At 51.0% G+C, this 57,671-nt stretch carries 50 protein-coding genes (1 of these 50 running past the window's edge); 36 read left to right on the forward strand and 14 right to left on the reverse strand.

The window, feature by feature from the left end; translation table 11 throughout:
• The first annotated feature begins 138 nt into the window (after nucleotides 1–138).
• Nucleotides 139–546, forward strand: coding sequence for a ferric iron uptake transcriptional regulator (fur, locus tag B4E62_RS10530; protein ID WP_310074599.1), 408 nt, complete (start codon nucleotides 139–141; stop codon nucleotides 544–546).
• A gap of 199 nt (nucleotides 547–745) precedes the next feature.
• On the opposite strand, the gene recN is transcribed toward fur, so the two are convergent.
• Entirely contained in the window at nucleotides 746–2,413 is a 1,668-nt protein-coding gene (gene recN, locus B4E62_RS10535; protein WP_310074598.1) for a DNA repair protein RecN, read from the reverse strand.
• Between the two features lie 111 nt (nucleotides 2,414–2,524).
• The gene (locus tag B4E62_RS10540) at nucleotides 2,525–4,144 is read right to left on the reverse strand and encodes a methyl-accepting chemotaxis protein (protein WP_310074597.1); all 1,620 of its coding nucleotides are present in this window, start codon (nucleotides 4,142–4,144) and stop codon (nucleotides 2,525–2,527) included.
• Nucleotides 4,145–4,569: 425 nt separating this feature from the next.
• Here B4E62_RS10540 and grpE point away from each other — a divergent pair, with 425 nt between their 5' ends.
• The 7 genes from grpE (at nucleotide 4,570) to B4E62_RS10575 (ending at nucleotide 11,024) form a co-directional block, all read left to right on the forward strand.
• Nucleotides 4,570–5,139, forward strand: a complete 570-nt coding sequence (gene grpE / locus B4E62_RS10545) for a nucleotide exchange factor GrpE (RefSeq protein ID WP_331352044.1) — start codon at nucleotides 4,570–4,572, stop codon at nucleotides 5,137–5,139.
• 187 nt (nucleotides 5,140–5,326) lie between these two features.
• Entirely contained in the window at nucleotides 5,327–7,258 is a 1,932-nt protein-coding gene (dnaK, locus tag B4E62_RS10550) for a molecular chaperone DnaK (RefSeq protein WP_331352045.1), read from the forward strand.
• A gap of 144 nt (nucleotides 7,259–7,402) precedes the next feature.
• Nucleotides 7,403–8,521 (forward strand): molecular chaperone DnaJ, encoded by a 1,119-nt coding sequence (gene dnaJ / locus B4E62_RS10555; RefSeq protein ID WP_310074593.1) that lies wholly within the window; start codon nucleotides 7,403–7,405, stop codon nucleotides 8,519–8,521.
• A 138-nt stretch (nucleotides 8,522–8,659) separates the two neighbouring features.
• Nucleotides 8,660–8,992: a multidrug efflux SMR transporter gene (locus B4E62_RS10560; protein WP_331352046.1), complete on the forward strand. Its 333-nt coding sequence runs from the start codon at nucleotides 8,660–8,662 to the stop codon at nucleotides 8,990–8,992.
• A gap of 5 nt (nucleotides 8,993–8,997) precedes the next feature.
• Nucleotides 8,998–9,510 (forward strand): M23 family metallopeptidase, encoded by a 513-nt coding sequence (locus tag B4E62_RS10565; RefSeq protein ID WP_331352047.1) that lies wholly within the window; start codon nucleotides 8,998–9,000, stop codon nucleotides 9,508–9,510.
• 84 nt (nucleotides 9,511–9,594) lie between these two features.
• The gene (locus B4E62_RS10570; protein WP_331352048.1) at nucleotides 9,595–10,395 is read left to right on the forward strand and encodes a CPBP family intramembrane glutamic endopeptidase; all 801 of its coding nucleotides are present in this window, start codon (nucleotides 9,595–9,597) and stop codon (nucleotides 10,393–10,395) included.
• Nucleotides 10,396–10,520: 125 nt separating this feature from the next.
• Complete coding sequence (locus tag B4E62_RS10575; protein ID WP_310074585.1) at nucleotides 10,521–11,024, forward strand: RDD family protein; 504 nt, start codon at nucleotides 10,521–10,523, stop codon at nucleotides 11,022–11,024.
• A gap of 97 nt (nucleotides 11,025–11,121) precedes the next feature.
• Here B4E62_RS10575 and B4E62_RS10580 read toward each other — a convergent pair whose 3' ends face one another.
• The 3 genes from B4E62_RS10580 to B4E62_RS10590 are packed head-to-tail and all read right to left on the reverse strand — an operon-like array spanning nucleotide 11,122 to nucleotide 13,388.
• A complete protein-coding gene (locus B4E62_RS10580) occupies nucleotides 11,122–12,033 on the reverse strand; it encodes a TlpA family protein disulfide reductase (protein WP_331352049.1) in 912 nt (303 codons plus the stop codon).
• A 33-nt stretch (nucleotides 12,034–12,066) separates the two neighbouring features.
• The gene (locus tag B4E62_RS10585; RefSeq protein ID WP_310074581.1) at nucleotides 12,067–12,513 is read right to left on the reverse strand and encodes a carboxymuconolactone decarboxylase family protein; all 447 of its coding nucleotides are present in this window, start codon (nucleotides 12,511–12,513) and stop codon (nucleotides 12,067–12,069) included.
• A 47-nt stretch (nucleotides 12,514–12,560) separates the two neighbouring features.
• A complete protein-coding gene (locus tag B4E62_RS10590; RefSeq protein ID WP_331352050.1) occupies nucleotides 12,561–13,388 on the reverse strand; it encodes a helix-turn-helix domain-containing protein in 828 nt (275 codons plus the stop codon).
• 162 nt (nucleotides 13,389–13,550) lie between these two features.
• Here B4E62_RS10590 and B4E62_RS10595 point away from each other — a divergent pair, with 162 nt between their 5' ends.
• Both B4E62_RS10595 and B4E62_RS10600 read left to right on the forward strand, forming a co-directional pair.
• Nucleotides 13,551–15,020, forward strand: coding sequence for an OmpA family protein (locus tag B4E62_RS10595; RefSeq protein WP_331352051.1), 1,470 nt, complete (start codon nucleotides 13,551–13,553; stop codon nucleotides 15,018–15,020).
• Nucleotides 15,021–15,265: 245 nt separating this feature from the next.
• A complete protein-coding gene (locus tag B4E62_RS10600; RefSeq protein WP_331352052.1) occupies nucleotides 15,266–16,123 on the forward strand; it encodes an AraC family transcriptional regulator in 858 nt (285 codons plus the stop codon).
• Between the two features lie 104 nt (nucleotides 16,124–16,227).
• Here the strand turns inward: B4E62_RS10600 and B4E62_RS10605 are convergent, their stop codons facing one another.
• Both B4E62_RS10605 and B4E62_RS10610 read right to left on the reverse strand, forming a co-directional pair.
• A complete protein-coding gene (locus B4E62_RS10605) occupies nucleotides 16,228–17,019 on the reverse strand; it encodes a hypothetical protein (RefSeq protein WP_310074572.1) in 792 nt (263 codons plus the stop codon).
• Nucleotides 17,020–17,263: 244 nt separating this feature from the next.
• Nucleotides 17,264–20,269 (reverse strand): discoidin domain-containing protein, encoded by a 3,006-nt coding sequence (locus B4E62_RS10610; RefSeq protein ID WP_331352053.1) that lies wholly within the window; start codon nucleotides 20,267–20,269, stop codon nucleotides 17,264–17,266.
• 529 nt (nucleotides 20,270–20,798) lie between these two features.
• Between B4E62_RS10610 and B4E62_RS10615 the strand changes: the two genes are divergently transcribed.
• The 5 genes from B4E62_RS10615 to B4E62_RS10635 all read left to right on the forward strand — a co-directional run bounded on the left by B4E62_RS10615 (nucleotide 20,799) and on the right by B4E62_RS10635 (nucleotide 27,593).
• A complete protein-coding gene (locus tag B4E62_RS10615; RefSeq protein WP_331352054.1) occupies nucleotides 20,799–22,724 on the forward strand; it encodes an ATP-dependent DNA helicase RecQ in 1,926 nt (641 codons plus the stop codon).
• 48 nt (nucleotides 22,725–22,772) lie between these two features.
• Nucleotides 22,773–23,849 carry an App1 family protein gene (locus B4E62_RS10620; protein WP_331352055.1) on the forward strand — a complete coding sequence of 359 codons (1,077 nt, stop codon included), beginning with the start codon at nucleotides 22,773–22,775 and terminating at the stop codon, nucleotides 23,847–23,849.
• 249 nt (nucleotides 23,850–24,098) lie between these two features.
• The gene (locus B4E62_RS10625) at nucleotides 24,099–25,151 is read left to right on the forward strand and encodes a sugar phosphate isomerase/epimerase (RefSeq protein WP_310074565.1); all 1,053 of its coding nucleotides are present in this window, start codon (nucleotides 24,099–24,101) and stop codon (nucleotides 25,149–25,151) included.
• Nucleotides 25,152–25,168: 17 nt separating this feature from the next.
• A complete protein-coding gene (locus B4E62_RS10630) occupies nucleotides 25,169–26,314 on the forward strand; it encodes a Gfo/Idh/MocA family oxidoreductase (RefSeq protein ID WP_331352056.1) in 1,146 nt (381 codons plus the stop codon).
• A gap of 61 nt (nucleotides 26,315–26,375) precedes the next feature.
• The gene (locus tag B4E62_RS10635; protein WP_310074560.1) at nucleotides 26,376–27,593 is read left to right on the forward strand and encodes an MFS transporter; all 1,218 of its coding nucleotides are present in this window, start codon (nucleotides 26,376–26,378) and stop codon (nucleotides 27,591–27,593) included.
• A gap of 448 nt (nucleotides 27,594–28,041) precedes the next feature.
• On the opposite strand, the gene B4E62_RS10640 is transcribed toward B4E62_RS10635, so the two are convergent.
• Nucleotides 28,042–29,151 (reverse strand): cellulase family glycosylhydrolase, encoded by a 1,110-nt coding sequence (locus B4E62_RS10640; protein WP_310074559.1) that lies wholly within the window; start codon nucleotides 29,149–29,151, stop codon nucleotides 28,042–28,044.
• A 15-nt stretch (nucleotides 29,152–29,166) separates the two neighbouring features.
• Here B4E62_RS10640 and B4E62_RS10645 point away from each other — a divergent pair, with 15 nt between their 5' ends.
• Complete coding sequence (locus tag B4E62_RS10645) at nucleotides 29,167–29,382, forward strand: hypothetical protein (protein ID WP_310074555.1); 216 nt, start codon at nucleotides 29,167–29,169, stop codon at nucleotides 29,380–29,382.
• Between the two features lie 186 nt (nucleotides 29,383–29,568).
• Here B4E62_RS10645 and fghA read toward each other — a convergent pair whose 3' ends face one another.
• Entirely contained in the window at nucleotides 29,569–30,423 is an 855-nt protein-coding gene (gene fghA, locus B4E62_RS10650) for an S-formylglutathione hydrolase (RefSeq protein ID WP_331352057.1), read from the reverse strand.
• 38 nt (nucleotides 30,424–30,461) lie between these two features.
• Nucleotides 30,462–31,571 carry an S-(hydroxymethyl)glutathione dehydrogenase/class III alcohol dehydrogenase gene (locus B4E62_RS10655; protein WP_331352058.1) on the reverse strand — a complete coding sequence of 370 codons (1,110 nt, stop codon included), beginning with the start codon at nucleotides 31,569–31,571 and terminating at the stop codon, nucleotides 30,462–30,464.
• Nucleotides 31,572–31,725: 154 nt separating this feature from the next.
• Between B4E62_RS10655 and B4E62_RS10660 the strand changes: the two genes are divergently transcribed.
• Entirely contained in the window at nucleotides 31,726–32,616 is an 891-nt protein-coding gene (locus B4E62_RS10660; protein ID WP_331352059.1) for a LysR family transcriptional regulator, read from the forward strand.
• 16 nt (nucleotides 32,617–32,632) lie between these two features.
• Here B4E62_RS10660 and B4E62_RS10665 read toward each other — a convergent pair whose 3' ends face one another.
• The 4 genes from B4E62_RS10665 to B4E62_RS10680 form a co-directional block, all read right to left on the reverse strand.
• Nucleotides 32,633–33,526, reverse strand: a complete 894-nt coding sequence (locus B4E62_RS10665; protein WP_331352060.1) for a chemotaxis protein — start codon at nucleotides 33,524–33,526, stop codon at nucleotides 32,633–32,635.
• Nucleotides 33,527–33,583: 57 nt separating this feature from the next.
• Nucleotides 33,584–35,494, reverse strand: a complete 1,911-nt coding sequence (gene dxs / locus B4E62_RS10670) for a 1-deoxy-D-xylulose-5-phosphate synthase (RefSeq protein WP_331352061.1) — start codon at nucleotides 35,492–35,494, stop codon at nucleotides 33,584–33,586.
• A 73-nt stretch (nucleotides 35,495–35,567) separates the two neighbouring features.
• Complete coding sequence (gene ispA, locus B4E62_RS10675; protein WP_331352062.1) at nucleotides 35,568–36,455, reverse strand: (2E,6E)-farnesyl diphosphate synthase; 888 nt, start codon at nucleotides 36,453–36,455, stop codon at nucleotides 35,568–35,570.
• Nucleotides 36,455–36,715, reverse strand: a complete 261-nt coding sequence (locus tag B4E62_RS10680) for an exodeoxyribonuclease VII small subunit (protein ID WP_331352063.1) — start codon at nucleotides 36,713–36,715, stop codon at nucleotides 36,455–36,457. The genes ispA and B4E62_RS10680 overlap by 1 nt, the downstream gene beginning before the upstream one ends.
• A 547-nt stretch (nucleotides 36,716–37,262) precedes the next feature.
• On the opposite strand from B4E62_RS10680, the gene gspC reads away from it, so the two are divergent.
• The 19 genes from gspC to B4E62_RS10775 all read left to right on the forward strand — a co-directional run.
• The gene (gene gspC, locus B4E62_RS10685; RefSeq protein ID WP_331352064.1) at nucleotides 37,263–38,297 is read left to right on the forward strand and encodes a type II secretion system protein GspC; all 1,035 of its coding nucleotides are present in this window, start codon (nucleotides 37,263–37,265) and stop codon (nucleotides 38,295–38,297) included.
• A gap of 7 nt (nucleotides 38,298–38,304) precedes the next feature.
• Nucleotides 38,305–40,371 carry a type II secretion system secretin GspD gene (gene gspD / locus B4E62_RS10690; RefSeq protein ID WP_331352065.1) on the forward strand — a complete coding sequence of 689 codons (2,067 nt, stop codon included), beginning with the start codon at nucleotides 38,305–38,307 and terminating at the stop codon, nucleotides 40,369–40,371.
• 26 nt (nucleotides 40,372–40,397) lie between these two features.
• Complete coding sequence (gspE, locus tag B4E62_RS10695) at nucleotides 40,398–41,918, forward strand: type II secretion system ATPase GspE (protein WP_331352199.1); 1,521 nt, start codon at nucleotides 40,398–40,400, stop codon at nucleotides 41,916–41,918.
• Between the two features lie 12 nt (nucleotides 41,919–41,930).
• Nucleotides 41,931–43,178: a type II secretion system inner membrane protein GspF gene (gene gspF / locus B4E62_RS10700; protein WP_331352066.1), complete on the forward strand. Its 1,248-nt coding sequence runs from the start codon at nucleotides 41,931–41,933 to the stop codon at nucleotides 43,176–43,178.
• 55 nt (nucleotides 43,179–43,233) lie between these two features.
• Nucleotides 43,234–43,698, forward strand: a complete 465-nt coding sequence (gene gspG / locus B4E62_RS10705; protein WP_310074533.1) for a type II secretion system major pseudopilin GspG — start codon at nucleotides 43,234–43,236, stop codon at nucleotides 43,696–43,698.
• Between the two features lie 25 nt (nucleotides 43,699–43,723).
• Complete coding sequence (locus B4E62_RS10710; protein WP_310074531.1) at nucleotides 43,724–44,296, forward strand: prepilin-type N-terminal cleavage/methylation domain-containing protein; 573 nt, start codon at nucleotides 43,724–43,726, stop codon at nucleotides 44,294–44,296.
• Nucleotides 44,293–44,781: a type II secretion system minor pseudopilin GspI gene (gene gspI, locus B4E62_RS10715; RefSeq protein WP_310074528.1), complete on the forward strand. Its 489-nt coding sequence runs from the start codon at nucleotides 44,293–44,295 to the stop codon at nucleotides 44,779–44,781. Before B4E62_RS10710 ends, gspI begins: the two co-directional genes overlap by 4 nt.
• On the forward strand, nucleotides 44,778–45,464 hold the full coding sequence (gene gspJ / locus B4E62_RS10720) for a type II secretion system minor pseudopilin GspJ (protein WP_310074526.1): 687 nt from the start codon (nucleotides 44,778–44,780) through the stop codon (nucleotides 45,462–45,464). Before gspI ends, gspJ begins: the two co-directional genes overlap by 4 nt.
• Nucleotides 45,427–46,557, forward strand: coding sequence for a type II secretion system minor pseudopilin GspK (gene gspK / locus B4E62_RS10725; protein WP_331352067.1), 1,131 nt, complete (start codon nucleotides 45,427–45,429; stop codon nucleotides 46,555–46,557). The genes gspJ and gspK overlap by 38 nt, the downstream gene beginning before the upstream one ends.
• 52 nt (nucleotides 46,558–46,609) lie before the next feature.
• On the forward strand, nucleotides 46,610–47,878 hold the full coding sequence (gene gspL / locus B4E62_RS10730) for a type II secretion system protein GspL (protein WP_310074523.1): 1,269 nt from the start codon (nucleotides 46,610–46,612) through the stop codon (nucleotides 47,876–47,878).
• A gap of 13 nt (nucleotides 47,879–47,891) precedes the next feature.
• Complete coding sequence (locus B4E62_RS10735; RefSeq protein WP_331352068.1) at nucleotides 47,892–48,377, forward strand: type II secretion system protein M; 486 nt, start codon at nucleotides 47,892–47,894, stop codon at nucleotides 48,375–48,377.
• A 77-nt stretch (nucleotides 48,378–48,454) separates the two neighbouring features.
• Nucleotides 48,455–49,249 carry a type II secretion system protein N gene (locus B4E62_RS10740; protein WP_331352069.1) on the forward strand — a complete coding sequence of 265 codons (795 nt, stop codon included), beginning with the start codon at nucleotides 48,455–48,457 and terminating at the stop codon, nucleotides 49,247–49,249.
• A 5-nt stretch (nucleotides 49,250–49,254) separates the two neighbouring features.
• On the forward strand, nucleotides 49,255–50,232 hold the full coding sequence (locus tag B4E62_RS10745; protein WP_310074517.1) for an FAD:protein FMN transferase: 978 nt from the start codon (nucleotides 49,255–49,257) through the stop codon (nucleotides 50,230–50,232).
• A 299-nt stretch (nucleotides 50,233–50,531) separates the two neighbouring features.
• Nucleotides 50,532–51,059, forward strand: a complete 528-nt coding sequence (locus tag B4E62_RS10750) for an AraC family transcriptional regulator (RefSeq protein ID WP_331352071.1) — start codon at nucleotides 50,532–50,534, stop codon at nucleotides 51,057–51,059.
• Nucleotides 51,059–53,005: a hypothetical protein gene (locus B4E62_RS10755; protein WP_331352072.1), complete on the forward strand. Its 1,947-nt coding sequence runs from the start codon at nucleotides 51,059–51,061 to the stop codon at nucleotides 53,003–53,005. Before B4E62_RS10750 ends, B4E62_RS10755 begins: the two co-directional genes overlap by 1 nt.
• Nucleotides 53,002–55,893 carry a tetratricopeptide repeat protein gene (locus B4E62_RS10760; RefSeq protein ID WP_310074510.1) on the forward strand — a complete coding sequence of 964 codons (2,892 nt, stop codon included), beginning with the start codon at nucleotides 53,002–53,004 and terminating at the stop codon, nucleotides 55,891–55,893. Before B4E62_RS10755 ends, B4E62_RS10760 begins: the two co-directional genes overlap by 4 nt.
• Nucleotides 55,880–56,626, forward strand: a complete 747-nt coding sequence (locus tag B4E62_RS10765) for a tetratricopeptide repeat protein (RefSeq protein WP_310074508.1) — start codon at nucleotides 55,880–55,882, stop codon at nucleotides 56,624–56,626. The genes B4E62_RS10760 and B4E62_RS10765 overlap by 14 nt, the downstream gene beginning before the upstream one ends.
• Complete coding sequence (locus tag B4E62_RS10770; RefSeq protein ID WP_331352073.1) at nucleotides 56,619–56,975, forward strand: hypothetical protein; 357 nt, start codon at nucleotides 56,619–56,621, stop codon at nucleotides 56,973–56,975. Before B4E62_RS10765 ends, B4E62_RS10770 begins: the two co-directional genes overlap by 8 nt.
• Nucleotides 56,976–57,036: 61 nt before the next feature.
• A protein-coding gene (locus B4E62_RS10775) for a MotA/TolQ/ExbB proton channel family protein (RefSeq protein ID WP_331352074.1) crosses the window boundary here: on the forward strand, nucleotides 57,037–57,671 show its 5' portion. The gene runs 46 nt beyond the window's last position; only the first 635 of its 681 coding nucleotides appear in the window; its start codon is at nucleotides 57,037–57,039; its stop codon lies beyond the right edge, outside the window.

Raw genomic sequence — 57,671 nt, forward strand, 5'->3', positions numbered from 1 at the left:
GCAAGCGGTGAGACTGAATGCTAAGACAAGGGCCAGAAAAACACGGCTGGCTAATTTCATCCTAGGGCTTCCACTAACGAAAATGAACGCGGATAATACCCGAACCACAGGAACACTGAGAAGGGTTTGGGGGAAATAATGGCAGACGGTAACCACGAACTGCGCAAAGCGGGTCTTAAAGTGACCTTGCCACGTGTGAAAATTTTGCAAATGCTCGAATCCTCTGAAAAGCATCACATGAGCGCGGAAGATGTGTACAAAGCGCTGATGGAACAAGGTGATGATGTAGGCTTGGCGACTGTCTATCGGGTGTTGACCCAATTTGAGACCGCCGGTTTGGTAGTGAGACACAATTTTGATGGCGGCCATTCAGTGTTTGAAGTAGCGCGCGGCGAACATCATGATCACATGGTCGATATAGATTCCGGCACCATCATTGAGTTCCATAATGATGAAATTGAAGCCTTGCAAAAACGTATCGTAGCGGAGTATGGTTTCGAACTGACCGATCACAGTTTAGTGTTGTATGTGAGAAAGAAACGTTAGTGCGAGAAAGGCAAGTGTTTAGGTAGCGATGTTTTTGGTGAGTTGTTTCCAAGTAACCCTGTTCCATGTAACAAAGTTAGTGCTAGATGCGGTAAACGTTAGTGCTTTATGAAAGAAAACGTTGATTTGTTTTACCCGCTTGAGGGCGCGATTTATCGCGCCCTTTTTATTTTCAACGGTTGCTCGCCCGGCATTTTTGCTACAGCGCCAGCATTTCACGTGCGTGCGCCAGGGATTGATCGGTAATTTTCAAACCTCCCAACATGCGCGCAATCTCTTCTACTTTGCTTTCCCCTGCCAGTTCCACCAGAGTAGATTCCGCACTCTTTTTGCTGGATGTCTTCACTACCTTCAGATGCTGATGGCCTTTGCTCGCTACCTGCGCTAAATGCGTTACGCAGATAACTTGCCCGCGCGCTCCCAATTGCCGCAATAGCTGACCAACCACATCACCCGTAGCGCCGCCAATACCGACATCTACCTCATCAAACACCAGCGTCGGGGTGGCCGAAGTTTTGGCGGTAATCACCTGAATGGCCAAGCTAATTCGCGATAATTCGCCACCCGAGGCGATTTTAGCCAGTGGTCGCGGCGCTTGGCCGGGGTTGGTGCTGATTAAAAACTCCACGTCTTCCAAACCATTGGGGCCGGGTTTATCGGTAAGCGGGAGCAGGCTGACACTAAGGTTGGCATTGGTCATCGCCAATAATTTGAGTTGTTCATTGACTTGCTTGGCGAGGCTGGTGCCCGCTTTACTGCGTTTGGCTGATAGTTGTTCAGCCAATTGACGATAGGCTTTTTCAGCCTGCGCAACCTGCTGCGCGAGTTGGTCGAGTTTGCCATCTCCACCCTGCAACTGCTCCAGCTCTGCACTGAGTTTCTCAATAAACGCTGGCAGCTCTTCCGGCTGGATACGGTGTTTGCGCGCCAGGTCATAAATCGCTGACAGGCGATCCTCAACCACAGCGAGGCGCGCCGGGTCGAGGTTAAAACTATCTATATGGCGATCAATTTCATGCTGCGCTTCTTCGACCTGGATCTGTGCACTGGTCAGCAGCTCCTCCGCCGTTTGCAATGCCGCCGATTTCTCAGGCAGGTTGCGCAAAATATGCAGCGCGCGATGCAGGTTTACACTCAAACCCTGCTCGTCATCGCCGCAAAACGCCGCCAACTGCTGGCTGCCGTGCAGTATCTCTTCAGCGTTGGCGAGGCTGCGCTGCTCGGCCTCCAATTTGGCCTGCTCACCCGGTTGCAAGCCCAACTGTTCCAGTTCGTTAAATTGATAGCTGAGCAGTTGGAAGCGCGCACTCACATCGGCAGCGTTATCGCGCAGGTGGATAAAGTGTTCGAGCCGGCTCTGCCATTCGCGGAAGGCGAGGCGGACTTGTTTGGCGAGGTCGGTCTGACCGGCAAATTCGTCGATCAGGCGGCGATGGGTATCTTTGATCAGCAGTGATTGGTGCTCGTGCTGGCTGTGGATATCAATCAGCATCTCGCCCAGAATTCGCAATTGCTGCAAGGTGACCGGTTGGCCATTGATATAAGATTTGGATTTGCCCTCGTTGTTGATCAGGCGGCGCAGCAGGCATTCCTGCGGGTTATCGGGCTGTTGCAAATCCATATTGAGTAGCCATTCCTGGGCGCTGGGAATGGCACTGGTATCGAAGGTCGCGGTGATGTCGGCGCGGCTGGCGCCAGTGCGCACCCGGTCTGCTTCGGCGCGGTCGCCCAGCGTGAGTGCCAAGGCATCTAGCACAATCGATTTACCCGCCCCCGTCTCACCCGTAATCACCGTCATACCGGGTTTGATATCCAGATCGAGCTGGTCAACCAGAGTGAAATTTTGGATGTTCAGATGAGTAAGCATGGGCGCCTCGCAGGTGTTGCCGCAATAAAATAGCCAGACACTTAATAAGAATAAATGTCTGGCTATTTATACAGTATCTGCGGTCTGGGTGGCAAGTCGAAGCTGGTTCAATTACAGGCGGAAACCTTCCAGTTGGCGGCTGAGTTCATCGGAGGCATCACGAATTTGTTGTGATGCCATCAGTGTGCCGCGCGCTGCATCTTTAGTGCCCAGCGACGATTGCTCGACCTGGCTGACATACTCCAAAATCAAACTGCTCGCCTGTACATGTTCGATCAGCGAACTGCCGATATGCGCCACCATCTTGGCGACTTCATCCGTCTCGTGGCGCACGCTCTCCACAATTTCACCGCCTTGGCGGGTTTGGCCAATACCTTCTTTCAGTTGTACCACCATGTCATCCATATTTTGTTTGGCGACGCGGCTGGAGTTCTGCACGGCGGTAATAGTTTCGCTGATTTCACTGGTCGCTTGCGTTGTACGCTGGGCGAGTTGGCGCACCTCGTCGGCTACTACCGCAAATCCGCGCCCCTGTTCACCTGCGCGCGCTGCTTCAATCGCGGCATTGAGTGCGAGCAGGTTGGTTTGGTTGGCGACTTCGCTGATCACTGAAATCACCGCCGAGATACTGTTAATCCGGTTGGCCAGATCATCAATGCTGCCCTGGGTCTGGATCACGCTATTATCGATTTCCACAAAACTTTTCACCGCACTGGAGATCAATTTTTGCCCCTGGGTGGCCGTTTTGGAGGCGTGGTCAGTCTGGTTGGTGGCGACTTTGGCCTGCTGCATTGCATCCTTGGTCTGCATATTAAATTCTTCGGCCGAGGAGGCAATCTTGATGGTATTGATGCTCTGGTCTTCTGCCATGGCAGTACTGGTTTCGGCCTTGTGGACTATGTCATCGCTGATCGAGTGCAGGCGCGCCACCATTTGCGATATGCCGCCGATCACCTCACGCAGCGCATGGCGCATACGCACCACCGACCCGTAAATACTGTCTTCCGGCGCCTGGCGTACATCGCGCTCGGTCAGATCGCCGCCCGCTACTGCGCGCACCAGCGTCAGCACCTCTTTCAATTCAGCGCCCAGGCCTCGATCCAGTTTGCGCGCAAACAATACCACCGGCACCACTATAAATAGCATCACCAGCAAACAGACCGTTAGTTGCCATTTGGCGGTTTCCCAAAAACGGGCATTTACCTCGTTAAAGCCTATTCCTGTGCCTACTACCCAGTTCCAGCGTGGTGAAAGTTTGGCGATAGAGAGTTTGTCTTCAATGGTTCCGTCATCCAGTTTTTTGGTCCACTTGTAGCGCGCGAGTTGGCCATTGGCCTTATCAACTGCCTTTTGCAGAATCTCGCCCACACTGTTGCCCTTGCCATCTTTAAATTCGTGGAAGCTGGTCCCGTGGATTTGTGGATCGAGCGGTGCTGCAACAAAGTTCAGCTTCTCATCGGCGACGTAAACGTATTCCGACTTGTGATAGATGTTGTTGCGCAACAGCGTGGTGGCGATTTTTTTGGCGGTCTCATCATCCAGCTCGCCGCGTGCGGCCATCTGCTCCATCTGAATGACTGTGGCGTAAGTGCTATTGAGCAACTGCTCTACCCGCGCAGCATTGTCCTGGTTGCTCGTGTAGCGCACGGTGTACAGGCCGATCAGCATAATTCCCAGTAGGCCGATTAGAATTTGAGCAGAGACGATCCAGATTTTGACGCGCAGTGACATTGTGCCCCCTGGGAGTGGCTAAGTTATAAACAGGTGTTGTTTGACCTTAGGCGCAAGGGACAACGTTGTCAAATAGTATTTAAACGTATAAGTTCGACTTTCCGGCCCAAATGGTTATTAAGGTTCGGATTCACTCTTTTGACGCATTAATCAACGGTTGCGCACCTGAGTTGTGCGCCTTTTTAAGATGGTTTTCGGTGGGTTGTGACCGCCGGGGTCGGTATAAAAAATCCTGTTTTGAGTATAGGTAGTAATCTATCGCTGCCAGCAAATTGGTCGCGCTTATTTAGTGTTACGGCCAGGCCGGGAAAAACTTTGGCGACAAAAACTTGAATCCCCCCGCGCCAGCCCCATATAGCGTCCACAGTAATTCAAGCGGATCAGTGTTTTACCTGCATCCGCCCAACCTGCGATGGAGTACCCAAGTGTCAACCCAAGACTATAGCGATATCCAAAACACCGCCGAGCCGCTCAATCCGGCTGAAGATGCTGCCGAGCAGGCACAAGCTGCCAACGAGCCCAGCCTGGAAACCCTGCAGGCGCAACTTGCAACCTTGGCAACAGCCTACGAGTCTGCCAAAGAGCAATCCCTGCGCTCGCAAGCCGAGGCGCAAAACGCCCGCCGCCGCGCTGAGCAAGATGTTGAGAAGGCACACAAGTTTGGCTTGGAAAAAATGGTCAACGACTTGTTGCCAGTTGTCGATAACCTGGAGCGCTCGCTCGCCGCTATCGATGGTGGTAATGAAGCTTTTGCCGCAGTGATTGAAGGTATTCAGCTTACCCACAAATCGTTTGTCGATGCCCTTGCTCGCCATCAAGTCATTGCAGTCAGTCCGGAAGGTGAGCCGTTTGACCCGAATTTGCACCAAGCGGTTTCTGCTGTCCCCAATCCGGATGTAGAACCCAACACCGTACTTACCTGCTTCCAAAAGGGTTACACCTTGCACGGTCGCCTGATTCGCCCGGCGATGGTAGTGGTGTCCAAAGCACCCTGATTGGCAACAAAAGGGCGCACAGGAAACCACAAACAATATGAGGATTTTTGGTGCGCTGGACTTGAATTAATTTCACTCGCGCCAATATAGAAAATAACTGCCGATAGCGGCAAGAAACCAACAATTCAGTGCACTTTATTTGTGTAATTGCACTTAGCACCACATAGCAATTTTTAGGAGCAACACCATGGGCAAAATTATCGGCATCGACTTGGGTACCACCAACTCTTGTGTATCTGTACTTGAAGGCGGCAAACCAAAAGTGATTGAAAACGCCGAAGGCGATCGCACTACGCCGTCAATTATTGCATTCACCAACGACGATGAAATTCTGGTGGGACAATCTGCCAAGCGTCAATCAGTCACAAACCCGCACAATACCTTGTACGCGGTTAAGCGTTTGATCGGCCGTAAATTCAAAGACGATGTTGTGCAAAAAGACATCTCCATGGTGCCTTACAAAATTGTTGCAGCCGACAACGGCGATGCATGGGTAGAGGTAAAGGGCGATAAAAAAGCACCGCCGCAAATTTCTGCTGAAGTATTGAAGAAAATGAAAAAAACCGCTGAAGATTATCTCGGCGAGACTGTAACCGAAGCAGTAATTACCGTTCCGGCTTATTTCAACGATTCACAACGTCAAGCAACCAAAGATGCCGGCCGCATCGCAGGTTTGGATGTAAAGCGTATCATCAACGAACCCACCGCTGCAGCACTCGCATACGGTTTGGATAAAGGCGTGGGCGACCGCACTATCGCGGTATACGACCTGGGTGGTGGTACTTTTGATATTTCGATTATCGAAATTGCAGATGTAGATGGCGAGCATCAATTCGAAGTGCTTTCAACCAACGGTGATACATTCCTTGGTGGTGAAGACTTCGATATGCGTTTGATTGAATTCCTTGCGGAAACTTTCAAGAAAGATACCGGTATCGATTTGCACAACGATCCACTGGCGCTGCAACGCTTAAAAGAAGCGGCAGAAAAAGCCAAGATCGAATTGTCATCCAGCCAGCAAACCGAAGTGAATCTGCCCTACATCACTGCTGATGCATCAGGTCCGAAACACTTGGTAGTAAAACTGACTCGCGCAAAATTAGAGTCGCTGGTAGAAGATTTGGTTACTCGCTCTATGGAGCCAGTAAAAACCGCGATCAAAGATTCCGGTAAATCCTTGAGCGAAATCGACGATGTAATTTTGGTCGGTGGCCAAACCCGTATGCCACTGGTGCAAAAAGCCGTTGCAGATTTTTTCGGTAAAGAAGCGCGTAAAGATGTAAACCCGGATGAAGCAGTAGCAATCGGCGCTGCAATCCAAGGTTCAGTATTGTCAGGTGATACTACCAACGTATTGTTGTTGGACGTTACTCCGCTGACTCTCGGTATTGAAACCATGGGCGGTGTTGCGACTCCGTTGATCGATAAAAACACCACGATTCCTACCAAGAAATCGCAAATTTTCTCGACCGCGGATGACAACCAAACTGCTGTGACTATTCACGTAGTGCAAGGTGAGCGTAAGCAAGCGTCGCAAAATAAATCACTCGGTCGTTTTGACCTGAGCGATATTCCACCGGCGCAACGCGGCATGCCACAAATTGAAGTGACTTTTGATATCGATGCCAACGGTATTTTGAACGTAAGCGCGAAAGACAAAGCCACTGGTAAAGAGCAATCCATCGTGATCAAAGCTTCTTCCGGTTTGAGTGACGATGAAATCCAGAAAATGATCAAAGACGCAGAAGCCAACGCTGATGCTGACCGTAAATTTGCTGAAGTCGTTACCGCGCGCAACACTCTCGAAGGTTTGATCCATGCAACGGAAAAAACCCTGAAAGAAGCGGGCGATAAAGCGACTGCAGATGAAAAATCGGCGATTGAAGCGGCGTTGACTGAAGGTCGCGATGCAGCCAAGTCAGAAGATCTTGCTAAGATCGAAGCAGCAACAACCAAGCTGACTGAAGCTTCAGGCTCACTTGCGCAAAAACTTTATGCTGAGCAACAAGCGGCAGGTGCAAATGCTGGCGCTGGTGCACAGCAAGCCGGTGGCAACAGCAAAGCAGCAGATGACGGCGTAGTGGATGCTGAATTTGAAGAAGTGAAAGAAGATAAATAATTCAAGTATGGGTATAGCGTAAGCGATACCCATCAATGAATTAACGGGATAAAAAACAAATGCGGGCTTGCCCGCATTTGTCATGTAAGAAGCAAATGAATTATTAACTGAAATGCAAAATACATTTCTACTACCGGTGTAACCATGGCAAAACGCGATTACTACGAAGTCCTCGGCGTCAAAAAAGATGTAGACGCAGCAGAATTGAAAAAAGCTTACCGCCGCGTGGCGATGAAATTCCATCCGGATAGAAACCCGGACGATCCCTCTGCGGAAGAAAAATTCAAAGAAGCAAACGAAGCCTACGAAGTACTTTCCGATGACAACAAACGCGCTGCTTATGACCGTCATGGTCACGCGGGCGTTGATGGTCAGGCGGGCATGGGTGGCGGTGCTGGCTTTAATAATTTCAGCGATATTTTTGGCGATGTGTTCGGCGATATTTTTGGTGGTGGCGGCGGACGCGGTGGTCGCGGTGGCCCTGCGCGCGGTTCCGATCTGCGCTACAACCTTGAACTGAGTTTGGAAGAAGCCGTTAAAGGCACCAGCGTCCAAATAAAAGTGCCTACACTCGTCAGCTGTAAAACCTGCGACGGCTCAGGTGCAAAACCCGGTAGCAAACCCGTTACCTGTACAACCTGTGGCGGGCACGGTCAAGTGCGTATGCAACAGGGCTTTTTCTCGGTGCAACAAACCTGCCCTACCTGTCGCGGGCGCGGCACTATTATTTCTGATCCATGCAAATCCTGTCACGGTCAGGGCCGCACTGAAGAAACCAAAACCCTTTCCGTTAAAGTGCCAGCAGGTGTGGACACTGGTGACCGCATTCGCTTATCCGGCGAAGGTGAGGCGGGCGCAGACGGTGGGCCAAGCGGCGATTTGTACGTGCAGGTGCACGTGCGCGAACACAATATTTTCAAACGCGACGGCGCCGATTTATATTGCGAAGTTCCCATCGATTTTGTCGATGCTGCGCTCGGCGGTGAGTTGGAAGTCCCCACACTTGATGGCCGCGTAAAATTAAAAGTTCCGGCCGAAACCCAAACCGGCAAACTCTTTAAATTGCGCGGCAAAGGTGTAACGCCGGTACGCGGCGGCGGAGTGGGCGATTTGCTTTGCCGCGTTGTAGTCGAAACACCGGTCAACCTCACCAGCAAACAAAAAGACTTGCTCAAGGAATTTCAAACGACCATGAAAGGCGGGAAATACTCGCCGAAACAGTCGAGTTGGTTTGATGGGGTTAAGAAGTTTTTTGGTGAGTAAGTAGATTTTTAAAAATAAAGGCCGATTCGAGAGAGTCGGCTTTTTTATTGCGCAGGCTTTTATAAATATCACAAGACTGTTTCTTCTCTGTTTCAGGTGCGACAATCTTTTAAGATTAATAAACGCGAGGTGATAACGATGAAGAGTTGGCTGTTTTTAGGTGTAGCAATTTTATCTGAGGTGATTGCAACTTCGGCCTTGAAAGCGAGTGAAGGGTTCTCCAAAACTACACCTTCAATGATCGTGCTAATTGGTTATGGTTTGGCATTTTATTTTTTGTCGCTTACCTTAAAAACTATTCCTGTTGGTGTTGCTTATGCCGTATGGTCGGGAGTTGGTATTGTTGGTGTCAGCATTATTGGGTTATTGGTGTTCAAGCAAAAGCTTGATTTTCCTGCGTTGCTAGGAATCGCATTTATCTTGATCGGCGTATTAATTATGAATGTGTTTTCCAAATCGGTTGCGCATTAGTCACCATGACCAAAAAACACAAGGCCTTAAAAATATTCCTCGTTATTTTTGTAATCATTTTATTCCTGCCTGAATTCCCCAAAGTCCCCGTACAAAATGCCACTGCAAAAGATTGGAATGCAAAATCCTTTTGGTTTGAGCCTTGGGGGAAATCCGGTGTGCATAAGGGAATTGATATTTTTGGCAAGATGAATACACCGATTCTATCGACTACTTATGGGCTGGTGATTTTTGCGGGCGAGTTGCCGCGCGGTGGCAAAGTGGTTGCAGTCTTGGGGCCTAAATGGCGAGTGCATTATTACGCGCATTTAAATGTAGATTCAGTGTTTATCGGTGAGCCTGTATGGAGCGGTAAAACGATTGCGAGCTTGGGCGATACCGGTAATGCCAAAGGAAAGCCGCCGCATTTGCATTATTCTGTTGTGACGCTGGTGCCTTACCTCTGGAAAATTGATGGTACATTGCAGGGGTGGAAGAAGGCGTTCTATCTTGATCCAGCGGCGATACTTTTACCTTAATGCGTTGGGCATCGCTGCGCTCAGCCTACGCGGCCCGACCTGCGCGGCCCGACCCAATCTACAGAACTTTGAAGAAAAATTATCGTGAATAAAAAAGAATTGATATGGGGTTTGGTGCTGACAGCTTTGGTTGCTGTGTTGGTCATTGTGGGTTGGTTGCCTTTGGCTAATGCGATTGGTCTCTTGGGGGTTGCCTGCCTTGCGTGGTTTTTCCGCAAAGAAGAATTAAATCGCTGGATTAAAGTCGGTTTGTTTTTATTACTGGTGCCTTTGGCATTTTGGGTGGCGAGTTATGAGCCGGAGGGATTTGCTTATCCGCTGTTGTTTAGTTTGGCGGACGATGCTGGAGAAGCTGCGCGCTATCAATTGTCAGTTGATTTTGCTAAAGGTATTGCCGGTTTTCTGTTGTTATATTTACTGTGGCCAAGGTTGCGCGCGAATGAATTTGTTGTGAGCGCAAGACTGTCACTTGTATTTATGCTTCTTGCGCCGCTATTTATAATCGGTGTGGCGATTTCGGTGTTGGGCTTGCAGTGGCAACCTAAACCGGTCGAACAAATCCTGCAGTTTGCGGTGGTGAGTTTGTTAATAACCTGCATAGCTGAAGAAGTGTTTATGCGGTTTTTATTTCAGCAGAATCTGCGCAATGCCATCGCAAGTTTTACAGCCAATCGCGCGCTGCAAGACATTATTCCGCTCCTGCTGGTGACAGGGGTTTTTGTGGCGATTCATGCAGGCATTAGTGGTGCGGCTATTTGGGTGTATGCGCTAGTGGGATTTTTATACGGATTGAGTTACACACTGAGCAAAAACATCCTCTACCCGATTGCGATTCACTTTCTGGTCAACCAAATACACTTCTCGTTTTTGACCTATCCGCTTTAGTCTATGGTGGCGGTTATGATGGTTTATATGCCTTCTCATATTCCCAATTTCTAGCTATAGTTCCCAAGCGTTACAAAAAACATGCAGGTTGATCCCTCCGAATAAAACAGAAGCAGGAGCTTTTTATGAGTGACAATAACGTTTACAGCACCCCGCAATCCCAGCTTGTCAATCAAGTCGATGACAGTGAAAAACCACTGGCATCCCGTTGGGCGCGCTTGGGCGCTTCGATTATCGATTCCATCATCATGATGTTTGTCGTTATCCCGGCGATGTATTTTACCGGTGGTTTTGACGGCATTATGGAAGGGCGCGAACCTGGTTTTGTGTATATGTTTAGTATGGGGATCGTCAGTTTTATTGTTTTCTTTGCGATCAATTATCGATTCCTGGTGAGCAATGGCCAAACCATTGGAAAGAAAGTATTGGAAATAAAAATCGTTGACCTCAATGGCAATGTGCCGCAATTCCAACCTCAATTGTTGATTCGCTATGCCGTCTATTTGTTGCCAGGCCAAATTCCGATGGTTGGTCAGCTCTTTAGTTTGATCAACGTGCTGTTTATATTCAGCGCCGAAAAACGCTGTATCCATGATCTGGTTGCAAAAACCAAAGTGGTGCAATGCTAATTTTTTGATTTATTGTGATGTAAAAAGGGCGCAACATCAGAGGTTGTTTTTCTGATTGTTGCGTCCTTTGTATTTCTGCAATAAATGGTGCGATTAACTATTTTCCTTTCAATAATACTTCCACTCCTTTTTGTACCTTTCCTGCATTATCAAATTGCGTAAATCGCCCAATTTCTTTGCCGTTGTTAAATACAATAAGCGTTGGATATTCATTGGCTTTCAAGTGGCGAAATTGCTGGTTGTTATCGTCCATAGTAACGGCATAGGGAATATTGAATTTCTTAATGTAGTCGGCCAGATCGGTTTGCTCCGTCCACAGGTGGGTGACATAAGCCGTTAATGGCAACTTGGGATTACTGCGGTAGAGTTTATCTACCAGTTGCAATGAGTTGGCGCAGTTGCTGGACATCTCCGGGTGAATATCTTTCATATACCAATCGCACCAGGTTGCAGTGAAGTACACCACTGCGATGCCTTTGGGTAAGGCAGTGATGGGCGCTGTGTTAGTGGGTGTGAATGCAGTTGCTACGGTTGATGCATTGCTGGCGAGTTGTACTAATTTTTCCGCGAGTTGTGCATCGTCTTTATAAGTGGTGTAAATCACATCACCCTGCGCATTGATCAGTACATGAAAGGGCGTGCCTTTAAACTCAAAGTTGCCGGCGATGGTGCCATTGTTATCCATTAATATCGGGATAGTCAGTTTGTGTTTTTGTTGCAGCGAACGAATCGCTTCATCGGTTTCATTGATATTTAAATTCACCGCAAAGATGGCAATTTTATCACTGTATTTCTGATAAGTTTGTTCAAGGCTCGGTAGCTCGCGGCGGCAATCCAAACACCATGTTGCCCAGAATTTCAGGTAGATCGGCTTTTTGCCAATCAAGGCTTGCAGTGACACTGGCTGCTTTTCAAGGGTTTGATATTCTGCCTCAAATTGCAATGGCTTGGCGCTCAGCCAAGGTGACAATAACAATAATAAAACCAATAAAAAATTGGGTGCTTGCATTATCTCTCTCCTGTGATTGTAGAGTGTGGCCATTTAAAAATGGGGAGCAAAATTAAAACCAACCGCGATGCGGTTCCATGCATTAATAGTCGCTATAGCTGCACTCAAGTTGACGATTTCTTTTTCGCTAAAGTGTGCTGCCACTTCAGTAAAGCAGGCATCGCTTACAGGTTGGCCGGCAAGGTGGGTTAAGGCTTCTGTCCACGCTAATGCAGCTCGTTCACGCGCAGAAAAAATAGTCACTTCACGCCAGGCGGGCAGCACATCCAAACGGTGTTGCTGTTCGCCATCTTTACGCGCTTCGTTCGCGTGCATATGTTGACAAAATGCGCAGCCGTTAATTTGCGATGCGCGTAATTTCACTAAATGAATTAATGAGTGTTCCAATTCGCTGGCAGCGGCATCCCCTAAACCGATTAACGATTTGAGCAGTGCGGGTTGGAGTTTGTAAACGTCTGGTTGGTTAATACGTTGTTGCATGATGCGCTCCTGATGGGACTGTTTTTTGGAGGCTTCATGGTGACAAATCAGGGTTTGCCTGAATTGTATGTTTGCGACAGCTTGCGCTGGCGATACTCACCCGGCGTTTGTCTGGTGACCTTGTGGAAGTGGCGGATAAAGTGCGCCTGATCGTAAAACCCCGCGTCTTGCCCTATATCGGTAAGCGATTGCTCCGGCCGCTGGCTAATCAACGTGCGCGCGATTTTAACGCGGTGTAGTTGTTTGAGCTGGTTGGGGCTGAAGCCGACTTCCAGTTGAAATTTGCGCTCCAATTGCCGACGGCTGATCGGCAAGTGTTCGCTCAATTGTTCCAGCGGTTGTGGTGTAAGAATCAATTGCGGCAATAGCTGCTGAATGAATCCGATATTGGCGTTATTTTTTTTAACGCGATCAAGTAGCCACTGATCAATCAATGTTAAACGCTGGCTGACATGGGACAATTCAGCGAGTTGATCGCGCAATTGCAAGAGCGAGTGCATGGATAAATCATCTGCAGAAAGCTCACTCCCGATTACATCAGGCATGCCCAACCCGAGTAATTGGAATGCCCCACCGGGATGAAAGCGTATGCCCATTCGATTTGCCGATCCCTGAAAAATTATTTTGCCAACGGTTTGGGTGGCAAAGAAGGTTATGTCGGGATAATCGTTGGCGAAATTAAATACCAGCGTAGTGCCGCCATCGGGATATACAGTTTCACTGACGCTAGCCTCGGGCAGTCGATCTTGCTGTGCAATCCAATAACACTGCACCCACGGCCGCAGTTGCAGCGGTGGTGCGAAGCGCTGGAAGCCTAAATGCCCAAGGCTTTTAAAGAGGGCGTCGCTGACATTGGGAAGCAACTTGGCGGACATGAATTTTGTCTACACAGTGACGGTGTTCAAAGCATATTACACTGATACTGGTTTTGTGATTACTATTCATCGACTATTCAGTTTTTGACAGTAGTCTTGCCTACTCGCTGTCACAATGCATGCCCATTATTATCGCAATGTCATATTAACCAAGGAGTTGTTATGTCCCTTCGCCCCCTACCTTTGTTGGCCTTCGCTGCCACACTGATAAGCCCGTCGCTTTACGCGAGTTATGATCAGGATCATCCGCTGTTTGCTGCTTATCCGGGGGCGGATCTTGAACAGGCAAAAATGTATGACTATGAAAAATACGCCTTCCCGGTTTCTATTGTAGATGCCAGCAAAGAGCCCTACACCTTCACCCGATTAGATGCAGTGGGCGATTTGTATCTGCACAATTATGAAATTGAAAATGTATCGTCACTCAAGGTGTCTGAGAATTACATCGCTGCTGCAAAACAGGCTGGCTTTAAACACCTGTTTTCGTGCGCGCTTGAGGCCTGTGGCGATGAAGCTCAGGCAGCGGCATTAGGTACAGCGATTGCGGTGCGGGGCGATGTTTACAATCACTATCGCAAACCCTATTACTGGATAGGCGAGAAGGAATCGCCCAAGGGCAAAATTGTTGTGTCCTGGTTTTTTGGTTCCTACGAGGATAGTGTCAGCGTGCAACAAGTTATTCTTGAAGCCGAACCGCTCGAAGCCGGTTTGATAAAAGTCGATGCTGCCTATGCGGGATCAACTGCAGAGCCAGTAGCACCGCTGTCTGCAGACGACAAAGCAGAAGACAACCCCATGCTGCCGCGCTACCCGGGAGCAAAAATTTACAACCATAAAAAAATCGATACCGAAACGGTAAAGATTCCCTTTGCGATTAACGCCACAGAAAAAACGCCGCTGCAATTAACCGGTGATTTAACCAAGCACACTTACACGATTGAAAATGTTTCAACCTTAAAAGTGTATGAAAACTACAAGGCTGCATTAACCAATGCGGGATTTAATTTTATTTCCCAGTGTGAGTTAGCGCAGTGTGGCACTGAGTCACAAGCCGACAATTTGGGTGATCAGCTGGCGTTGTCGGGTGATGTGTATAACTGGTATCGCAAACCCTATTACCTGCTGGGTAAAAAATCCTTGCCGACTGGCACTGTCTATATCGCCTTATTTATCGGTGGATATGAATCGCAAGTGGGTGTGCAGCAAGTGATCCTGCAAGAAAAAGCCGTACAAACGGGTTTGGTGAGTGTGAATGCCGATGGTTTGAAACAGCAAATTGATGCGGATGGTAAAGCGCTGATTTACGGTATTTATTTTGATACCGGCAAAGCGGAGATAAAAGCCGAATCAAAACCTACGCTCGATGCGATTGCGGAATTGTTAAAACTCAATCCGGATTTGCTGCTCTATGTGGTGGGGCATACCGATGACACCGGCGATGGTGCGGCGAATGTAAGCTTGTCCAAACAGCGCGCGGATTCGGTGGTAGCTGCGCTGGTAAAAGATTATCAAGTAACGGCTAACCGTTTGCAGGCGCAGGGTGTTGGCCCTTACGCACCGGCGGGCAATAACACCAGCGATGCAGGCAAACAAAAGAATCGCCGTGTTGAATTGGTAAAACGTCTGCGTTAAGAATTTATCGGGCAAGTGTTAAACCAATCCCCGCCCCGGCGGGGATTTTTTTTGCTCCATTTTTTTGCTCCAACAAGTAGTTCCTTGCCATGTTGGATGATTTCTGTTCTGATAATCATGCCAATAAGCTAAGTCATATCAAACTATAAACCTGGCAACTCTAGCGAAACTCAGATTGGTTCATTCAATAATCCACATGCAGGCCGCGTGGGATTGTTGCTGTCTGAAATTTTGTGGAGCCAGCCATGAAGCCCATGTACGAAAAAGTCTTGCCCACCGAAAACTCCTCCTGGCGTTATTGGCTCTATGCGCTCGATGAAATTCCCTTCAACTGGCACTACCATCCCGAATATGAAATTTGCCTGACGCTCAACAGCTGTGGCCAGCGTTATATTGGCGATAACATTGCCAATTACAGCGATCTGGATTTGGTCCTGCTCGGCCCCAAACTACCGCACACCTGGCACTCTAAAGAATTAATTGCGCCGGGCCAGCATTTAACTTACGTGGCGCAGCTGCCTACCAGTTGGATTGATGCAGTGGTGCAAATGCCGGAATTAAAACCACTCGGCGATTTGCTGGCGAAAAGTAAGCGCGGAGTGGAATTTAGCCTTGCTACCGCACAGCAGTGTCGCACACATTTTGAAGCAATGGCGGATGCTACACCCATGCAGCGGTTATTGTGGTTGTTGGAAATTTTGCAATTGATGCTGGAGGATTCCAGCGCACGTATGATTTCCAGCGATGGTTATGCGCCGGTGAGTTTTGCTGATTCGGCGACGGAAAAAATTGATCGCGTTATTGCCTACATCCATCAACACTACACCAGCGATTTGTGCGCGGAGCAGATGGCCGCATTGGCACATATGAGCACCAATCACTTTCACCGTTTTTTTAAGCAGCGCACTGAGCAAACGTTTACGGAATTCGTCAATCAATTGCGTGTAGGCAAAGCCTGCTCATTATTGTTAACCACCGATTTTCCGGTGTCGGCAATCAGTTATCGCTGCGGCTTTAATAATATCTCTAATTTCAATCGCCGCTTTTTGCAACTCAAACATTGCACGCCGCGCGAATTCAAACGCAGCTATCAACATAATTGAAGTAACAGCCTAATTAATATTTAAACGAAAAAAAGGCCGCATTGCGCGACCAAAAATCGTCTCACGGGAGAGTGATTGGATTTAAACCATTGTTCTATTCACTATCAGTTGCACACTTGGAATTCCACAATGCCGGAACCTGAACCAAAACGCTGCATGGTGTATTTTTCCAAATCAATCAGGTAGCCATCGCCCGCAAGGTTAGCGGTGCAGCAGCCACTGCAATCTGAATCGGCACAAGCGTCGTACACTTTTGCAGTGATACGTTTATTGCCTTGGCGCAGGTTAATGGATTTAAGGCCGAGCCAGCTCCAATCTTTTAAATGCACTGCGGCGATATTATTGGCCATTACCCATGACTCAGGTTGTTTGCCGGAGATGCCATAAAAATATCCAGACCATAAACAACCGTTGTAAATGACGCACTCATCGCTACCCGGTGCGGGATAAGATTCGTAGTTGGTTAAGTTCGCGCGATACCAGGCTGCACCACAATCATTACCTGCAACAGAAGAACTTGATCTGCTGGAAGCGACTGACGATTTGCTGCTGGATTTGCTCGAAGCAACGGAAGATTTGCTCGAACTTTTTGCAGACGATGCCGGTGTGGATGACGCAGTAGTGCCATCGCAACTGCCCAACAATTTCCACTCCTGCCATTGGCCGGAATAATTTGCCGGGCTATGGCCTTGCGACCACCACTGGGCTTGGTAGGCTTTATTGCTTTGTTTAACTTGCGCACCGCCGTTGTAAACGCTACCGCTATTCCATTCCGCAATGCCGTTGCAGTTAACGGCCTGTACATTCAAACAAAAAAAACTGCTGCAGAGTGCGATAGAAAAAACGGCAAGCCGTTTAAGCGCACTCCCTGACTTATTGCTCACAAACTGGTTCATATTGACCTCGATATTATTGTTGGCTGTGGGATGTTCACATTGAAAGTTATCCCTGTTGATTAAGCGAATCCGTCATCCTGCGGTGATTCTGCCAAGGTTGGTCGAGGTAAAAATGTATTTTTGAATGCAAAACTGGCACTTTTCTATCAGCTCTTAAAAACTAAACACTGGCTCCAAAAAAAAGCCCCCGCGAATTTTTTACGCGCGGGGGCTTTTTGTTTAACAGTGTGTCAGCAGTGAAAAACTATTGTGGATAGCCGGTCACTCGCGGGGTTTGCACCGCAATTCCCGGTGGTGTCGGGTCGCCGGTATTATTGATCACCCGTTGGATGCCGCCATCATTGGTCAAGTTGACCGTCACCATGTGTTCGAATTTCACATTGGGTGATATTGGTGTTTCTATCGCCCGCGAGAGGAACACGTTCGGGCGCAAGAACACCGCATAGATTCCCATCCCGCGTGCGTCATGTTGCGTCACGGAATCGGCGACTTTGTACGACGCCCAACCATTTACACCTGCACCGCTGCGCCATTGATCTTGTGTGGGCGGATCGTAAGGAATTTCGGATTGGTAGAAATAGGTCTTGCCGTTGTTGCCGTTCCAGAGCACTTGATACTCCTGGTAATGCTCGACGAATAAACCGTACGCAGACACGTTATTGCCGTTCACCACCAAGCCGTTGGCGGCGGTATTCAAGTCCCAGGCGACACCATCACCATGGTCGGCGCGCCACAGCCAGGTGTGGTCGATAATCACATCGTTACTGTTTACCAACAGGCTCACGTTCGCGCGGCCAACGCCATTGCCACCCACGCGCACAAAAATATCGTGCAATACCGTCGGGTTGGATGCATGGCTGGCATTGCTGCCATTTTCACCGACGCGGATCAGAACCGGTGAATTGAGCGCATGGGCATCAACCATCAAGTGGGAGATAGTTACGCCATCGACATCGGCCACTTCCATTACGCTGTTACCATTGGTCGGGGTCAGGGTCGCATAGCCCATACCCAGCACAACGGTATTGGCGCGGTTGATTTTGATCGATTCCGCGAGAGGGTAAATACCGGGAGTGAGCAGCAGATTTTTGCCTTGGTTCAAGGCGGCGTTGATGGTGGTGGCGGTATCGACACCCGCGCGCGCCACGTAGAACTGGCTGATCGGCAGCGAGGTGCCGGCCGATTGGCCATTCGCCCAGGACAAGCCTTTGCTATTGGTGCGCAGCGCTGGCACAAACACCTCGTAATTGCTGCCGTTCAGGTAGAGGAATGGCTTCTCGCGTATCACGGGAGTGCTATCGATAAAGGTATTGGCCGAGGCAGGCCAGGTGCCGCCGGGCAGGTTGTTGGCGATCCCCAAAAACACCATATTCCACAGGCTGCCGGTCCAACTGCCCCACTGGCTGTTGCGTGATACCCACTGCTGTTGCGAGCCGGTGCCTACGTCGTAATCCACTTTGGAATCTGCCAACCAGCCGCCACTCGCCCAACCGCCGTAGTAGTGCAGGATCAGGTTGTTGTTGCGCACATGCATGCGGCGCATAGGAGCCGCTTGCGATACCGACCAGAGCATGCCGCCACCGGGTGGGGTGACCGAGAAGTTCTCGATGCCGCGCCAGAAGTTTTGCGTGGAGTTGTTGTTAGGCAGGACGGGATAGGAGACCACTTGCCCGACGATATGCACATCATCCGGCATCGCCCCCAAGCCGATCACATGGGTAAAGAAGCCGACCGGAATCTCTAGGTTGTAAGTGCCCGGTTTGAACATAATCGCGTCGCGCGGGGTGCCGAATTGGTTGTCGCGCTGGCGCTCGTAGATGTCGTTGATTTTGGCTTGCATCTGCGCCTGTGGCATGGCCGGGTCGAAAATCGTCACGTTGCTGCCGAAGTTGATAGCGTTGCTGTCGCTCTCGGTGGATACCGGAAAGGTCGCACTTGCCGCAGAAGCGCCGACGCGGTTGATCGCCACAACGGTAAACGAGTAAACCGTGTTGGGCGTGAGGCCGCTAATTACCGCATTGGTTGCAGTGGGTGATGCCACCAGCACGCCGTTTTGGTAGACGCGATAACCAGTCGCATTGCAGGGCGGAACCGAGGTAAAGGGCGCTGTCCAGGACAGGGTCAAAGCCGTGGTCGTCACACCGCTCGCATTCAAACCGCTCGGTGCATTGAGCACACTTCCACATTGGTCCGTCGATGATACTGATGAGGACGAAAGTGACGAAGAGCGTGAAGAGGGTGTCACGGAAGATGACGTTGCCGGTACCGATGATGACGTCGCTGGCGCTGAGGACGATGTTGTCGCAATCGATGAGGATTTGCTTGACGGTGCGACTGAGCTTGAAGGCGCGACTGACGACGGTGCCGAGGATGAGCCCGTGCCACCGCTGCGGCTGCCGTATACATCAAACTCCCACAGCGAATAGCCGTAACCCGTGCCGCGCGCCACACCATTCATACGCACATAACGGCCGCTGCCGCTGAGGTTGATTTCATCGATTCCACCGTCGCCGCTAGTGGTGGAGTAAATCGTTGACCAGTTAGTGGCGTTGTCTGACACCTGGATCTGGTACGACTTGCCATAGGCCGCCTCCCAGTTGAGCGCGACTTTGCTGATAGTCGCGCTGCTACCCAAATCGAGGCTAATCCATTCGGCGTCGTTAAAATTGCTGCCCCAGCGGGTGCCAGTATTGCCATCCACTGCGCTTGCCGCAGTAAAGCCGCCCTCTTGCGACGATGCCGTTACCGGTGCATTGCGCGAGAGCAGGCTCGCCGTTTGGCCAAATTGGCCGTACACCTGCATCTCCCACAGTGAATAGCCATAACCGTTCGCGCGCGCGGTTCCGTACATGCGCACATAGCGGCCGCTGCCACTGAGCGCGATGTCATCGATGCCGCCGTCGCTGTTGGTGGTGGAATAGATATTTGTCCAGCTGGTGCCGTTGTTCGATATCTGAATCTGGTAGGCCTTGCCGTAAGCTGCCTCCCAATTTAAGAGCACGCGGTTGATGGTCGCCACTGCTCCCAAATCCACGGTGATCCATTGTGGATCGGCAAACACACTGCCCCAGCGGGTGCCGGTATTGCCGTCAACTGCCATGGCGGCCGCCAATGCGGCACCTTCCTGCGTTGATGCTGTGACTGGTTTGCCTTGGGATAACAGAGTCTGCGCCGACGCTGTTGGGGAAAATACACACGCAGCCAAAGGCACTAAGATTGCCCCCAGCCGCACTAACTGCCGCTTTAACATGGTGGATACTCCAGAGTTATTTTTATTTAATGGAACGGTTTAACTGCACAATGGAACGGCACATCGCCAACGGCAATGCAGTGCATAGGCGACGTGGTGCAGGCATTCTAGGGCGCTGGATAAAACTGTCGTCCGGTCGGCAACATCGAACGAAAATCTGTGTGTTCGGCTAATTCACAACAAAACTACCTGTTAAAAATCATTGCCAATCAATTGCTTAAGCGCAGTTGAAAAAACACGCGCGCGAAGGGGAAAACATTTTTTCTGCATTATTGCGGGAGCATTGGGTGCCATAGGTTCGCGTGCGCAATGATTAATCGGGTTTGCGCAAACCTGTTGCAGGTGCAACGCACAAAAGTGGGAAGTATTTTTACGGAACTGGTACACAGAAAAAAGCGCACGAAAATCGCGGCCGATAAACCACAAACTGAAACAGAGCGTTTATGATGCGCGACTTAGTTGCCCGTTTAACCGCATCATCAATTACATCATCGCTCATGGAAGAATGCTTATGACAACAGGAACCAAAATGACTTCACCGACAACGCTGTTACAAAACACCTTTAAATTACCCTCCTTCCGCCCCGGCCAGGAGGCGGTCATTCATGCGCTGCTGCAAGGTCATTCAGCGCTCGCGGTGTTCCCCACTGGTGGCGGCAAAAGTCTCTGCTATCAATTGCCCGCGCTGCTGCTCGACGGTTTGACGTTGGTGGTATCGCCGCTGATTGCCTTGATGAAAGACCAGGTCGATGCGTTGCAAGCGCTGGGTCTTAAGGCCGCGCGTTTGGATTCATCGCTCGATAAAGATGAAACACAGGCGATTTATTGGTCGCTACAAGACGGCAGTTTGAAATTGCTCTACGTTTCCCCTGAGCGCTTAAAGAACGAACGTTTTGTGCAGCGGCTCAGCCATTTCAACATTAGTTTGCTCGCCATTGATGAAGCCCACTGTATTTCCGAATGGGGCCACAATTTCCGCCCGGATTATTTACTGCTCGCCGACCTCGCGAAAAAATTGCGCGTTGCGCGTGTACTTGCATTAACTGCGACTGCAACTCCCAGCGTTGCCGCCGATATTTGCAAACAATTTGCGATCCAACCGCAGCATCACATCCAGACAAGCTTTGCGCGCCCCAATTTGCAATTGCGTGTAACACCTTGCACTGCAGAGACACGCATCGAATTATTATTAGCGCGTTTGCACAAACACCCGCGCGCTGCCGCGACTATTGTCTACGTTACCCTGCAAAAAACGGCAGAAGAAGTTGCGGCGGCGATTAACGCGGCAGGTTTAAGTGCGGCGCACTATCACGCCGGTTTAAAAGACGACGAGCGCGAACAAGTACAAAACCAGTTTATGAACGGAGACGTGCCGATTGTTGTCGCGACTATCGCGTTTGGCATGGGTATCGATAAAAGTAATATCCGCGCCGTCTACCATTTTAATTTACCCAAATCGATTGAAAACTACGTGCAGGAAATTGGTCGCGCCGGGCGCGATGGCAATCCATCCCTGTGCGAAATGCTGGCGGTGGGTGATGATATCCGCGTGCTGGAAAATTTTACCTACGGTGATACACCCACCGCCGAAAGCCTGCGCGCGCTAGTCGAACACTTGCTCGCGTTTGATGATGTGTTTGATATTTCTACTTATGAATTGTCGAGCCAGTTTGATCTGCGCCCCTTGGTATTAAATACCGCGCTCACCTATCTTGAATTGCAACATGTCATCAGTGCCCAGAGTCCGTTTTACACCGAATACAAGGTGAGTTTTATTCAGGATAAACAATTTATTCTCTCCCAATTTGACGTAGGCCGCGCTGCATTTTTACAGCAATTATTTTCCGCCGGGCGCATGGGCAGGAAATGGCTATCACTCGATATGCTCACCATTCCCCTGCAATTAAATGAACCTAAAGAACGCATTACCAAAGCGCTGGATTACATTGCCGAAAAAGGTTGGATCGAATTAACGGTGGCCAATTTACGCCAAGGCTACAAAAATAATCAGTCGATCAATTCACCGGAAAAACTCAACGCACTCTGTGAACATTTAAATACACTATTTGCGGAGCGCGAAGCGCGCGATATCAAACGCATCCACAGTGTGCTTGCATTTGCTAATAATCCCGCCTGTTTAAGCCAGCAGTTGATGCAATATTTTGGTGAAGCCAGCGCGCAACCGTGTGGTATTTGTAATCACTGCCGCAACACTTCACCCGCACAAGTCGAGTTGCCAATCGCTACGCCGCTTTCATCCGCACAACAAACCCTGATCGCCAATGTAAAAAATGAAGGCCATGCCGTGTTGCGCCAGCCACGGCAGTTGGCGCGCTTTTTATGCGGCTTACCGAGCCCCGCGACCAGCCGCTCTACGTTGAAATCCCATCGCGCATTTGGTGCTTTGGCTGAGGTGTCGTTTCCGGTGATATTGGAATCAATATCGGACAGTTAATTGATGGCAAACTGTTTTTATTTTTTGCGAGTTAAGGATAGGATAAAAATGAAAAAGATCTTCATGCCTGTTGTTAATGTTTGTATATTGTTGGTATTGGCTCAATGCACTTTCGCCAGCGGATTAAAATCCGATGAGCGCGTTATTTTTTACCCGACCAGCGCGCACCAAACTGCTAACGGAAAAATTGAAGCGCACATTTCTGCATGGGTGCATGAGTCTGAATCGCGCCCTGGCGCTAAAGAGGCGCTGGCGTTATGGCTGGATGTGGATCTTGCAGGTTTAACCGAAGCAGAAAAAATCAATTTTGAAACACGCACCCAACTTTTTAGATTCGATTCGGAACGGCGCAAACAAATAAAAATTAAATTTGGTGCAGCGGATACCTATAAACTGCCGCCCACCAATGCTCGTGGGTTCACCCACAAAACTATTCGTATCGATGCGGAAAAAATCGGTGAAATGAATAACGCTATCCGCTGGTTGCCCTTCACTGCCAGCTTGTCTGAAAATGATAAGCGCGTATTTTCTGGTGAGGTGATGTTGGTGCCTGCGCAAGGGTTGTCGGTGGTCTCGGATATTGACGATACCATCAAGGACAGCCATGTGTTGGATACGCACGAATTATTATTAAATACTTTTGTGCGGCCATCTAAAGCGGCGCTGGGTATGCGTGAATTTTATCAGACGCTTGTTGGTGAACACCAAGGTATAGCATTTCATTATGTGTCGGGCAGCCCGCACCAGCTTTATCCAGTGTTGGATAATTTTTTGCGCGAGCAGGGTTTTCCCAAAGGCAGCATGCATTTGCGTCAGGTAAAAATAACGAAAGAATTGTTTCGTAAAGGCAGCAGTTCTGAGCGCCACAAACACGCAGCCATTCGTGCACTGTTAAAGCAATATCCGCAGCGCCAGTTTTTATTGATTGGCGATTCGGGAGAAGCCGATCCGGAAATTTATGCCGATATAGCGCGGGATTATCCTGAGCAGGTCCGCGCTATTTATATCCGCGATGTTACCGGCGAAACAGCCAGTGCTCCGCGCTATCAAAAAACCTTTCATCAGTTGCCCGCATCGCTGTGGAAGATTTTTGTCCAACCTGCAGCCTTGTTCCCTCTGCCGTAAGTCACCTTGCGGTTATATGTATCTATACTGGAGGTCAACCAGCCGGCATTGATTTTCACCTGTGCCGGTTATAAGAAGTGTAAATAACTGTTTGGTGTATCGCGCCCTTGGGCGACATGGAATAAAGTCTTGCGCCTGAAATAATAAATCTTATATTTATAGGCTTGCGCCCGGTTTTTAAGGGTTGCGAGTCTGACAATTAAAAACAATACGGACTTGATCCGTCCTGCTACCGCCCGGAGAACGACGATGAAAACCCTCAAAGGCCCCGCCATCTTTTTGGCCCAATTTTTAGGTGATACCGCCCCGTTTAACAGCCTCGATGCCATTGCCGGTTGGGTGGCAAGTCTGGGTTTTAAAGGCGTACAAATTCCCACTTGGGACAAGCGCGTATTTGATCTTGAGCAGGCGGCGAAAAGCCCGGAATACTGCGCGCAATTCCAGGCGACCCTGGCCAAACACGGTTTGGTGGCGACGGAATTGTCCACCCATCTACAAGGCCAACTTGTTGCGGTGCATCCCGCTTACGATGATATGTTTGATGGCTTCGCGCCTGAGTCTGTGCGCGGCAATCCTAAAGCTCGTCAAGCATGGGCGGTTGAGCAATTACTGTTTGCTGCGCAGGCGAGTAAAAATCTCGGTTTGAAAGCGCACGCGACTTTCTCGGGCGCCTTGCTCTGGCCCTATTTGTATCCCTGGCCACAGCGCCCTGCCGGTTTGGTGGAAAAAGGTTTTGAAGAACTGGCGAACCGCTGGCTGCCAATTCTGGATGCGTTTGATAAAGCGGGCGTTGATGTCTGCTACGAAATCCACCCCGGTGAAGACCTGCATGATGGCGCGACTTTCGAGCGTTTCCTCGCGGCGGTAAATAATCATCCGCGCGCAAATATTTTGTTTGATCCTTCGCATTTTGTTTTACAGCAACTCGATTATTTGGCGTTTATCGACCGCTATCACGCGCGCATTAAAATGTTCCATGTGAAAGATGCGGAATTTAATCCGACTGCGCAGCAAGGCGTGTACGGCGGCTACGAAAGTTGGGTAGACCGCGCTGGCCGCTTCCGTTCACTCGGCGACGGACAAGTGGATTTCAAGCAAATTTTTTCCAAATTCGCGGCTTACAATTACGACGGTTGGGCAGTGTTGGAATGGGAGTGCTGCCTGAAGCATCCGGAGGTGGGTGCGGCAGAAGGCGCTCCGTTTATTCAGCAACATATTATTAAAGTGACTGAGCGCGCGTTTGATGATTTCGCCAAAAGCGGAATTGATGAAGCCAAAAACCGTAGAATTCTCGGTCTGTAAAAATAAGGAAAAACACTATGACAACTCCAAGAATTCGTTATGCCATGGTCGGTGGTGGTCGCGGTGCATTTATCGGTGCGGTGCATCGTATCGCCGCGCGTATGGATGACCGTTTTGAATTGGTTGCCGGTGCGCTCTCTGCTAATCCGGAAAATGCCAAAGCTTCCGCAGCCGATTTACATATCGCGGCGGATCGCGCTTACACCTCTTATGAAGAAATGTTGCGCGTAGAAAAAACGCGCGCCGATGGCATTCAAGCTGTCGTAATTGTTACTCCCAATCATATGCATTTCCCCGTCGCCAAAGCCTGTTTGGAAGCGGGCATTGATGTGATTTGCGATAAACCTGTAACGCGCACTTTGGAAGAAGCGTTAGAGCTAGAGCAAATCGTGAAAAAAAGCGGCTGTTTTTTTGCGCTCACCCACAACTACTCGGCTTATCCATTAGTGCGTTACGCGCGTGAATTAGTGGAGCAAGGCAAACTCGGCAAAGTGCGCGTGGTGCAGGTGGAATATCCACAAGAGTGGTTAACCGAAGCGGCAGCCGACGATAATAAACAAGCATCATGGCGTACAGATCCGGCGCGTTCGGGTCTTGCCGGTTGCTTGGGCGATATCGGCACCCACGCATTTCAACTTGCGCGTTTTATCACACAACAGAAACTCAGTGCGGTTAGTGCGGATCTCACCAGTTTTGTCGATGGCCGTTTGGTAGATGACAACGTACATGCGCTACTGCGTTTTGATGGCGGTGCCAAGGGGATGTTGTGGTCAAGCCAGGTTGCGCCAGGTTGTGAAAATGGTTTGCGCATTCGTATTTATGGTGAAAAAGCCGGCATCGAATGGGCGCAGGAAAACCCGAATGAGTTATGGTTTGGCGAGTTAAATAAACCGCGTCAACGCATCACCCGTCGCGGTGATATCGGCAGCGAGATTGCAGCGCGCGGTATGCGTACACCCGGTGGCCATCCGGAAGGTTATCTCGAAGGTTTCGCGAATTTGTATAAAGATATCGCCGACATTCTTATTGCGCGTCAGCAAGGCGAATCGCATTTCTTGCAAAATTGGGTGCCGAATATCGATACCGGTGTGGAAGGTATGCGCTTTATCCAAGCCGTGCTAACCTCAAGCCAGCGCGATGGTGTTTGGACGCCGCTGGTGTAATGTTTTACTCGCTCGTTCTGACTAATAACAAAAGACCCCAATAACAAAAGGTATAACCATTATGACCACCTCCTCTGCAACGATTAATCCACAGCGGCTGTTTGTAGCCTGCTGTGTTGCGCTGATTGTGACGGCCATGACCTTCGCGATTCGCGCAGGTATCCTCACCCAGCTCAGCGCAGACTTTGATTTTACTAATGCCCAGTTGGGTTGGATTAACGGCATGGCGTTTCTCGGCTTTCCGGTCGCTATGATGTTTGGCGGTTTGATTTACAACCATGTCGGTGCGCGCACGCTGATGTATCTGGCATTTGCCTGTCATTTGCTCGGTTTGGTGTTGACCATCACCGCCAATGGCTTTGTCACGCTGTTGTTATCGAGCTTCTTTATCGGCTTCGCCAATGGCTCGGTTGAAGCAGCTTGCAACCCGTTGATCGCCGATATTTATCACACCCGTAAGACGGCGATGTTGAACAAATTCCACGTGTGGTTCCCCGGCGGGATTGTGATCGGTGCTCTGGTATCCAGCTTGATGACCAAGTTGGGTCTGGACTGGCAGTGGCAGATTGCGATCATGATTATCCCGACGATTATTTACGGAGTGATGATTTTCGGTCAGCCCTTCCCGACTATGGCGAATTCCGAGACATCAACCAAAACCAATATCAAGGCGCTCTTCTCGCCGTTGTTTATTTTTATGTTCTTCTGCATGACCGTTACCGCCGCATCCGAATTTGGTACCCAGCAGTGGGTAGACCGTATTTTCGGTGCATCGGGTGCACACCCGATGTTGGTGCTTGCGCTGGTAACCGGGTTGATGGCGCTGGGGCGCTTTTTTGCAGGGCCGATTGTTGAGGCGCTTAATCCGGTTGGAGTGCTGTTGATGTCGGCTGTGGTGACTACTATTGGTATTTACTTACTCAGCATCGCCTCTGGCGGATTGATTTATATCGCCGCTATGGTATTCGCGTTGGGTGTGACTTATTTCTGGCCGACCATGATCGGGTTTATCAGCGAATATCAACCCAAAACTGGTGCACTGGGGATGTCGCTGTTAGGTGGTGCGGGAATGTTCTCCATGAGCATGTGGAACCCGGTGATTGGCGGTTGGCTGGATGATGCAAAAGCCGAAGCCATTGCCAATGGTGTTCCAGCGGAAGCGGTAGAGCTGACGGCGGGTCAGGCTACTTTGCAAAACCTGGCACTTTTCCCTGCTTTCCTGATTATCGCTTTTACGGTTTTGTTTGTGCTGCGCAAGCGTTTTGCCCACAGTAAATAAACCGAAAAGTACCAGATTGGCTTATTCCAAAAAAAGCGCTTTTAGGCGCTTTTTTTGTAGGTGTTATTTGATGCCAATCACAAAAATGCTGTAATGCTTTGTAATATTTAGATGTATTCAGCGACAAATATAGGACGTGTGTCACATTTGTGGTTTGGTGCATTGGGTTTTTTAAAAAACCAAGTGTATAAAGAACTGGCATGACCATGATATGAGTGAGTGGTTTAGTGAGCTCAAAAGGATTTGAGTTTCCACCTCCTGTCTATCCTCCTCCTGATTAAATCCCTCCCCCCCGTTTTTTGCTTTATTCTTCCTTGTTCGTTTTCTGGTATCAATAAAAATTCCATATTCGATTGGTCTCGATATTGTCGCATCAGCCAATAAAAAAGGCGATGCACTTTCGTACATCGCCCAAGAGGGGAGAGACAACTCCTGAAGACTTAAAGTATTACTGCGAGCTGCAAGTACTACGAGCTATGCAGCTTTTGTTGTTTTCCCAGCCCCACCCGGAACTGGTATTGACGCAAATCGGGTAGTTGGTGCCATACCAATTGCAGGTACCACCTGAGGCTGCAGAAGAACTGCTGCCTCCACCAAAGATGGTTGCTTTTTTGGAGGTGGCTTTAATCCCATTCGCGCTGTTGATCAGGGTATTACCCCATGAGCTTAAGGTGCTGGGATTGAAGTTTTGGGCTATATCCAGTGATGTTAACCCCGACCCATTACCCGCCCATGACCAGCCGATATAGCCGTAGTTATACTGTTTGGCGTAGCTCATGATTGAGCCTTCATCGACGTTCTCGCCGAAGTGGTCCGCTGCGAACTCACCCACCACTAGGGCCAGACCATTGCTCTTGAACGATGACATGTAGCTATTGATGATGCTCGCGTTGTTGTACACCTGATACATGTGCACGCTGAACATCACGTTCTTTTGCGGGTCGCTGGCTAACACGCTGGCAGCGTTGTCGCGCATGATGTTTTGCCAATCCTGCCCCCAGTTGGCGGCATCGACCATCAAGGCGTGCTTGAAACCGGCGGCGCGCAAGCGGCTGATGGCATTTTTGTGGCCGTTAGTCCAGGTGCTGGCAGATTGGCCGTTGCCAAAAGGTTCATTGCCGATATTGATGACGACGTAATCTTCCTGTCCGATCAGCGAGTTTTTTATGCTGATCCAGTAATCGACCGCCTCATTGAGCGTAGCGGCAGTCTGTTCGCCGTAACCGGTGGTGTCGTGCACTTCCAGCACGGCAATCAGTTTATTGGCTTTGGCCTGGCTAATAATGCTGGCGACTTGTGATTCGGAAGTCTTGCTCCACAGCTTTCCTGTCGCCAGTACTACCCGCACGGTGTTGGCGCCGGTTTTGGAAATGTCACTGAGTGAGCTGCTGGTTTTATCGGCATACCAGGCGTGGGCGACATTGACTCCGCGCATCACAAACGGCGAGCTGTTTTCATACACGGTACTACCCGAGACATAAATGCCCGCGCTGCTGCTAGCGGCTGCAATAGCCATTGCTATAGCGGAGACGTGTTTGATCAAGGTTGATGTTTTCACTGGAATATCCTCATTATGATTATTGTCGATAGTGCCCTTTGCTCAGGGCGGTTTTCTGTAGCCATAGTTGGCGACGCTCCCCTTTTAAACCCTCTTCCTGACATCCTCTCCATTTTTTCAATTGTTGCCCATAAAACACACATTTTTGTAATCGGTTACAGGTTTTTGGAAAATAATACATCCATAAAAGGTGTTGACCGTGAGAGCAAAATTCGGGTTTGTTCTGGTTAATTCTAGATAAGATACTGATTTAAATATAAAAATTATTGGTATTATGGAGGTTGGGCTTATGGTTGATAACGTGTGATTATTGTTATTGATGTAAACGGTTACAAAATTAGTCCATAAAAAGGGGCTTGGCAAGCCCCTGGCAGAAAAGATTTGTAGAGGGAGGGTTATCGGTGGATGATGCGTTACCTATTCGGCGCGGTTAAACAGGTGTTTGGCGTGATAGCGCAAATGGTCTTCGATAAAAGTTGCGATAAAAAAGTAGCTGTGGTCGTAACCTGCATGGCTGCGGTAGATCAGTGGATGGTCGACTTCAGCACAGACTGCTTGAAGTTGCTCGGGCTTGAGCTGTTCGTTTTTGAAGTTGTCGGCCTCGCCTTGGTCGACAAATAATTCCTGCCGCGATTGGCGGGTCGAAATCAGCTTGCAGGCATCGTATTGCGCCCAAGTGCCGCGGTAAGCACCCAAATAACCGCTAAATGCCTTCTCACCCCAAGGGCAATTACTCGGATTGGCGATGGGGGCAAAAGCCGATACAGAGGCATAGCGATCCGGCTGGCGCAGCGCCAATACCAGAGCACCGTGGCCGCCCATTGAGTGGCCGCTAATCGATTCGCGCCCGTTGAGTGGTAAGTTAGCCATCACCAATTCGGGTAGTTCCTGAGTCACATAGTCGTACATGCGGTAGTTGGTTTTCCAGGGTTCCTGGGTGGCGTTCACGTAGAAGCCAGCGCCTGAACCAAAATCGTAGCTGTCATGCTCTCCGGGCAGGTCGAGTCCGCGCGGGCTGGTATCCGGGCAGATAATGGCTATACCCAATTCCGCTGCAATTCGCTGCGCCCCCGCCTTCTGCATAAAGTTTTCATCAGTACAGGTCAGTCCTGACAGCCACCAGAGCACTGGCACTTTCTGTGTTTCCGCCTGCGGTGGCAAATACACCGCAAAAATCATGTCGCAATCAAGACTGGTAGAGCGGTGCTTGTAGCGCTTAAGCCAGCCGCCAAAACACTTGTTGGCAGCGATTTCGGTCAGTGTAGTGGTCATGATGGTTTGGGTTCGCTTCCTGAATAATTGTACGAGGCTTAGTAGTGCAAAACGGTGCGGATACTTTTGCCTTCGTGGAGCAAATCGAATGCTTCATTGATCTTGTTGAAGGGCATATCGTGGGTGATAAATTCGTCGATCTTGATCTCACCTTTCATATAGCGCTCCACATAACCAGGCAGTTGGCTACGGCCTTTTACCCCGCCAAAGGCTGAGCCTTTCCACACTCGGCCAGTCACTAGCTGGAAGGGGCGTGTGGAGATCTCCTGGCCTGCACCGGCGACGCCGATGATGATCGATTCGCCCCAGCCTTTGTGGCAGCACTCCAGCGCCGAGCGCATCACATTCACGTTGCCGATGCATTCAAACGAGTAATCCACGCCGCCGTCAGTCATATCCACAATCACCTGTTGGATGGGCGCGCTATGGTCTTTGGGATTGACGAAATCGGTCGCGCCGAATTGGCGCGCAAGCTCAAATTTGCCGGGGTTGACGTCGATGGCAATGATGCGCCCGGCGTTCTTCATCTGCGCACCCTGAATTACTGCGAGGCCAATAGCGCCCAGTCCAAACACAGCGACAGTAGAACCCGGAGTCACTTTGGCGGTATTGATCACTGCGCCTATGCCGGTAGTGACACCGCAGCCGAGCAGGCAGATTTTATCGAGCGGTGCCTCTTTGGAGACTTTGGCCAGGGACACTTCCGGCAATACGGTGTACTCCGAGAAAGTCGAGGTGCCCATATAGTGAAAGAGCGGTTTGCCTTCGAGTGAAAAGCGTGTAGTGCCATCGGGCATCAAGCCTTTGCCTTGGGTGGCGCGCACCGAGCCGCACAGGTTTGTTTTGCCCGAGAGACAGAATTTGCACTTGCCGCATTCAGCGGTATAGAGCGGAATCACATGGTCGCCCACCTTCAAACTGGTCACGCCTTCGCCCACTTCTTCCACTATGCCTGCACCTTCGTGGCCGAGCACGGCGGGAAATACGCCCTCGGGATCGGCGCCAGACAAGGTGTAGGCATCGGTATGGCAGACGCTGGTCGCCACAATGCGCACCAACACTTCACCCGCTCGGGGGCCTTGCACATCAATATCGACTAATTCCAGTGGTTGTCCGGCGGCGAGGGCAATGGCGGCGCGTGATTTCATAGTGATTCCTGATTCCGGGTCTTGTTGGGTGATGGGGGCCAAGATGTCGCATCAATACACAAGGCGTGTCATTTTTCTGGGGGCAAAGTGTAGACTAGTGACTCAATGGCAATAAGCCAGCTAAAAATCACTTAATTATTGCAATGGAGCAACAATGCAGCATTGGGAGCGGGTGGAGGCGTTTATCGCCGTGGTGCGCTTTGGCAGTTTTGCGGCAGCAGCGCGCGAGCTGCAGGTATCTAACTCCCATGTGAGCCGGTTGGTGAGCCAGCTTGAGCTGCAACTGGGGACACAATTGTTGTATCGCACCACCCGCCAGATTCGCCTGACCGACGCTGGCCAATTGTATTACGAGAGCTGCCGCCATTTGTTTGATGGTCTGCGCGAGGCGGAATCGCTGCTGCAGCACCATCAGGGCCAGCCGACTGGATTACTTAAGATTACTGCAGCAGCCACCTTTGGCGACCGCTATATCGCCCCGCTGGTGAATGATTTCCAGCTGCTCTACCCACAGCTCAAGGTGAATATGTATTTCAGCAACCGCCAGGTGGAATTGATCGAAGAGGGTTTTGACCTGGGTATCCGCATGGGGGTAATGCGCGAATCAACGCTTATCGCCAAACGCTTATGTGACAGGCGCGAGTATATCGTTGGTTCACCTGCTTACCTCGCGCGTATTTCGGCGCCGCAAACCCTGACGGATCTGGAGCGTCACAATTGCCTTGTGGGGACGCGTGGCTACTGGCTGTTGAGCCATCAGGGGCAGCGTAAAGATCTGGTGGTTCATGGCAACTGGCAGGCGAATTCAGGCCCGGCGCTACTGGATGCGGCGCTCAAAGGCCTGGGGTTGGCGCAATTGCCGGATTATTACGTGGAGGAGTTTCTGGCCAATGGGCGCTTGATATCGGTGTTGGATGACTACCGTTTTACGGACACCGGTGTATGGGTTGTCTACCCTCAGCAGCGCCATTTGGCGCCCAAGGTAAGGTTGTTTATCGATTTTTTGGTGGAGCGGTTTGCGGCAGGGGTCACGGCATTGGGGTGATGGGCATAGATGGTTGTTAGCGACGCTTTTTTGTGGCGCCGCGCAACATGGCATCGATCAACTCGCGCGCATCAAACTTGGTGAGTGCTTCGTCGGCGCCGACCTGACGGGCTTGGCTGACGCTGATGCTGCTCGAGAGCGAGGTGTGCAAAATAATGTAGGCGTTGGCGAGTTGTTTGTCGTCGCGCACTGCAAAGGCCAGTTCGTAGCCGTCCAGGCCGGGCATTTCGATATCGCTGACCAACAGGTCGATCGGCTGCCCCTGTTGGGCAGAGGTGCGCATTATGTCCAGCGCTTTTTGGCCATCGTCAGTTACTTGATAGCGCACATTGATGGCATCGAGTGAGTCGCTCAATTGTTTGCGCGCGGTGCGGGAATCATCTACCAGCAGGATATTCATCGGCCGCAGTTGCTCGCGCTCCATATCGGTAATGGTTGCGGTGGCTTTGGACGGGTCGAGCGGAAACAGGCGCGCCATAATCACTTCGACATCCAATAGCTGCACTAGCTGGTTGTCCACTTTAGTGACGCCGGTGATGTAAGTGCTGCTGCCTAAAAATTTGTCCGGCGCACTTATGTCGCGCCAGTTGGTATCGGCGATGCGTTCAATCTGGCGCACCAAAAAGCCGACTTTTTGCCGCTGTACATCGGTGATGATGATAAAGCTGCTCGCCAGTGTGTCTTTGGGGGTGGCGCCTTTGCCGACAGCGGCGGCCAAATCAACAATAGGCATAGTCTGCCCGCGCACATTGAGTGCGCCCAAAATACTCGGGTGCTGGTTGACCATGGGGGTGACTGGCTGAAAGGGCACCAGTTCCTGGATTTTAAGCGTGCCCAAGGCAAATACCTGCTGGTTGTGCAGGCGGAATAACAACAGTCCCTGGGAGTGGTCGGCTTTAGTGGATGGCAAGGTAAGGACTCCTCGCGGATTGGCTTGGTGAACAGGGAGGCCGTGCCTCCCCGGGATTTAGCGCGCCGCCAATTTGGTGTCAGCGCTGGTTTTGCCCAAGCGCTGGCTGATGTGTTCGGCGATGGATTTTGCATCCAGCCCCTGACTTGCCAGTTGTTGTTTCTGGCTGGCGTGCTCAACAAATTCATCGCCAAAGCCCAGCTGTAATAACGGCACAGTCAATGCGCGGCTATTGAGGTATTCGCTCAAACCGCTGCCCGCGCCACCGGCGATGGCGTTCTCTTCCAGCGTCACCAGCAATTCATGGCTGGCAGCCATTTGTTCAATCAGCTCGGTATCCAGCGGTTTCACAAAACGCATATCGCACAGGCTGTAACCCAATTGGTCAGCTACTTGCTGCGCGACGGGCAGTAAGGTCCCAAAACAGAGTAATGCTACCTGTTTGCCCTCTCGTTTCAGTAGGCCTTTGCCGATGGGTAGGGCGGTAAAGGTTTTTTCAATCGCAACGCCCGTACCCGTGCCGCGCGGGTAGCGCACCGCCGCAGGGCCTTGGTATTGGTAGGCGGTGTAGAGCAATTGGCGGCATTCATTTTCGTCGCTCGGTGCGGCAATCACCATATTGGGGATGCAGCGCAGGTAGCTGATATCAAAACTGCCCGCGTGGGTGGGGCCGTCTTCGCCAACCAATCCCGCGCGGTCGATGGCAAAAGTCACATCGAGATTTTGCAGGGCAACGTCGTGCACCAACTGGTCATAGGCGCGCTGCAAAAACGTTGAGTAAATCGCCACTACTGGTTTTTGCCCCTCGCAGGCCATACCGGCGGCGAGGGTAACGGCGTGTTGCTCGGCGATGGCGACATCGTAAAAGCGTTCGGGATAATCGCGTGCGAACTCCACCATGCCTGAACCTTCGCACATTGCAGGGGTGATACCGATCAGCTTTTGGTCCTGCGCGGCCATATCGCACAGCCACTGGCCAAATACGTCCTGATATTTGGGTTTTTTAGGGGCATCTACTACACCAATCGCGGCTTTTTTGGGTTCGATTTTATTCAGTGCGTGGTAGCCGACCGGATCGAGTTCGGCTGGCTCAAAACCTTTGCCCTTCTGGGTGATGATATGCAGCAGCTTGGGGCCTTTGATCTCCCGCAGATTGCGCAGGCAGAGGACTAAATCGCCCAGGTCGTGGCCGTTGATCGGCCCGACATAATTGAATCCCATCTCTTCAAACAGGGTGCCGGGTGACATAAAACCCTTGAAATGCTCCTCGGTGCGGCGTGCAAACTCCCAGGCGGGCGGAATCTTGCCGAGCACCTGTTTGCTGCCCTCGCGCAAGGAGTTGTAAAACTTGCTCGCCCAGATTTTGGACAGATAAGTAGAGAAGCCGCCGACATTAGGTGAGATAGACATATTGTTGTCGTTAAGCACCACTAACATGTCGGTTTCGGTATGTGCAGCGTGATTCAGTGCTTCGAACGCCATGCCGGCAGTCATGGCGCCGTCGCCTATGACTGCAGCAACTTTGCGCTCAATCCCCGCCATTTTGGCCCCAATAGCCATACCTTGGGCGGCGCTAATTGAGGTGCTGGAGTGACCGACGCCAAAGGTGTCGTACTCACTTTCCTCGCGTTTAGGGAAGCCCGACAAGCCGTTACCCTGACGGATACTATTCATGCGTTCGCGGCGCGAGGTGAGGATTTTGTGTGGGTAAGTTTGATGGCCTACATCCCAAACGAGCCGATCGTCCGGTGTTTCATACACATAATGTAACGCGATAGTCAGTTCGACTACGCCTAAACCGGCACCAAAATGCCCGCCGGTCTGCCCCACGCTATAGAGCAAAAACGCGCGCAGCTCATCCGCCAATTGCGGCAATTGCTTTTCGTCCAGCTTGCGCAGGTCAGCGGGGTTATCAATGCTGTCCAGCAACGGCGTGAGCGGGCGACTGGTGGGGATTTCGTTATGCATGCAAGTCATCATTTATAGTTGTGCGGTTTGCCGCTCATAGACGGCTATTGTAGGCGGCTTGCCAGAGGCTTGGCTAGTTCGACCTTTGGACTATATAGCTGGCCAATTGGCGCAAGGGTGCGGCGCTCTCATCAAACATACCAAGCGCGCCAAGAGCTTGACGATGTAATTCGTCCGCTTTGGTTTTGGCGGCATCAAGTCCGAGCAGTGATACATATGTCGGTTTGTTGCGTGCGATATCCGCTCCCTGCTGTTTGCCCAGTGTGGTGGTGTCGCCCGTGACATCGAGGATATCGTCCTGCACTTGGAAAGCGAGGCCAATAGCGGAGGCGTAGTTATCCAGCGCGGCCAATTGTTTATCGTCTGCACCGGCGCTGATGGCACCCATTGCAACGCTGGCGCGTATCAGTGCGCCCGTTTTATGTCGATGCATAGTTTCCAGCTGTGCCAAATTGAGCTGGTGATCGACGGCGGCCAGGTCGATAGCCTGGCCCAGCACCATGCCGTCCACTCCTGATCCCTGTGTCAGCTGGCGGATTAATTCGATTTGGGTTGCGGCGGGTAAGTCTGTGGTGGTCAACAAATCAAACGCGAGTGTTTGCAGCCCATCACCCGCCAGAATGGCCGTCGCTTCTGTAAAGGCGATATGGCAGGTAGGTTTGCCGCGGCGCAGGTCGTCGTCATCCATTGCCGGAAGGTCATCGTGCACCAAACTGTAGGAGTGCAGGCATTCAAGCGCAGCGGCGATGGGGTCGATAAGATTGAGGTTGATCCCGGGTTGGACGGCGAGCGCTGCGGCATAAGCGAGGATCGGGCGCACGCGCTTGCCGCCGTTGAACAGGCTGTAGCGCATGGCGGCGCGCAGCTGGGTCGGGTCTTGTGCGAGCGGTAGATACTGGTCGAGTACGTTATCGACCCGTGCGCGGCATTGGCTGGCAAATTGGGTAAATTCCTGAGGCATCAGGCATCGCCTTCATCGGTATTAAAAGGCTCCAGATGGATGGTGCCCTGCTGTTCGATCAGCTTGCTGACTTGCTGTTCGGCGGCGGCCAGTCGAGTCTGGCATTCGCGTGTCAGTGCTATTCCGGTTTCAAAAGCGTGCAGTGACTCCTCCAGCGTCAAATCCCCCTGTTCCATGCGGTTCACCAGGCTTTCGAGGGTGCTGAGCGATTGTTCAAAATCGACGCCTTTCTTTTTGGGTGTTGAGGTCTTGGGCGGCATGGTTTTTTCTCGCAGGACTGGAGGTGGGCGACGGATTATAAACCTGCGCGAACAAAACTGCAGTCGTTTTGACTGGCAGCTGTGTGAGATATCTCCTACAAAACTTACCGAAATTAGCCACTATTGCCTGACGCCTGATTCATCAATAATGGCAACCAGAGGAGATTGTCGCAGGAAGCGACTCTGGCAAGGAGTAAAATGGAATCAAGCACATTTACCGCCAAGGTCTGGCCAGTCATCCTGTAAGAACCCTGATTGCCCCCTCCTGCAATCAGGGTTTTTCGCGTTTTAAGCCCCCTATTTTGCGGCCCCTGTCGCATATTTCATTTATTGTGCAACTTCCCCCCTGTTTTGCTATCCAAAATGCGTCGAAACTCGCGTCGCAAGCGACTTGCCACACTGATTTTAGTATTTCGCTTTTGTAATATGGATGGAGTAGAATCTCACGGCTTTGATAAACATAATGCACTAAGCTTTTGATACGACTACTAATTGCCATTTCGCTGATTTTTGTCGTATAGCCCGGGTAAGGGAATCAATCAGACCTATGCAAGATAGATCACTTAATCATAGAGCCGCCTTCGAGCAGCGCACCGCCCAGTTGGAAGTCCAGCTGCGCCGTTTTTTTGCGCTTTTAAATCGGGTGTCGCTGCAGCGCTGGCAATGGTTGGTGATGTTGCTGCTGGTGATTTGGCTCAGCCACAGTTTAGCGCGCCTGTTTTGGCTGATAATTCCCAATCCGGTTATTCCTCCTGCCACCTTGTCACTGGTCGCAGCTGATGCGCAGTCTGGCGCGGGTGCCGCGCCGGAAGCCGTTAATATCACCCAGATTACCGCCTTGGCGCCCTTTGGCGATACCGCCCAGGAAGTGGCGCCCCCGGTCGATGCCCAACCGACCACCCAGGGCATAGAGACAGATGCCGCCGACACCCAGCTCAACCTGATTTTGCGCGGTGTATTGGGCAGTAATGATGAAAAAGCAGGGCGCGCAATTATCGCTTCGGGAGAGCGCGCTGATGTCTATGCGGTGGGCGATACGCTACCGGTTGGCACGAATGTGACCCTCGCCAAGGTATTGGATGGCCGCGTCATCATCAACAATAATGGCTCCTTTGAATCCCTCTGGCTATTTAAAGAAGATCCCAATGCACCCAAACTCACTACGTCTTTTGCTGCTCCGCAAGCGGGCGGTGATCCGACGCAGGGGGGATACGCTAACCCCCCTTATCAACAACAACCGCCGCTCTATGTCGATAAAAGCCCGATAGCGGATTCGCCTCGATTTGGTGCTGATCCATCAGCTGCAGCAGCCAGTAAAACCCTCGCCGATGTGGTGGCTATGAGTATTTATCGCGAAGGTGGCCAAGTGGTTGGCTACAAAATTCGCCCGGGGCGCAATGCGGAGATGTTCAATTCTCTGGGGCTGCAGACTGATGACATAGTCACAGCAGTCAACGGCGTGCCGTTGAGCAGCCCGGGTAAAATAATGGAAATTTACAAAAGTATGGGTAGTGCCACATCGGCGAATCTGGAAATCAGACGCGGTGGCAGTACAGTTAACCTAGACGTAATGCTCAAGTGAGGTTTTCGTGATCCGGTTTCATGGTCGTAACAATAACAACATCATCAGCGGCCTTTTGTTGGCGACGCTTATGGGCATGAGTGGCGCGGTCTTCGCCCAAGTCGAAGCACAGCCGGTCGACGCGCAAGGCGAAACTCGCTGGGCAGTCAATTTTAACGATACCGATATCCAGGAAGTGATCAAATCCATTGCGGGATTGACGGGTAAAACCTTCATCATCGACCCCAAGGTGCGCGGCCCGATCAAGGTTATCAACACTAAACCGCTCAATGCCAAGGAGCTCTACGAGCTATTTCTGGCATCGCTTGATGTGCATGGGTTTACCGCCGTAGAGAGCGGTAATATTGTGCGCATCGTGATGAACCGCGACGCGCGCAACCTGCCTATCCCGACCGAAAACAACGTCACCAACAAAGACGATCTTTACATCACTCAGGTGATTCCCCTTAAAAATACTAGCGCGGCCAAAATTCTCGCCGCCCTGCGTCCTTTAGTTCCGCAGTATGGCCACCTCACTACCTATGAGCCCAGCAATGCTCTGATCATTACAGATACGCGCGCCAACGTCGCCCGTATGAATGAATTGGTGGTACAACTGGATAAAATCGGTGTGACGCATACTGATGTAATCCCGCTGCGCTATGCCAACTCCGCGGATGTGGTGGCGATGTTGACCCAGTTGGAAAAGCCCGATCCCAACCGCGGTATGACCACCTCGCCACCGGTCATAGTGGCAGATAAGCGCACCAATGCCGTAGTGATCAGTGGCGATGACCTGACTCGCCAGCGCCTCAAGTTATTGGTCGATGACCTTGATCGCCCGCAGTCTAAAAACAGCAATGTGCGTGTGGAATATCTGCAGTACGCCAAGGCGGAAGATGTCGCCAAAGTGCTTTCGGGAATGATGCAAAGCCTCGGGCAGGGTAAAGCCGCAGAGGGCGCACCTGCAAATGCATCGCCACCCGCCGTGCAGGCGGATGAAGCGACCAATTCGGTGCTTATCACAGCTGATGTGGACACTATGGACACTATGCTGTCGATTATCGATAGCTTGGATATCCGCCGTCAACAGGTATTGGTTGAGGCGATCATCGTTGAAATCACTGGTAACAATGCCAAAGAAATTGGTATTGAATGGATGTATCAAGCTGATGATGCAGGTTTTGGTGGATTTACTTCCGGAGGTGCGCTGGGGACTGTTGCTGGACCGGCATTGAATATTTTGGAAAGTCCTGACGATAACACCGCACTTGCGGCCTTGGCGGGTGGTATCAATACTGTTAAATCGCCCGTTTTTGGCGTTGGGCGTCTTGGCAAGGAAATCGATTTCCTGAGTGTTTTGAAGTTATTGCAGACGACTGAGTCAACTAACATTCTGTCTACACCAAGCTTGCTCACAACAGATAACAGCGAAGCATCGATTCTGGTCGGGCAGCAGGTGCCTTTTGTTACCGGTTCCTATTCCGGTGCGAACACTGGCGGCACTACCGGTGGTGTTAATTCTTTTGCTAGCCCATTTAATACTGTCAACCGTGAAGACGTAGGTATCAAACTGCAGGTCACTCCACATATTAACGAGGGTGACAGTATGGTGCTTGATATAGAGCAGGAGATCTCCTCAGTAATTGGTAACACCCAGAATTCACCGAATGGACCTACAACCAGTAAGCGTGAGATCAAAACCCAAATTCTTGCTGGCGATGGACAAACTGTCGTTTTGGGTGGATTGATAGAAGATCAGGTCAACAAAGGCGATCAACGTGTTCCTGTCCTCGGCAGTATCCCAGTGCTTGGCCATTTGTTCCGCTCTCAGAGTGCGACCAAAAGAAAGACTAATCTATTGATATTCCTCAAACCAACGATCATCCGTACTAATGAAGTCCTGACTGGTGCAACGGCGGAGAAGTATCGGACGATTAGAAATGAACAAGTCGAATTCCAGCGCTCACGCGGCATTCTGACAGGGAAGCGCGATGTGCCCATACTGCCTGAGTGGGAAGAGCAGATTCAGAAGTACATAGAAGAGACAAAACAAGCCGATGCGGCACCTGCAACTGAAGCCGCTGGGGAATAATCGTGAGCGAGCAAGTATTGGAGCCGCTGACGCTAACTGACGAGGCGTTCGACGAAACTGCAGCAGAACCTTCGGTTTACGAGCGGCTGCCATTTAGTTTTGCCTCAGCCCATGGGGTGATGCTGGAAGAGCTGGCTCCCGGGTTGATGCCGCGGGTCTTGCATCGTCCAGGATTGACGCTGGATGTGCTGCTGGAGCTACAGCGCATTCTCGGCCCGGAGTTGGTGCTGGAAGAGTTGCCCGCTGAAGACTTCCAAAAGCGCCTCACCCGTGAATACCAAAGCGGCGATGGTGCCGCGCAGCGCGCCGCCGAAGATCTTGGCAACGAATTTGATTTGTCATCCATGGCCGATGATTTGGCCGACCGCACCGATTTGCTCGCTGGTGATGATGACGCCCCGATTATCCGCTTGATCAACGCGATTCTGTCGCAAGCCGTGCGCGAAGGCGCTTCGGATATCCACCTTGAACCCTTTGAAGACCGCGTGTCAGTGCGCTTCCGTATCGATGGCATCTTGACCGAAGTACTTTCGCCCAAGGCGGAGTTGGCGCCGGTCTTGGTATCGCGCCTGAAGGTAATGGCGCGTCTCGATATCGCCGAAAAACGCTTGCCGCAGGATGGTCGTATTACTGTGCGTTTGGCAGGTCACGCAGTGGATCTGCGGGTATCAACAATTCCCTCGGCGTTTGGTGAACGTATTGTATTGCGTATTCTCGATCAGGCCGCTGGCCAGCTCAAGCTTGAACAATTGCAGATGCCGCAGCTGGTCTATGAGCGCCTGACCAAAAACCTGCTCAGGCCACACGGGATTATCCTGGTAACTGGACCAACCGGTTCCGGTAAAACCACCACCCTTTATGCGGGGTTGAGCCATATCAATACCCGCAGTCGCAATATTCTCACCGTTGAAGACCCGGTTGAATACCTGTTGCCCGGCATCGGCCAGACCCAGGTGAATACCAAAATCGATATGACCTTTGCCCGAGGACTGCGCGCTATTCTCCGGCAGGACCCGGATGTGGTGATGATCGGTGAAATCCGTGACGCAGAAACTGCTGAGATTGCGATTCAGGCATCGCTCACGGGGCACTTGGTGTTATCGACACTCCACACCAATACCGCGATCGGCGCAGTATTGCGCTTGAAAGATATGGGTGTTGAACCCTTTCTGCTAGCCTCAAGTATTGAAGTCGTTATGGCACAGCGTTTGGTGCGTGTGCTCTGCAGTCACTGTAAACAGCAGTACTTGCCGGTAGAGTCTGAGCGCGAAATGCTCAAACTGCCAGCCGATACCCCCATCTGGCGCCCGGCGCCGAGCGGCTGCAAACACTGCAATCACCAAGGTTACCGCGGTCGAAAAGGTATTTACGAATTAATTGAGATCACTGAGCGCTTGCGCCACTTGATTCATGAGCAGGCCGGCGAGCAGGAGTTGTTAGCCGAAGCGCGTAAACACAGCCCATCTATGGGTGACGACGGCCGTCAGTGTGTACTCAATGGCATCACCAGCATTGAAGAAGTGCTGCGTGTGACCACCCAGCTGTAACGGATATCAATCATGGGTGCATACAGTTACAAAGCGCTGACTGAAGAAGGCAAAACCGTCAAAGGCATACTTGAAGGGGATTCCGAGCGCCATATCCGCACGCAGTTGCGTGCCAAAAAGCTTAAACCGCTTGAAGTTGCCAGTGCCGGCGCAGGTACCGGTACCGACGCTGGTTCTGGCGCCAGCACCAGCATGGATATCTCCGCCTGGTCGCGTCGCCGCGCCGCCAAATTAAGTACGCGCGATCTCAGTCTGATTACCCGCCAGTTGGCCTCGTTGGTCAAATCCGGCCTACCACTCGATGAGGCTCTTCACGCTACCGCCAAACAGTCGCAAAAAGCCAATGTAAAACGTGTTGTATTGCAAGTGCGTACCAAGGTCTTGGAGGGTTTAAGCTTGGCGCAGGCACTCAGCGACAATCCGGTCGCGTTTGACGATATGTACCGCGCACTGGTGCGCGCTGGCGAAGGCTCCGGTTTTTTAAGCCCGGTATTAGAACGTTTGGCGGACTACACCCAAACCAGCCAAATACTGCAACAGCGCATCAAAATGGCGATGATCTACCCGGTGGTCATGCTGGTGGTGAGCCTTGCGGTAATTGTCGCGCTCATGGTGTTGGTGGTTCCCAAGCTGGTCAAAATTTTTGAGCAGGGCAAACGCGAATTGCCTGCGTTGACCGAGGGGTTGATCGCCACCAGTAGCTTTTTGATGAACTACGGTCTCTATCTGTTAGTTGCTTTGGTTGGGGTCTATTTCTTTATCAAGCATTTGATGCGCGACCCCAAACGTTTGCGCGCTTGGCATGTGGTACAACTGAAGTTGCCGGTAATCGGCGAGCTGGTGAAACAGATCAACTCGGCGCGTTTTGCGGCGACTCTGAGCCTCTTATCTGCCAGTGGTGTCCCGCTGTTGCAGGCGCTGAATATTTCCGGTCAGGTGATGACCAATAAAATCTTGCAAGAGGCTTGTGACACTGTAGCTGCTTCAGTGCGCGAGGGTATGAGCTTGAGCCGGGCGATGGAAAATACCGGTCACTTCCCACCCTTGCTGGTGCAGTTAGTGGCCAGTGGTGAAACCAACGGCACCTTGCCGCAGCAATTGGACAACGCCTCCAAAGATCAGGAGCGCGAGTTGGAAATGATGTTAGGTGTGGCTATGGGCTTGTTGGAGCCGGCGACAATTATTTTTATGGGGGGCGCGGTGTGCGTGATTGTATTGGCGATCCTCACCCCTATTTTCGAAATGACCAAGCTCAGTTAAGGCGAATGGGCGGGGTTTTGCAGACCAGTTGATAGTGATGTTTCAGGAGACAGTCATGACAAAAAATATGAAAACAAGTGCGATGAAATCCCGCGTGCAGCAAGCGGGTTTTACCCTGGTAGAAATCATGGTGGTGGTGATCATCATCGGCCTGCTTGCCGGTATTGTGGTGCCCAACGTGATGGATAACCTCGATAAAGCCAACGTGCAAAAAGCGCGTGCGGATTTCAGCTCGTTGCAAACTGCACTCAAGTTGTACCGTATTGATAACTTCAATTACCCGACGACTGAACAGGGGTTGGAAGCGCTGGTGACCAAAAGCTCTATCGCGCCGGTTCCGCGCAACTTTAAGTCGAGCGGTTATATCGATAACCTGAACAAAGACCCATGGGGCAACGACTATCAGTACATGAGCCCGGCTGATGACGGCAAAGAGTACGATATTTACAGCTTGGGTGCCGATGGTGTTAGCGGCGGCGAAGGCCAGAATGCTGATATCAGTGTTTGGGACGAACAATAGGTTTTAACCGCCAAAGGCCGCGCCAGTGAAATCCAGCCAACGAGGCTTCACCCTGATCGAGATCATTTTTGTGGTCTTTATCATCGGTATGGCGGTGAGCGTGATTTCCATTGCGGTGGGCGGTAATGCCGCGGCCGACATGACCCGCAAAGAGGCCGAAGAATTTATGCTGCAGGCGGGTTATATCGCCGAGCAATCGGTACTTAAAGGTGAGACTCACGGCCTGTTTGTTGAGCCACGCCCGGCGCAAGATATCGATGGTCAAGAGCAGTGGTGCTACCAGTGGCGCCGCGTGCGTGACCGGCAGTGGCAGGATTTGCCCGAGCTGACCCAGCACTGTTTGGCAGAAGGGCAGAAGATCGATTTTGTGGTGGAGGATGAACTCTGGGAGTTTGACCCCGAGTTGGAATATCAGGAGCCTGTGATGGGCTTTTTCCCCAGCGGTGATGGGTCGGGCAAAATTGAAATCGCTATTTACACCGAGCAATTGGCCGGCGGCGAGGCTGTGGAAACCGAAGAGTTTGAGTTGGATCTAGCCGGTGAGTTGCGCTGGGTGAGCGAAGAAAAGCGGATTGAAGAGGAGCAGCGCGGGCGATGACACTCTCTCTGTTCCATCGCTCGGTACCGCGCGCGAAACAACGTGGTTTTACTCTGTTGGAGGCCATGATTGCGCTGATGATTGTTGCTATGGCATTGCCAGCATTGATCACATTGGTAATGACCCAGTTGGATGGCTCGGCCGCAATCCGCGATAAAACTTACGCCTATTGGGTAGCAGAAAACCAGCTGACGCGGGTGCGCTTGTTGCAGCAGCAAAAGGCTAAAAAAACGTTAGTGGATTACAAAGTGCCGGAAAAAGACTCCGGCACCGTAGACATGATGGGGTTGCGCTGGCAGTGGCAACTCAAAAGTATTGCGATGGAAGCAGTGCCAGGCTTTAAGCGCATTGAAATCGCAGTGCGTCTGTTAGGCACAGCCGATGGAGCAAGTTTGGGTAACTCGGCGGTCGATGAAGACCAGCCGGCACTCGCTCGTCTGACTGGTTACATCAGTGACCCGGAAGTTGTGCAGGTGCAGCCGTGACGCGGTCGCAAGGTTTTACCCTATTAGAAGTGATGATCGCGCTAGTGATTTCGGCATTGATCGCGGTTATGGCCTTCGAGTCGCTCGATGCAGCGGATGCTGGTGCAACGCGCACCAACGAAGTGTTGAATGAAATCAATCGCCTTGACCGTGCATGGCAAATTATCGCGGCGGATTTACGCCATGTTATCCCCCCGGCTCAGGCTGATAAAAATGCGGTATTTAAAGCAGAAAGCTTGCGCTCGTCCGGCGAGGATGCCGACCAACTGGTGCTGCTGTTCAAGCGGCGCGGCTGGGTCAACTTTTCCAACCTGCCACGCAGTGATCTGCAGTTGGTGGGGTACCGTGTGGAAGAGGGCAAGCTCTGGCGCGATTTTGTGCCTGAGCGGAACCTTGAGTTGTCCGATATTGATTTGGAGGAAGACGACGGCTTTCACCAGTTGCTGTTAGACGGTGTAGAGGACGTCCAACTGCGCATGTTGCATCAGGGGGCGATTACCTCTCGAGGTAAATCGGCGCTAGAAGAGCGAGAATTTTCAGAAGATTGGCTGCAAAAGTGGCCCGACAATACCCAGCAGGGCGCCAGCGCCCAGGATTTACCTCTGGCGGTAGAGATTACCATCGAACTCAAAGGAGTCGGCAGCAGTGTGCGTCTCTTCGCCATGCCTGAACAGCAGCAGTAATTCGCCCGGTAAGCCGAGCGCCGAGCGCGGTACAGTACTGGTGCTGGTATTGCTGATTGTGGCATTGGTGGCCGGCTTGAGTGTCAAGTTTGCCGCGCAGTACCAGCTGGGTTTGGCGCGTGCAGAAACACGCTGGCATGGCACTCAGGCCCGCGCGTTTTTGGAAGGTACCGAAGAGGTGGCCAAGTTGATGTTTCCCGATGCAGATATCGACTCTAATATCGATTATTTGGGAGAGCCTTGGACTAGCGAAGTGCCAATTGAGGATGAGGGCGTTACCGGCTTCGCCAAAATGACGGACGCCACAACGCAATTCAATTTGAACGATTTGGCGCGCCCTATCGACATGAGCAAGGAGGGGTTGCCCGAGCGCTACAGTGAACCGCAGCGCCGGTTTATTCGCCTGCTGCAGACATTTCCTGACCTGCAGCTCGACGAGAACCAAGCGGAACTGCTGTTGGCGGGCGTCGTGGATTGGATTGATGCGGACGAAAATGAATCTGGCTCGGGCGGCGCTGAGTCCAATTTTTACCAAAGTATGAAGGAGCCTTACCGCGCTGCCAATGCGCTGTTTAAGTCCGTTGATGAGCTGCGGTTGGTGCGCGGTTTTAATGAGAGTCCGGTGCTGGTAACACTTTTACAGCCGTATTTGACTGTCTTGCCAGTGGCCGACGCCGGTTTGAATATTAATACTCTGGACTTGGTCGGCCCCTACGGCAAGGGCATCAACAATTTATTGTTATGTATAAATGGTTCAGCCGATTTGCAGCCGATGAACCCTGCTGATATGGAGCAGTTTATCGCCCTTAGGCCATCAACAGGATTTCCCGATAAGGCGGCAATATCGACAGCTTGGGACACTATGTTTGCGGGCAAACCGCTCGATATTGATGGATTGAACACCGCCACCAAATATTTTTGGCTGAATTCAACGGTGCAGTTGGTAGATCAGCGCCGCAGCATGCGCAGTTTGATGATGCGCGGCACTGAGCCGGGCTCACTCAGAGTCATCCGGCGCGATGATGTATTTGAGTTGCCGACGGTTGACCGCGGCGAAAAAGACGAAGACGGCGATACCGAATTGGTCGAATAATCCCCTAGGTTATTGAACAACAACCCGATTTAACAATGAGTTAGAGCAAATTATGTCCATGCAATTGGTGCTCTCTGTAACAACCTCCGATGACGGCAAAAGTCTGGCTGACAACTTTCGCTGGTGCTGGCTGGGTGCTGATGGTTCGCCTGCAGCCGAAGGTGCCAGCGGCGACCGCGAAGCGCTGCGCGCTGCGCTAGGAGATAAACCGGCTAACCCCCAATCGGCTTGGGTCATATTGCCTGGCAGTCGCGTCAATACGCGTCAGCTGGAATACAGCGATAAAGAGAAAAAACACCTGCGTAATCTCCTGCCCTTCCAGTTGGAAGACTCAGTGGTCGGCGATGTGGAAGATCTACACTTTGCCTTGGGCACGCCTGCTGATGGCAAAGTAGTCGTCGCTTTTGCCGATAAAACCTGGTTGCAGGCAGCCTTTGCGGAGCTGGCGGCTTTAGGTATCGAAGTTACCCGCTGCTGGACGGCGCCGCTGACTCTACCACTTGCTGCCGAAGCCGCTACCGATAGCTCCAACCACTGGTCGCTTGGGCTGTATCAAGACCAGGTCTACCTACGTTATGCCAGCACTATGGGATTTAGTGTCGCCCAGCAACATGCGCGTATGGCGCTACAAATGCTGCTGCGCGATCAGGAGCGGGTTGATAGCCTGCCCAACCTGCATTTACGCGCAGCCTCAGAGGCGGATCTTGCTGCCTTGGGCGAGTTGATCCCCGCTGAGCTGCAGGGAGCCATTGCTAGCCAAACCCTCGCCGATGAATGGGCGCTGGATTACAGCAATAGTTCGATTGATCTGTGCCAAGGCGATTTCTCCCAGCGTTTGCCGATCGAGCGCTGGTGGAAACTTTGGCAATCGGTCGCGATTTTTGCTGGCGTTTGTGTGGCGGTGTATCTCGGCACCCTGATGTTTGAAATCCACAAGCTGGGTGGCGAAAACCTGAAGATCCGCCAGCAAATTGAGACCACTGCGCGCGGTGTAATTACCCAAGGCCGGATTGTTGATGCCGAGAAACAGCTAAACACCCTGCTCAAACAATCTCAACCCGTCAGCCAATCAGCCAGTGTGATGGCGCTGCTGACGTTGGTGCTGCCGCAAATTGCGCAGGAACCGAATGTGGTGATCAAAGCGATTTCCTATGCTGGCGAAGCGGGCGAATTAAATATCAGCATCCAGGCCGACAGTTTCAGCGCGTTTGAATCGCTCAGTGAAAAAATCCGTAAGCAGGGGTTAAATGCCGAGACATCGAGCTTTAATGCCCAGGGCAATGTGCAGACTGCACGCCTCAAAGTGACCAAGAATCCCTAACCGGTAGGCCGTTATGAACCTGAACCAGCTACTGAACTTGCTCAATAAATACAACCGCCGCGAGCAGACATTGATCCTCGGCTGCGGTTTGGCGGTGGTGCTCTATCTGTTGTGGTTGACGGTGTTTGTCCCCATCCAGAACAAGCGTGACCAATTGCTGGCCGCCAATATTGCCTCCACCCAAACCCTCGGGCGGGTGCAGATTGCCGCGGCGCAAATCCAGCAACTGCGCACCTCAGGCGCCAGTGCCAGCACCGAGAATATTAGCGGTTTGATCGATACCACCTTGCGCGCCAATGGTCTCGCTATGAGTGGTTTTCAGCCTGGCGCCAATGGCGAAGCGCGCGTGCGTCTGGATCGCGCCGCCTATGGTCCTCTGATGCAATGGCTGTATGAGATAGAATTCAAGCAAGGTATCACGGTGAGCGATCTATCGATTGTCACGACTAACGAGCCCGGGCAGGTGACTGTGACCCTGCGCCTGCAGAAAGCCAACTAACAATTAAATAGTATTAACGTCGCTATCGATGCTATTTGCTGTATCGATGAAACTTGTACACGATTGAAACCAGCCCTATGAGCCGTTTACCTGTGTTGTTAAAAACCCATAAAAAACTCTGGATCCCGCTCGGGGTTGCCCTGTTTCTGGTGTTTGTGATCAGCAGCATCCCCGCTATATGGGGAGCGTATTTCTTGACGCGTGGAACCGGTGTCGCTCTGAGTGGGGTGACCGGCACCCTGTGGAATGGCCGCGCAAGTCTGGCCAGTGTGCGTATGACTGATCAGGAGTATTCGCTCGGGCAGTTAAGCTGGAGCCTCAGCCCGTTCTCATTGCTGACCTTGTCACCCTGCGCGGAGGTAACCACCAAATTGCCAATGCAGCAGTTTGACGGCGAGATCTGCTCCGGTTCAGGTGGTGCGATAAAAGTGCGCAATGCGGATGTCTCTCTGCCTGTTGCTTTACTGCAGGCCAAAATTCCGGTTCCTATCCAAGGTCAATTTTCTACCCATATTGACGAACTTGAATTGCGCGGCAACGTATTGCTTAAACTCAAAGGCAACCTCACGTGGAATGGCGCACGCGTCAATACCGGAGCCAACTGGTTGGACATTGGCAGCTACGGCGCTGAGCTGAGCGACAACGGTAATAACGGTGTCAGCGCTAAACTCTTCCACTTGGCTGGGCCTGTGGATGTGAATCTGCAAATTGAATTGGCAGCGCCCAGCGGCGGTAAAGTTACCGGCGAACTTGCCGCCCCTAAAGCCTTTTTTGAGGCCGCCAATGCCATCGATATGCTCGCCATGTTTTCCCGGGAAGATCGCGTTGATGAAGAAGGCAAAACACACTACAGCGTTGATATGAACCTCTGATCATCATGCGCTTACTACTTTGCATCAGCCTGCTAACAGCCTGCCAGTTTTGTTTGGCAAAATGGCATGGCGATGCTCAGGATATTATGGGCACCAAGATCAGTGTTGCGCTCTGGCTGGAAGACGACCAAAAAGCCGAGCAGGCAGTAGCGGCCGTGATGGCGGAAATGCGCCGTATCGACGAACACTTCAGCCCCTATATCACAACCAGCGAACTCTATCGTGTCAATCAGTTAGCACCCAAAGCCAGCGCCAAAAATCCGCTCAGCATTTCGCCTGAATTGGCGGCGATAATTGATAAGGCCAATCACTACAGCGAGTTGAGCGATGGCGCTTTTGATATCACCTTTGCCTCCCTCGGCCGCTATTACGACTACCGTAATAAACTCACTCCCAGCGAACAGCAACGCGAAGAGTTACTGCCTGCCATCAATTACCGTTTGATTCATCTCGACACCAAAAATAATACCCTCTGGTTCGAACACCCGAAGGTCTACATCGATCTGGGGGGCATCGCCAAGGGTTATGCGGTTGATAAAGCCATCGAGGTAGTGCAGTCGTTTGGCGTTAAACATGCCAGCGTCACCGCCGGTGGCGACAGCCGGGTAATCGGCGATAAGTTCGGCCGCCCCTGGTTAATCGGTATTAAAAACCCGCGCGCGGATGCTGTGGCTATTACTTTGCCGTTGGTTGATGTCGCCGTCTCAACTTCGGGCGATTACGAGCGCTACTTTATCGACGATAGAGGCGAGCGGGTGCACCACATTATCAATCCGCGTACCGGTAAATCGACCAATGGCGTCAACAGCGTAACTATCATCGGCCCACTCGGGTTTGATACGGATCCACTTTCCACCACGGTATTTGTGCTGGGCCCGGAAAAAGGCATGGCGCTGATCAATCGCGTGCCGGGTTTTGATGCGGTGATTATCGCCAGCGACGGCAAGGTGTCTTACAGTAAAGGGCTTGCGCCGCCAGACTAAATGGGTGTTGGTTATCGGAGTGTTTCTTTCCCCATTTTATTTAAAACCATCTAAGCTTTCCCTAATTCTCACTTTTTGACTGGTCTTGTCACTTTTGTTCAGGGCTTGATCACTGCTCAAAAAAAATAACTCAAGCGCCAGATCAACTGTGCTCACTGTCACATCCAAGAAACTGTTTGGCTTCTAGAATGATTCGATTATGGTGGCGACTGATGCCAAGATCGCGCTTTAACCGCCATGGACAAGGCGTAGAACCTGTTGATAACGAAAGTCGTCCACTTAGAATTCGGAGAGAGAGCATGATCCACCCCCTGCGCCAGTGGTTTCATCTGGCTATTTTGATCCCCTTATTGTGCTGTTTTCAGGCCTTTGCACAGACGCCCACCGAGAGCACTGGGCAGGTGGAGTCGCTGAAAGAATCCGTACTCACATTGAACCGCGATCTGCTAATTCTTGAAGAAGAATTGCTATACCCCGCCAGCAGTCAGGTGGCGGTCTATGTGTCTATGGATCTCGGTACTTATTTCGCGCTGGATGCAATCAAATTGGAAATTGATAACAAGTTGGTTGCCAGTGAGCTATATACCGACAAACAGACCAAGGCGCTGTTTCGCGGCGGTGTTCAGCGTTTGTATCTGGGTAATTTAAAAACGGGCGAGCACGAAATCAGCGCATTTTTTACCGGGCGCGGACCGCAGCAAGATTACAAGCGCGGCGCCAAAATTGTGATCACCAAAGACCAGGAGCCAGTGGTGCTGGAGTTGCGCATAGTGGATTCCAGTGCGCAATTGCAGCCGGTTTTTGAAATCAAACAATGGCAGATGTAATGCGCAAATCAACCTCTGTGTTGCGCTATTTTCTGATGCTGGCGGCAGTGGTGGTTATTTCTGTCGATGCCAAAGAAAAACCTAAAACTTCCGTGGCCGATTTGCGTTACGGCGTAGCGCTTTATCACTATTATCAACAGGATTATATTGCTGCGCTCGCGGAGTTGATGGTCGCGGATACGCGCGATGGCATTCAAGGTCACGGCGATAATCCGGAATTAATCGCTGGCGGTGTCAGTCTTGCCTTTGGTATGCAGCATCACGCTGAAGCTGTATTCAATCAAATTTTGCAAGATGAGCGTCGTCCACAGTCAGTGCGCGACGCAGCCTGGTTTTACCTTGGCAAGTTACATTACACCCGCGGCGATTGGGTTGCCGCCGAGCAAAGTTTTGCGCGCGTTAGCAGCGAATTCAAACCGTCACTGCGCGCGCAGATGCAAGCGCTGAAAATTAATATCCGTATCCGCAATAAAAATTATGCCGATTTAGCTCTGAATAATATCGATGCTGGTGAACTGCGCGCATGGAGCCCCTATACTTTTTACAATCTAGGTGCTGCGCACGCACGTGACGGTAATTTTGCCAGTGCACAAAAATTTTTCAGCGAATTGGCAGAAATAGATGTAGTCGAAAATCCACAGCGCCGCAAAGAGCAATGGGCACTGCAAGATAAAGCTTACACGGCGATTGGTTACTCTTATCTAGCGGAAAAAAAATACGCCGCCGCCATTCGCGAATTCACCAAAGTGCGGCTCGATGGCGTTTTTGCCAATCAAGCGCTACTGGGTTATGGCTGGGCTGCAGTAGCCCAGGAAGAATATGATGAGGCGCTGCGGCCTTGGCAATTATTGCGCTCGCGCAGTTTAATGTATCCCGCTGTGCAGGAATCCTTGCTCGCCCTGCCTTATGCCTATGAAAAATTGGGTGCACAGGGCGAAGCGGTAAACGCCTATCAAGCTGCTGAAGAATTGCTCGCACGCGAAATCCAATTAATCCGTGACATGCGTGCGACCCTCACTGAAGGTGAGCTGCTCACCTTGATCGGCAGTGAGCCTTTATCTGCTGAAGAAGCGAAAAAAGTGCTACGTCCAGAAGCCGCCCAAGATGGCGCACTCACTGCAGTAGTGACCGACGACGGGCAAAACTGGCTGAAGTTGGATAGCACTAGCATAATCAAAACCCGCTCTGTTTATCTCAACGAATTATTTGCGAAAAACGCGTTTCAAACAGCGGTGCTGGATTTGCGCGATTTGCTGCGCCTGCAAATACTCTTGCAAAATTGGTTGCCCAAGTTGGATGCCTATCGCGAATTATTGTTACAAAAACAAGGGAATCGAGAGCGTCAGGAACAACAACTTGCGCAACATTCTGCGTCGCAGCAAGAGCAGAAATTACAAGCGGAGCGAGCTGCCATTGCAAGGCAATTGGAACAGATAAGTAGTAGTGAAAACTATATGGCACTTGCTGATGACGAGACGCGCGCATTGTACGTGCGTATCGAGCGTGGCCAGCAGACAATCGTACGCATGAAAGCCGCTGGGCAAGATACAAGCGAGTTGGAAACCCGCGCCAAAATGTTTGGCGGAATTTTGTTGTGGCGAGCCGCGCAGGAATATCCCGCGCGGCTCGCTGCTCAACAAACAGAATTAAAAGCTATTGATGCCAGTCTCGCGCAAATTGCCAAGACTCGACAACACATTGAAGAAATTACTGCCACCAGCATGGATATCCAACCGACCCTGGCGCGTCTGCAAGTATTGCAAAAAGACGTCAGTATGCATCTGGAAAATACCGACCAGCTCATCGCCCAACAGAGCGGTCTGTTGCGGCAACAAGTGGACCGACAATTGGCAGCGCATGAAAAACGTTTAAATAATTATCTGGCACAGGCGCATCTTGCAGTTGCGCGCTTGTACGACGCTGAGTTAAGGAGGCAACCAGAATGATGCACCTTAACCCTTCCCTGTTTCGACATACATTAATGGCGCTCGCAGTGAGTGCAGTGTTGCAATTGCAAGGCTGCAGCATGATTGGTTTGGGTGATGATGAGCGCGGTAAAACCCTTGCCGATTTACCCGCAGCAAAAATACCGGACGCCAAAGCCAAAGTGGCCGTGCTCGATATGGCGCGCATAGAACAAAGTTACCAGCGCGCGTTATCAGCGGCCGAAGATCCAGCGCTACGCCAACAAATTATGGTGCGCCTTGCTGATTTGGAAATGGCGCGCAGTGAAAAAGCCCAGCTCGACTCAACCGATATGCGCCGCCATTACGACAAGCCGGTTGCTATGTACAGCGAACTGCTAAAAATGCAGGCTACCGGTGGGCGACCGGTAAAAGGTATAGAAGCTGATCAATTGCGCTATAAACTTGCTAAAGCGATGTCGCTCGATGGCCGCAGTGCGGAAGCCGCAGTTGTATTAGATCAACTGGCGGACACTAATCCTGATTCCAAATTTATGGCGGAAACCCAATTTCGCCGCGCCGAAAAATCCTTTGCCGATGGCGACTACGCTGCTGCCGAACGCAATTACGATGCAGTAGTAAAAGGCAATAATCCCGAGCTGCAACAAAACGCACTTTACATGAAAGGTTGGGCCCAATTTAAACGAGGCGATTACGATCTTGCACTCAATTCATTTGCAAAGGTGCTCGATCAATTAATTGGTCACGCTAAAAATCCTAATGATGTTGATGCGGCGCTTACCGATATAGGTGCGTCAAAAGCTAACCTGGTAAAAGATACTTTACGGGTGATGGGTTTATCGCTTTCATATCTTGAAGGTGCAAAATCAATCAGCGATTTGCAAACCCAACTGGGCGGTGGACGCGCCTACGAATATTTGCTCTATCAACAACTCGGGCAGTTGTATCTCGATCAAAAACGTTTTACCGATAGCGCTGAAACTTACCAACACTATGTGCAGCACAACTCCAATTCAGATTTTGCGCCCAGCTTTAGTATCAAAGTCATCGATGTTTACCAGCAGGGCGATTTCCCAAGTTTGATTTTGCCTGCCAAGCAGGATTTTGTTGAGCGATATGGTATTAGCAGCAATTACTGGACGCAGCGTAAGGGAGCAATTGGCGATAATGCGCTCGCCTACTTGCATCAATCCCTGCAGGAGCTGGCGCAGTTTGAGCACGCGCAGGCGCAGAGTTTTAAAAGAGCAAAACCTGCTGATGCAACTGCCGCATTCGGGCGCGCTGCAAAATGGTATCGCGAATTTGTGCAGACTTTTGCGAAGGATGCGCAGGTTGCCGAGATGACTTTCCTTCTCGCGGAATGTCTCAACGAGGCTGGTGATCTCCCCGCCGCTATGGATGCCTACGAGCAGGTTGCTTATGGTTACATGGATAAATTGCGCGGTGCCGACGCAGGCTACGCCGCGATTTTGTTGCCACAGCAATTAGTGCAATCGGCACGCAGCTTGCCCGACACCCGGTTGCAGGAATGGCAAAACCGCAAAATTCAAAATGCATTAAATTTTGCCGATGTTTACAACACTGATCCACGTGCAGTGGTTGTGCTCGCTGAAGCGGCCAATGATCTGTTGCAACAAAATCGCTATGTCGATGCAAAAATGGTGGCGGAACGGGTTATTGAATGGCAACCACCGGCCGAGGGAAAATTATTATTTTCCAGTTGGTTGATCCTCGGTCACAGCCGCTTTGAAACCAAAGAGTATGCAGCGGCAGAGCAAGCGTATGTGCAAGTATTAAATTTACTACCCGCTTACGGTAAAAATCCCGGCGCTCCCAGTGCGCAACAAGTGCGCGAGCGAATTGCGGCAAGTATTTATCAACAGGCTGATGCCAGCTTGCAATTTGGTGATAAAGATTCTGCAATCGCGCAATTGCTGCGTATTACCCAGGTTACTCCCGATACCGAAATCGCCGCTAAAGCGCAATACGATGCTGGTGTCTATTTAATCGAGCAGGAAAAATGGGCACAGGCAGAGAATGTTTATTTGGGCTTCCGCAAAAAATATCCCAACCATCAATTAATATCTACCTTGCCCGCCAAGATGGTGTTGATTTACCAAAATCAAAGTAAATGGCAGTTAGCGGCCGATGAGTTGGTGGTAATGGAGCGCACCAGCACTGATCCGGATGTGAAACGTCAATCACTTTACATGGGTGCGGAACTGTATGAAAAATCCGGCAAGCGCGCACAGGCCATTGAACAATATCGTCGCTATGCCACCGAATACGCGCGTCCGCTCGCGAACAACCTGGAAGCGCAATTTAAATTGACCGAATTGTATGGTGCAGCGGGTGATAAAGAAAAACGCCTGTTCTGGCTGCAAAATATTATTAACACTCACAACCGTGCGGGCAATGCAAAAACAGATCGCTCGACCTATCTGGCCGCAAGTGCCCAAGCGGAATTATCACAACCGGCTTACGATGAATTTACCCGTATCCAGTTAACCCTGCCGCTCAAAACCAGTTTGCAACGCAAACGCGCTGCATTGGAAAAAGCACTTAAAGCGCAGGAGCAGGTTTTGGCTTTTGGTGTAAGTGAGTTCACTACCGAAGCGAGTTTTAAAATTGGTGAAATCTATGCGCAGCTCAGCCGCGATTTAATGAATTCCCAGAGGCCAAAAGATTTGGATGAATTGGCGCTCGAACAATATGAAATTTTATTGGAGGAGCAGGCTTATCCCTTTGAAGAAAAGGCAATTGAAATTCACCAGACCAACGCCCAGCGCAGTTGGAAAGGCACTTACGATGCAGGGGTAAAACGCAGCTTTGATGCGCTAGCCAAATTGTTGCCGGCGCGCTACAACAAAACCGAATCGCGCTTGGAGGTGAGCAATGAAATTCACTAAGCTCATCGCTAGCTTATTAGTGTTAGTTTTGGTTGGTTGTGCATCGGAACCGGTTAAAAAAAGCAAAATTGCGCAGGGCGCTGCAGCGCCAAGCGTTGCGGCAGCGGGCACATCTATATTGCCAGCGGGGCCTGTAACCCCTAATCCTTATTTACAAAACAAACCTTCGGTAAGCCGTCAGGCGCAGCAAAATTTTACAGATGCTACCCGTGCTATGCGCAATAAACAGTGGGCGCAGGCGGAATCTCTGCTGCAAAAAGTACTTGCTGAAAACAACAAATTATCGGGCGCCTATCTCAATTTGGGATTGGTCTATCGCGCACAAAAAGAAGATAAGCGCGCAGAGCAGGCTTTTAACGATGCGATTGCAGCAAACCACACCAATCTCGATGCCTATAATCAGCTCGCTATTTTGCAGCGCGAGGCGGGCAATTTTTCCGGTGCGGAAACGAATTACAAAAAAGCGTTGAGTCTCTGGCCGTTCCATCCCGAGAGCCATAAAAATATCGCCATACTCTACGATCTATATATGGGCAAAAGTACGGAGGCTTTGCCGCACTACGAAGCTTATTTGCAATTGCTGGGCGGTGAAGATAAACAAGCTACCAGCTGGATTGCTGATTTGCAGCGGCGTTTGGGTATAGCGCCTAAACCAAAAGCGGCCGCGTCAGCAGATGAAGTACCAACTGAGACCACCACTGAAACTCCAGCAGAGGAAGTGAGTGATGAATAAAATCTTATTAGTAGGCTTGTGTATCACAGCCTTAAATGCGCATGCACAAGAGCCAGAAAAACCGTTAGAGGCCGATGTGGTTGCTACCTCAGCGCCAGAAAAAAAAGCGTCTGCCTCAGCGGATAAAAAAATGGTGCGCGAAGCCAATATTAATTTGCAAACTACAGTGACAGGTAATCAGGAGCAGCCGCGGGTAATGTATATTTTGCCCTGGCAGTCACCGCTTAGCCCCGATCTGGAAATGGAGATGTTAAGCAGCCAGGAGGACGCCGTATTCGGCCACGTCGAGCGCGATGAAATGCAGCGTAGCCTGGAAGCGGCGGGTGAACTTGATTCGGCCGATGAGTAATTTTTTAACAATTATTTTATAAATTCATTGATGGTTTTCTTTTTTCGAGGTTAATAAAGTTATGGAAACTCTGATTCGTTTTTTCCAAGAAGGCGGCGCCTTTATGTATCCCATCGCCGTGGTGCTGGTAGTTGGGGTTGCAATAGCCATAGAGCGTTGGTTAGTGCTGACCTCAGCCAAAAGTGCGAATCGCCAGGCTTTTAATCGCATTTTGCCGATGCTGCAGAAAAAAGATTATGCGGGCATCGTGAATCTGGGTAAAAGCGACGATGCACCTATCGCGCGGATTATTGCGGCAGGTATTGCACGTATGAGCCAGTCGCCGCGTCGCGATGATATTGAATTGGCAATGGAAGAAGGTGTGATGGAAGCTATGCCGCGTCTTGAAAAGCGCACGCCCTATTTAGCAACACTGGCCAATATTGCCACGCTGCTTGGTTTGCTCGGTACGATTATCGGTTTGATCCAGGCGTTTACCGCAGTGGCCAGTGCCGACCCGGCAGAAAAAGCCGCATTGCTTTCTTCATCAATTGCGGTAGCAATGAATACCACTGCGTTTGGTTTGGTTGCGGCGATTCCACTTCTGTTAGTGCATTCCATGTTGCAAAGTAAAACCACTGAAATTATCGATAGTCTTGAAATGGCCGGTGTTAAATGTTTAAACATGATTACCCATGTGCAGGATGTACCGCGCAG

Origin of the sequence: Cellvibrio sp. UBA7671, assembly GCA_002483145.1 — a bacterium.
Lineage (GTDB): Bacteria > Pseudomonadota > Gammaproteobacteria > Pseudomonadales > Cellvibrionaceae > Cellvibrio > Cellvibrio fibrivorans.

Coding starts and splice junctions, on each gene's coding strand:
- fur (WP_310074599.1), top strand. CDS start 139: ATGGCAGACGGTAACCACGAACTGCGCAAAGCGGGTCTTAAAGTGACC.
- recN (WP_310074598.1), bottom strand. CDS start 2,413: ATGCTTACTCATCTGAACATCCAAAATTTCACTCTGGTTGACCAGCTC.
- B4E62_RS10540 (WP_310074597.1), bottom strand. CDS start 4,144: ATGTCACTGCGCGTCAAAATCTGGATCGTCTCTGCTCAAATTCTAATC.
- dnaK (WP_331352045.1), top strand. CDS start 5,327: ATGGGCAAAATTATCGGCATCGACTTGGGTACCACCAACTCTTGTGTA.
- dnaJ (WP_310074593.1), top strand. CDS start 7,403: ATGGCAAAACGCGATTACTACGAAGTCCTCGGCGTCAAAAAAGATGTA.
- B4E62_RS10560 (WP_331352046.1), top strand. CDS start 8,660: ATGAAGAGTTGGCTGTTTTTAGGTGTAGCAATTTTATCTGAGGTGATT.
- B4E62_RS10565 (WP_331352047.1), top strand. CDS start 8,998: ATGACCAAAAAACACAAGGCCTTAAAAATATTCCTCGTTATTTTTGTA.
- B4E62_RS10575 (WP_310074585.1), top strand. CDS start 10,521: ATGAGTGACAATAACGTTTACAGCACCCCGCAATCCCAGCTTGTCAAT.
- B4E62_RS10580 (WP_331352049.1), bottom strand. CDS start 12,033: ATGCAAGCACCCAATTTTTTATTGGTTTTATTATTGTTATTGTCACCT.
- B4E62_RS10585 (WP_310074581.1), bottom strand. CDS start 12,513: ATGCAACAACGTATTAACCAACCAGACGTTTACAAACTCCAACCCGCA.
- B4E62_RS10590 (WP_331352050.1), bottom strand. CDS start 13,388: ATGTCCGCCAAGTTGCTTCCCAATGTCAGCGACGCCCTCTTTAAAAGC.
- B4E62_RS10595 (WP_331352051.1), top strand. CDS start 13,551: ATGTCCCTTCGCCCCCTACCTTTGTTGGCCTTCGCTGCCACACTGATA.
- B4E62_RS10600 (WP_331352052.1), top strand. CDS start 15,266: ATGAAGCCCATGTACGAAAAAGTCTTGCCCACCGAAAACTCCTCCTGG.
- B4E62_RS10605 (WP_310074572.1), bottom strand. CDS start 17,019: ATGAACCAGTTTGTGAGCAATAAGTCAGGGAGTGCGCTTAAACGGCTT.
- B4E62_RS10610 (WP_331352053.1), bottom strand. CDS start 20,269: ATGTTAAAGCGGCAGTTAGTGCGGCTGGGGGCAATCTTAGTGCCTTTG.
- B4E62_RS10615 (WP_331352054.1), top strand. CDS start 20,799: ATGACTTCACCGACAACGCTGTTACAAAACACCTTTAAATTACCCTCC.
- B4E62_RS10620 (WP_331352055.1), top strand. CDS start 22,773: ATGAAAAAGATCTTCATGCCTGTTGTTAATGTTTGTATATTGTTGGTA.
- B4E62_RS10625 (WP_310074565.1), top strand. CDS start 24,099: ATGAAAACCCTCAAAGGCCCCGCCATCTTTTTGGCCCAATTTTTAGGT.
- B4E62_RS10630 (WP_331352056.1), top strand. CDS start 25,169: ATGACAACTCCAAGAATTCGTTATGCCATGGTCGGTGGTGGTCGCGGT.
- B4E62_RS10635 (WP_310074560.1), top strand. CDS start 26,376: ATGACCACCTCCTCTGCAACGATTAATCCACAGCGGCTGTTTGTAGCC.
- B4E62_RS10645 (WP_310074555.1), top strand. CDS start 29,167: ATGATTATTGTCGATAGTGCCCTTTGCTCAGGGCGGTTTTCTGTAGCC.
- fghA (WP_331352057.1), bottom strand. CDS start 30,423: ATGACCACTACACTGACCGAAATCGCTGCCAACAAGTGTTTTGGCGGC.
- B4E62_RS10655 (WP_331352058.1), bottom strand. CDS start 31,571: ATGAAATCACGCGCCGCCATTGCCCTCGCCGCCGGACAACCACTGGAA.
- B4E62_RS10660 (WP_331352059.1), top strand. CDS start 31,726: ATGCAGCATTGGGAGCGGGTGGAGGCGTTTATCGCCGTGGTGCGCTTT.
- dxs (WP_331352061.1), bottom strand. CDS start 35,494: ATGCATAACGAAATCCCCACCAGTCGCCCGCTCACGCCGTTGCTGGAC.
- ispA (WP_331352062.1), bottom strand. CDS start 36,455: ATGCCTCAGGAATTTACCCAATTTGCCAGCCAATGCCGCGCACGGGTC.
- B4E62_RS10680 (WP_331352063.1), bottom strand. CDS start 36,715: ATGCCGCCCAAGACCTCAACACCCAAAAAGAAAGGCGTCGATTTTGAA.
- gspC (WP_331352064.1), top strand. CDS start 37,263: ATGCAAGATAGATCACTTAATCATAGAGCCGCCTTCGAGCAGCGCACC.
- gspF (WP_331352066.1), top strand. CDS start 41,931: ATGGGTGCATACAGTTACAAAGCGCTGACTGAAGAAGGCAAAACCGTC.
- gspG (WP_310074533.1), top strand. CDS start 43,234: ATGACAAAAAATATGAAAACAAGTGCGATGAAATCCCGCGTGCAGCAA.
- gspI (WP_310074528.1), top strand. CDS start 44,293: ATGACACTCTCTCTGTTCCATCGCTCGGTACCGCGCGCGAAACAACGT.
- gspL (WP_310074523.1), top strand. CDS start 46,610: ATGTCCATGCAATTGGTGCTCTCTGTAACAACCTCCGATGACGGCAAA.
- B4E62_RS10735 (WP_331352068.1), top strand. CDS start 47,892: ATGAACCTGAACCAGCTACTGAACTTGCTCAATAAATACAACCGCCGC.
- B4E62_RS10740 (WP_331352069.1), top strand. CDS start 48,455: ATGAGCCGTTTACCTGTGTTGTTAAAAACCCATAAAAAACTCTGGATC.
- B4E62_RS10745 (WP_310074517.1), top strand. CDS start 49,255: ATGCGCTTACTACTTTGCATCAGCCTGCTAACAGCCTGCCAGTTTTGT.
- B4E62_RS10750 (WP_331352071.1), top strand. CDS start 50,532: ATGATCCACCCCCTGCGCCAGTGGTTTCATCTGGCTATTTTGATCCCC.
- B4E62_RS10755 (WP_331352072.1), top strand. CDS start 51,059: ATGCGCAAATCAACCTCTGTGTTGCGCTATTTTCTGATGCTGGCGGCA.
- B4E62_RS10760 (WP_310074510.1), top strand. CDS start 53,002: ATGATGCACCTTAACCCTTCCCTGTTTCGACATACATTAATGGCGCTC.
- B4E62_RS10765 (WP_310074508.1), top strand. CDS start 55,880: ATGAAATTCACTAAGCTCATCGCTAGCTTATTAGTGTTAGTTTTGGTT.
- B4E62_RS10770 (WP_331352073.1), top strand. CDS start 56,619: ATGAATAAAATCTTATTAGTAGGCTTGTGTATCACAGCCTTAAATGCG.